The sequence below is a fragment of the Leptospira idonii genome (assembly GCF_004770995.1).
In the GTDB taxonomy this organism is placed as follows: domain Bacteria; phylum Spirochaetota; class Leptospiria; order Leptospirales; family Leptospiraceae; genus Leptospira_A; species Leptospira_A idonii.
Genome location: NZ_RQHW01000065.1, coordinates 57,672 through 114,749 on the forward strand (window position 1 = coordinate 57,672; position 57,078 = coordinate 114,749).

General features: G+C 41.6%; 54 protein-coding genes, 3 tRNA genes and 1 riboswitch (2 of these 58 running past the window's edge). Of the genes, 24 read left to right on the forward strand and 33 right to left on the reverse strand.

Annotation, left to right across the window (positions count from 1 at the left end; all coding sequences use genetic code 11):
• The 4 genes in view from EHS15_RS16375 to EHS15_RS16390 are tightly spaced (at most 5 nt apart) and all read right to left on the reverse strand, a layout consistent with a single transcriptional unit that may run on beyond the window.
• Positions 1-705 carry the 5' portion of a prolipoprotein diacylglyceryl transferase gene (locus EHS15_RS16375; RefSeq protein WP_135761665.1) on the reverse strand. Its footprint begins 315 nt before the window's first position, so the window shows 705 of its 1,020 coding nt (coding positions 1-705); its start codon is at positions 703-705; its stop codon lies off the left edge, out of view.
• Complete coding sequence (locus EHS15_RS16380; RefSeq protein ID WP_135761666.1) at positions 705-1,031, reverse strand: TRL domain-containing protein; 327 nt, start codon at positions 1,029-1,031, stop codon at positions 705-707. The genes EHS15_RS16375 and EHS15_RS16380 overlap by 1 nt, the downstream gene beginning before the upstream one ends.
• A complete protein-coding gene (locus EHS15_RS16385; protein WP_167884263.1) occupies positions 1,028-1,351 on the reverse strand; it encodes a TRL domain-containing protein in 324 nt (107 codons plus the stop codon). Before EHS15_RS16385 ends, EHS15_RS16380 begins: the two co-directional genes overlap by 4 nt.
• A 5-nt stretch (positions 1,352-1,356) precedes the next feature.
• Complete coding sequence (locus EHS15_RS16390; protein WP_135761668.1) at positions 1,357-1,569, reverse strand: hypothetical protein; 213 nt, start codon at positions 1,567-1,569, stop codon at positions 1,357-1,359.
• A gap of 115 nt (positions 1,570-1,684) precedes the next feature.
• Between EHS15_RS16390 and EHS15_RS16395 the strand changes: the two genes are divergently transcribed.
• The 4 genes from EHS15_RS16395 to EHS15_RS16410 all read left to right on the forward strand — a co-directional run bounded on the left by EHS15_RS16395 (position 1,685) and on the right by EHS15_RS16410 (position 6,227).
• Complete coding sequence (locus EHS15_RS16395; protein WP_135761669.1) at positions 1,685-2,494, forward strand: hypothetical protein; 810 nt, start codon at positions 1,685-1,687, stop codon at positions 2,492-2,494.
• Between the two features lie 70 nt (positions 2,495-2,564).
• Positions 2,565-2,876, forward strand: coding sequence for a thioredoxin (gene trxA, locus EHS15_RS16400; protein ID WP_135761670.1), 312 nt, complete (start codon positions 2,565-2,567; stop codon positions 2,874-2,876).
• Between the two features lie 18 nt (positions 2,877-2,894).
• Entirely contained in the window at positions 2,895-5,048 is a 2,154-nt protein-coding gene (locus EHS15_RS16405; RefSeq protein ID WP_135761671.1) for a cAMP/cGMP-dependent 3',5'-cyclic-AMP/GMP phosphodiesterase, read from the forward strand.
• A 48-nt stretch (positions 5,049-5,096) separates the two neighbouring features.
• Positions 5,097-6,227: an acyl-CoA dehydrogenase family protein gene (locus EHS15_RS16410; protein WP_135761672.1), complete on the forward strand. Its 1,131-nt coding sequence runs from the start codon at positions 5,097-5,099 to the stop codon at positions 6,225-6,227.
• 131 nt (positions 6,228-6,358) lie between these two features.
• Here EHS15_RS16410 and thiC read toward each other — a convergent pair whose 3' ends face one another.
• On the reverse strand, positions 6,359-7,849 hold the full coding sequence (gene thiC / locus EHS15_RS16415) for a phosphomethylpyrimidine synthase ThiC (protein ID WP_135761673.1): 1,491 nt from the start codon (positions 7,847-7,849) through the stop codon (positions 6,359-6,361).
• A gap of 103 nt (positions 7,850-7,952) precedes the next feature.
• Positions 7,953-8,047, reverse strand: a riboswitch (TPP riboswitch).
• Between the two features lie 82 nt (positions 8,048-8,129).
• Entirely contained in the window at positions 8,130-8,504 is a 375-nt protein-coding gene (locus tag EHS15_RS16420) for a PilZ domain-containing protein (protein ID WP_135761674.1), read from the reverse strand.
• Between the two features lie 137 nt (positions 8,505-8,641).
• Here EHS15_RS16420 and EHS15_RS16425 point away from each other — a divergent pair, with 137 nt between their 5' ends.
• Positions 8,642-9,799 carry an Lsa36 family surface (lipo)protein gene (locus tag EHS15_RS16425; RefSeq protein ID WP_135761675.1) on the forward strand — a complete coding sequence of 386 codons (1,158 nt, stop codon included), beginning with the start codon at positions 8,642-8,644 and terminating at the stop codon, positions 9,797-9,799.
• 137 nt (positions 9,800-9,936) lie between these two features.
• Positions 9,937-10,563: a hypothetical protein gene (locus EHS15_RS16430; protein ID WP_246052248.1), complete on the forward strand. Its 627-nt coding sequence runs from the start codon at positions 9,937-9,939 to the stop codon at positions 10,561-10,563.
• Here EHS15_RS16430 and EHS15_RS16435 read toward each other — a convergent pair.
• From EHS15_RS16435 to EHS15_RS16455, 5 genes are all read right to left on the reverse strand, one after another.
• Positions 10,558-11,841, reverse strand: coding sequence for an MFS transporter (locus EHS15_RS16435; protein ID WP_135761676.1), 1,284 nt, complete (start codon positions 11,839-11,841; stop codon positions 10,558-10,560). The two genes, EHS15_RS16430 and EHS15_RS16435, sit on opposite strands and share 6 nt — an antisense overlap.
• 89 nt (positions 11,842-11,930) lie before the next feature.
• Positions 11,931-12,296 carry a phasin-related domain-containing protein gene (locus EHS15_RS16440; protein WP_135761677.1) on the reverse strand — a complete coding sequence of 122 codons (366 nt, stop codon included), beginning with the start codon at positions 12,294-12,296 and terminating at the stop codon, positions 11,931-11,933.
• Positions 12,297-12,459: 163 nt separating this feature from the next.
• On the reverse strand, positions 12,460-13,035 hold the full coding sequence (locus EHS15_RS16445; protein ID WP_135761678.1) for a bifunctional nuclease family protein: 576 nt from the start codon (positions 13,033-13,035) through the stop codon (positions 12,460-12,462).
• Between the two features lie 31 nt (positions 13,036-13,066).
• Positions 13,067-13,140: transfer RNA gene (locus tag EHS15_RS16450), tRNA-Ile, on the reverse strand.
• Positions 13,141-13,193: 53 nt separating this feature from the next.
• Positions 13,194-13,691, reverse strand: a complete 498-nt coding sequence (locus EHS15_RS16455; protein WP_135761679.1) for a hypothetical protein — start codon at positions 13,689-13,691, stop codon at positions 13,194-13,196.
• Here EHS15_RS16455 and hemW point away from each other — a divergent pair.
• From hemW to EHS15_RS16470, 3 genes are all read left to right on the forward strand, one after another.
• Positions 13,690-14,871, forward strand: a complete 1,182-nt coding sequence (gene hemW / locus EHS15_RS16460) for a radical SAM family heme chaperone HemW (protein ID WP_135761680.1) — start codon at positions 13,690-13,692, stop codon at positions 14,869-14,871. The genes EHS15_RS16455 and hemW overlap by 2 nt on opposite strands.
• A 114-nt stretch (positions 14,872-14,985) precedes the next feature.
• Positions 14,986-15,059: transfer RNA gene (locus EHS15_RS16465), tRNA-Ile, on the forward strand.
• 21 nt (positions 15,060-15,080) lie between these two features.
• A tRNA-Ala gene (locus tag EHS15_RS16470) sits at positions 15,081-15,153 on the forward strand.
• Between the two features lie 162 nt (positions 15,154-15,315).
• Here EHS15_RS16470 and EHS15_RS16475 read toward each other — a convergent pair.
• Complete coding sequence (locus EHS15_RS16475) at positions 15,316-16,416, reverse strand: fatty acid desaturase (RefSeq protein WP_167884264.1); 1,101 nt, start codon at positions 16,414-16,416, stop codon at positions 15,316-15,318.
• 216 nt (positions 16,417-16,632) lie between these two features.
• Here EHS15_RS16475 and EHS15_RS16480 point away from each other — a divergent pair, with 216 nt between their 5' ends.
• On the forward strand, positions 16,633-17,064 hold the full coding sequence (locus EHS15_RS16480) for a CBS domain-containing protein (protein WP_135761682.1): 432 nt from the start codon (positions 16,633-16,635) through the stop codon (positions 17,062-17,064).
• 2 nt (positions 17,065-17,066) lie between these two features.
• Here the strand turns inward: EHS15_RS16480 and EHS15_RS16485 are convergent, their stop codons facing one another.
• Together EHS15_RS16485 and EHS15_RS16490 are read right to left on the reverse strand one after the other, a co-directional pair.
• Positions 17,067-17,873 (reverse strand): ribonuclease H-like domain-containing protein, encoded by an 807-nt coding sequence (locus EHS15_RS16485; RefSeq protein ID WP_246052251.1) that lies wholly within the window; start codon positions 17,871-17,873, stop codon positions 17,067-17,069.
• A complete protein-coding gene (locus tag EHS15_RS16490) occupies positions 17,846-18,934 on the reverse strand; it encodes a pyridoxal phosphate-dependent aminotransferase (RefSeq protein ID WP_135761683.1) in 1,089 nt (362 codons plus the stop codon). Before EHS15_RS16490 ends, EHS15_RS16485 begins: the two co-directional genes overlap by 28 nt.
• A 46-nt stretch (positions 18,935-18,980) precedes the next feature.
• On the opposite strand from EHS15_RS16490, the gene EHS15_RS16495 reads away from it, so the two are divergent.
• Genes EHS15_RS16495 through EHS15_RS16510 form a run of 4 tightly spaced genes read left to right on the forward strand, consistent with a single transcriptional unit; the run spans position 18,981 to position 23,460 of the window.
• Complete coding sequence (locus EHS15_RS16495; RefSeq protein ID WP_135761684.1) at positions 18,981-20,741, forward strand: phospho-sugar mutase; 1,761 nt, start codon at positions 18,981-18,983, stop codon at positions 20,739-20,741.
• On the forward strand, positions 20,738-21,949 hold the full coding sequence (locus EHS15_RS16500) for an aspartate aminotransferase family protein (protein ID WP_135761685.1): 1,212 nt from the start codon (positions 20,738-20,740) through the stop codon (positions 21,947-21,949). The genes EHS15_RS16495 and EHS15_RS16500 overlap by 4 nt, the downstream gene beginning before the upstream one ends.
• Positions 21,950-21,951: 2 nt before the next feature.
• The gene (leuB, locus tag EHS15_RS16505; protein ID WP_135761686.1) at positions 21,952-23,028 is read left to right on the forward strand and encodes a 3-isopropylmalate dehydrogenase; all 1,077 of its coding nucleotides are present in this window, start codon (positions 21,952-21,954) and stop codon (positions 23,026-23,028) included.
• Between the two features lie 21 nt (positions 23,029-23,049).
• Entirely contained in the window at positions 23,050-23,460 is a 411-nt protein-coding gene (locus tag EHS15_RS16510; RefSeq protein WP_135761687.1) for a response regulator, read from the forward strand.
• Here the strand turns inward: EHS15_RS16510 and EHS15_RS16515 are convergent.
• The 4 genes from EHS15_RS16515 to EHS15_RS16530 are packed head-to-tail and all read right to left on the reverse strand — an operon-like array spanning position 23,441 to position 28,732.
• Complete coding sequence (locus tag EHS15_RS16515; RefSeq protein WP_167884265.1) at positions 23,441-24,226, reverse strand: purine nucleoside phosphorylase YfiH/LACC1 family protein; 786 nt, start codon at positions 24,224-24,226, stop codon at positions 23,441-23,443. The genes EHS15_RS16510 and EHS15_RS16515 overlap by 20 nt on opposite strands.
• Positions 24,223-25,794, reverse strand: coding sequence for a hypothetical protein (locus EHS15_RS16520; protein ID WP_135761689.1), 1,572 nt, complete (start codon positions 25,792-25,794; stop codon positions 24,223-24,225). The genes EHS15_RS16515 and EHS15_RS16520 overlap by 4 nt, the downstream gene beginning before the upstream one ends.
• Positions 25,795-25,822: 28 nt before the next feature.
• Positions 25,823-26,911: a hypothetical protein gene (locus EHS15_RS16525; protein ID WP_135761690.1), complete on the reverse strand. Its 1,089-nt coding sequence runs from the start codon at positions 26,909-26,911 to the stop codon at positions 25,823-25,825.
• Positions 26,912-26,914: 3 nt separating this feature from the next.
• On the reverse strand, positions 26,915-28,732 hold the full coding sequence (locus EHS15_RS16530; RefSeq protein WP_135761691.1) for an extracellular solute-binding protein: 1,818 nt from the start codon (positions 28,730-28,732) through the stop codon (positions 26,915-26,917).
• Between the two features lie 34 nt (positions 28,733-28,766).
• Between EHS15_RS16530 and EHS15_RS16535 the strand changes: the two genes are divergently transcribed.
• Complete coding sequence (locus tag EHS15_RS16535) at positions 28,767-30,167, forward strand: alpha-amylase family protein (RefSeq protein ID WP_135761692.1); 1,401 nt, start codon at positions 28,767-28,769, stop codon at positions 30,165-30,167.
• Here EHS15_RS16535 and EHS15_RS16540 read toward each other — a convergent pair.
• From EHS15_RS16540 to EHS15_RS16570, 7 genes are all read right to left on the reverse strand, one after another.
• Positions 30,157-32,217: a RelA/SpoT family protein gene (locus tag EHS15_RS16540; RefSeq protein WP_135761693.1), complete on the reverse strand. Its 2,061-nt coding sequence runs from the start codon at positions 32,215-32,217 to the stop codon at positions 30,157-30,159. The genes EHS15_RS16535 and EHS15_RS16540 overlap by 11 nt on opposite strands.
• Entirely contained in the window at positions 32,217-33,083 is an 867-nt protein-coding gene (gene nadC, locus EHS15_RS16545) for a carboxylating nicotinate-nucleotide diphosphorylase (RefSeq protein ID WP_135761694.1), read from the reverse strand. The genes EHS15_RS16540 and nadC overlap by 1 nt, the downstream gene beginning before the upstream one ends.
• 78 nt (positions 33,084-33,161) lie before the next feature.
• Positions 33,162-34,580, reverse strand: a complete 1,419-nt coding sequence (locus EHS15_RS16550) for a lipoprotein LipL71 (protein ID WP_135761695.1) — start codon at positions 34,578-34,580, stop codon at positions 33,162-33,164.
• 56 nt (positions 34,581-34,636) lie between these two features.
• Positions 34,637-34,972, reverse strand: coding sequence for an STAS domain-containing protein (locus tag EHS15_RS16555; RefSeq protein ID WP_109019137.1), 336 nt, complete (start codon positions 34,970-34,972; stop codon positions 34,637-34,639).
• Between the two features lie 93 nt (positions 34,973-35,065).
• Positions 35,066-36,181, reverse strand: coding sequence for a tRNA guanosine(34) transglycosylase Tgt (gene tgt / locus EHS15_RS16560; protein ID WP_135761696.1), 1,116 nt, complete (start codon positions 36,179-36,181; stop codon positions 35,066-35,068).
• Positions 36,171-36,608, reverse strand: a complete 438-nt coding sequence (locus EHS15_RS16565; protein WP_135761778.1) for a Fur family transcriptional regulator — start codon at positions 36,606-36,608, stop codon at positions 36,171-36,173. The genes tgt and EHS15_RS16565 overlap by 11 nt, the downstream gene beginning before the upstream one ends.
• A 70-nt stretch (positions 36,609-36,678) precedes the next feature.
• On the reverse strand, positions 36,679-37,236 hold the full coding sequence (locus EHS15_RS16570) for an LPS assembly lipoprotein LptE (protein ID WP_135761697.1): 558 nt from the start codon (positions 37,234-37,236) through the stop codon (positions 36,679-36,681).
• Positions 37,237-37,374: 138 nt separating this feature from the next.
• Between EHS15_RS16570 and EHS15_RS16575 the strand changes: the two genes are divergently transcribed.
• Positions 37,375-39,186 (forward strand): M23 family metallopeptidase, encoded by a 1,812-nt coding sequence (locus EHS15_RS16575; RefSeq protein WP_135761698.1) that lies wholly within the window; start codon positions 37,375-37,377, stop codon positions 39,184-39,186.
• Here EHS15_RS16575 and greA read toward each other — a convergent pair.
• The 5 genes from greA to EHS15_RS16600 form a co-directional block, all read right to left on the reverse strand.
• Positions 39,159-41,924: a transcription elongation factor GreA gene (gene greA / locus EHS15_RS16580; protein WP_135761699.1), complete on the reverse strand. Its 2,766-nt coding sequence runs from the start codon at positions 41,922-41,924 to the stop codon at positions 39,159-39,161. The two genes, EHS15_RS16575 and greA, sit on opposite strands and share 28 nt — an antisense overlap.
• Before the next feature lie 207 nt (positions 41,925-42,131).
• Positions 42,132-43,106: a flagellar filament outer layer protein FlaA1 gene (flaA1, locus tag EHS15_RS16585; RefSeq protein ID WP_135761700.1), complete on the reverse strand. Its 975-nt coding sequence runs from the start codon at positions 43,104-43,106 to the stop codon at positions 42,132-42,134.
• A 22-nt stretch (positions 43,107-43,128) separates the two neighbouring features.
• A complete protein-coding gene (flaA2, locus tag EHS15_RS16590; RefSeq protein ID WP_135761779.1) occupies positions 43,129-43,845 on the reverse strand; it encodes a flagellar filament outer layer protein FlaA2 in 717 nt (238 codons plus the stop codon).
• Positions 43,846-43,856: 11 nt separating this feature from the next.
• A complete protein-coding gene (locus EHS15_RS16595) occupies positions 43,857-44,093 on the reverse strand; it encodes a DNA-binding protein (protein WP_135761780.1) in 237 nt (78 codons plus the stop codon).
• A gap of 164 nt (positions 44,094-44,257) precedes the next feature.
• Entirely contained in the window at positions 44,258-44,728 is a 471-nt protein-coding gene (locus tag EHS15_RS16600) for a cyclic nucleotide-binding domain-containing protein (RefSeq protein WP_135761701.1), read from the reverse strand.
• Positions 44,729-45,021: 293 nt separating this feature from the next.
• On the opposite strand from EHS15_RS16600, the gene EHS15_RS16605 reads away from it, so the two are divergent.
• Positions 45,022-45,642 carry a response regulator transcription factor gene (locus EHS15_RS16605; RefSeq protein ID WP_135761702.1) on the forward strand — a complete coding sequence of 207 codons (621 nt, stop codon included), beginning with the start codon at positions 45,022-45,024 and terminating at the stop codon, positions 45,640-45,642.
• Here EHS15_RS16605 and EHS15_RS16610 read toward each other — a convergent pair.
• Complete coding sequence (locus EHS15_RS16610) at positions 45,634-48,036, reverse strand: hybrid sensor histidine kinase/response regulator (protein ID WP_135761703.1); 2,403 nt, start codon at positions 48,034-48,036, stop codon at positions 45,634-45,636. The genes EHS15_RS16605 and EHS15_RS16610 overlap by 9 nt on opposite strands.
• Position 48,037: 1 nt before the next feature.
• Positions 48,038-49,993, reverse strand: coding sequence for a hypothetical protein (locus tag EHS15_RS16615; RefSeq protein ID WP_135761704.1), 1,956 nt, complete (start codon positions 49,991-49,993; stop codon positions 48,038-48,040).
• A gap of 77 nt (positions 49,994-50,070) precedes the next feature.
• On the opposite strand from EHS15_RS16615, the gene EHS15_RS16620 reads away from it, so the two are divergent.
• The 7 genes from EHS15_RS16620 to EHS15_RS16650 all read left to right on the forward strand — a co-directional run bounded on the left by EHS15_RS16620 (position 50,071) and on the right by EHS15_RS16650 (position 56,629).
• Positions 50,071-51,642 carry a helicase HerA-like domain-containing protein gene (locus tag EHS15_RS16620; protein ID WP_135761705.1) on the forward strand — a complete coding sequence of 524 codons (1,572 nt, stop codon included), beginning with the start codon at positions 50,071-50,073 and terminating at the stop codon, positions 51,640-51,642.
• Positions 51,643-51,676: 34 nt separating this feature from the next.
• The gene (locus EHS15_RS16625; protein WP_135761706.1) at positions 51,677-52,093 is read left to right on the forward strand and encodes a hypothetical protein; all 417 of its coding nucleotides are present in this window, start codon (positions 51,677-51,679) and stop codon (positions 52,091-52,093) included.
• On the forward strand, positions 52,090-52,965 hold the full coding sequence (locus EHS15_RS16630; RefSeq protein ID WP_167884267.1) for a tetratricopeptide repeat protein: 876 nt from the start codon (positions 52,090-52,092) through the stop codon (positions 52,963-52,965). The genes EHS15_RS16625 and EHS15_RS16630 overlap by 4 nt, the downstream gene beginning before the upstream one ends.
• Positions 52,965-54,140, forward strand: a complete 1,176-nt coding sequence (locus tag EHS15_RS16635; protein ID WP_135761708.1) for an AAA family ATPase — start codon at positions 52,965-52,967, stop codon at positions 54,138-54,140. Before EHS15_RS16630 ends, EHS15_RS16635 begins: the two co-directional genes overlap by 1 nt.
• Positions 54,141-54,366: 226 nt before the next feature.
• Positions 54,367-54,657 carry a co-chaperone GroES gene (gene groES, locus EHS15_RS16640; protein WP_135761709.1) on the forward strand — a complete coding sequence of 97 codons (291 nt, stop codon included), beginning with the start codon at positions 54,367-54,369 and terminating at the stop codon, positions 54,655-54,657.
• Positions 54,658-54,676: 19 nt separating this feature from the next.
• On the forward strand, positions 54,677-56,323 hold the full coding sequence (gene groL, locus EHS15_RS16645) for a chaperonin GroEL (protein WP_135761710.1): 1,647 nt from the start codon (positions 54,677-54,679) through the stop codon (positions 56,321-56,323).
• Positions 56,324-56,428: 105 nt separating this feature from the next.
• Positions 56,429-56,629 carry a hypothetical protein gene (locus EHS15_RS16650; protein ID WP_135761711.1) on the forward strand — a complete coding sequence of 67 codons (201 nt, stop codon included), beginning with the start codon at positions 56,429-56,431 and terminating at the stop codon, positions 56,627-56,629.
• Positions 56,630-56,694: 65 nt separating this feature from the next.
• Here the strand turns inward: EHS15_RS16650 and EHS15_RS16655 are convergent, their stop codons facing one another.
• A protein-coding gene (locus EHS15_RS16655) for a VOC family protein (protein ID WP_135761712.1) crosses the window boundary here: on the reverse strand, positions 56,695-57,078 show its 3' portion. It continues 75 nt past the right edge of the window; only the last 384 of its 459 coding nucleotides appear in the window; its start codon lies off the right edge, out of view; its stop codon occupies positions 56,695-56,697.

Sequence of the window (57,078 nt, forward strand, 5' to 3'; positions counted from 1 at the left end):
TAGACCCAACCTCAATAATTCCTTTTGATACTCTCCGGAAGCGGTAGGAGGATAAAGAACCGTTAGATCAGCCAAGGTTTGATAACCAAGTTCTTTCAAATGAGAAAGACTGGCTGGCAAAGGAATGTCTCCCAAATAAACCTGCGGTTGAAACAAACTGGAAATTACGGAAAGAGGATCAGGATGATTTGCATAATACTGATGCAGATATTTCCATTCCGCCATCCATGCATCGCTGTTTTCGGAAAACACTACTCCGAAGATGGAACTAGTAGGAAGACCGTAAGCATCTCCGTTGAGGAAACAGGAGAATCTGCTGATGCAAAGCCCCAAAGTGAGAGGAATCATCAAACTATCGCACCAATGCAAAAAATTGACTTTAGTGAATCTGCAATACACCCAGGCACCGAATGCGGTTCCTATGGTTCCACCTAATATGGCAAAGCCGCCAGTGGAAGTGAATAGTATGGTAGGATTTTCCAAAAAGCGGGCAGTGTCCCAAAATAAAAAATGAAACACTCTGGCGAAAATCAGACCGGAAAGGATGGCATATCCCCAAGCTTTATTGTACCAATCCTGCTCGTAACCTGCTTTCAAAGATCTGTATCTTTGATAAAAGAAACCCATAATGAGAATGCCGACTGCCCAGTGGCCCTCATAACCTCTGAAGTGAAAAATCCAAAAATCGATGTTAACCGGGTACATTATGTTCCTGTGACTCTAGTGCATGATATAGTAAGAAAATAAAAAAGAATATTGTAGTGAACCACGATACGATCCGCAAATGCAATCGTTTTGAGATTCGCTTTTTCTTTGGCTTTGTAAAGAGAGGAATCTCCCAAAGAAATCAAATAGAAAAAATTATATGAGCAAGCTTCTCCCGATGCGGTAGATTCGACAGTTTGAAAGGAATTCGTTTCGAAAGGCTCTCTTACCCCTACGGTCAAACCACCCCCGATGACAGTATAATCTGCAAAGATACAATGAGAAAAAAGAAAAGGGAAAAGAAAGAGAGGAAGAAAGGATTTCATTCTCCTAACACGCGTGTGCAAACTTTTGCGAAAATAGTAGCAATGGCAAATGTGGATCTGTCAACTAAGCCAGGTTTTGTGATGTTTCCGTTCTCCATCGCTTTTCTGAGGGAAAAGTCTCCTCCCACATAAAAACCTCCGAAGTTGTAGGCACAAGCTTCTCCGGATTTTTCGTAAGAAGTGGAAGGTCCGACGGAAACAGGTTCTTTTACGTCTTTATAAACGGAAAATCCGATAGGGGTAAAAATCCCCGCAGTGGAACATTTACAGAAACATAAAAGTACGAGGACACAGAAAAAGATCGAATTTCTGCGGATCACAAAATTTACCGATTGGTTCCTTCGGAATGCAAAGGGGGAAATTTTTCCGCCAAACGAAGTCTCCATTCCGATTCTGGGATATGAAGATGAACCCATCCTTGCGCAAAGTCCCAACGTCCGTCCGGTTCCATCGTCTCCCAAAAAATGGGATCGTTCATGTACTTATAGGTATCGAGAAGATCTAAAAAATCGCGCCCTTTTCTAGGAATTTCGTTCATTTTTCTCTAAGATGATAGAGAATAGGGAGGGGTCGATTTGTTTTTTCAGGAGTAAGGCGGTTTTTTTAAAAAGTGGACACGATTTGAAATTTGTGCCGAAAATGAAAGAAGCGATATGGCGATCACAAAAGAAAAAAAAGCAGATTTTAACGAGAAACTGGTAGATTTCAAAAATTACCTGGAAGAACTCAAAAAAGAAGCAAATATCTACAAAGTCCAATCCAAAAAAAACAAGGAAATGGAACCTTATTTCAATATCGCATTGGCAATCAATTCCGTAAAAACAATCAACACTTGTAATGTGATCAACGAACTCTCTACCGCCATTCTGGAAATCAATAACAACAATTATCTGGAGACAGGTAGGAAAGAAATTTACAACTGTATCTCCTTTATCGAAAAAACGGTCAGCAATAACATCGACGGATCTCTTTCCGAGAACAAGGAGATGTTGGCTAAAATCGAAAGAATCACCCCCACACAAAGGCTGAACCTGATCAAAGGTCTCAGGGAATCGATCAAAAAAACCATAGTCGCTTTCGGAACCAATTCTAAGTGGAAATGGAGCTGGCCGGACATTCATTATCGATTGGCAGGATGTTCCAAAAACCTATTCGATTTCATTGCCTATGAAAAAGAGCAAGATCTTGACAACCCCTTCTATTATACCCGAAAAGAACACTTTAATTTGATCATTGAGCTTGCCAACTCTGCCGCTCAGGACTATCGTTCCAAATTCGAAATGTCCACACAAGATTCCACAGATTTGAAACACTCCGTGGAAATGTTGGAAATGAATAGAAAGATATTTCAAATTACGGGGGAAACCGAAGATTTGGAAAAAACAAAAACCCTGATCGAATCCTTCCAGCAAAAAATCTCCGACCTAGAATCGGATGACAAAAAGAAAAAAAAGAAACAATAATCGACGATTTTGCCCCTGATGGACAGTCTAGTACTTGGAAAGGATAACCTTTCGAAAGGAGAATAGGAAAATGGCACTTACAGAAATCAATGACGCCAATTTCAAAACAGAGACCTCTAGTGGAATGGTTCTTGTAGACTGTTGGGCAGAATGGTGCGGACCATGCAAAATGGTAGCTCCTGTTTTAGATGAACTTTCTAATGAAATGGCGGAAGTAAAAATCAAAAAGTTGAATGTTGACTTCAACCAAAAGACCGCTCAGGAATTGGGTATCCAATCCATCCCTACTCTTCTCTTGTACAAAAACGGTGTTTTAGTCGATAAGGCAATTGGTGCTTTACCAAAACCTCAAATCAAAAAATTCATCGAAAACCACAAATAGGAAATAAATTATCCCTTCATGGTAAGTTCAGAACCAAACGGTTTTACCGCACTCCCCAGGGGGGGATACTTAGTAGACACTTCGGAAGGATACATCCAATTCGGATCTCCTCCCGAAACCATCAAAGATACGATGGGCTTGGAAAAAAAAACGCCCTTAGTATTCGTACTTCCCAATAAATTCTTTCACGTTGAAAAAGGGATCTCCGTTGCCGAATTGGAGTTCCCTATTTATTTTAACTTCTTTTTCCGCGGCGGAAAAAAAACATTTATTGTTTGTTCGCCGGAGCAAAAAGAACAGTTAACAATTGTTTTGGGAGAGTCCTTGATGGGACCTGCAGAACTCAATTTAGCATCCGAATTCATAGAAGGGGAACAAAGTTACGGTTTCCCCGACATCAAAGCGGAAATGGCCTATTTCCGTAGTTATAAATCCATGGAAGATGTGGTAGAGTTCATTCTCTTCGATGAAAACCACAAAGTAAAGTTCGGTGGAATTACAATCGAACAACTTCCCAGCAACGAATTCCTGCTCATCGACAATGATAAAAAAATCAAAATTCCGGGAGAAGTGGACTTCCACGTAAAGTTTGACATCGGTGAACGATTGTTAGAACCTTTTCAACCTCCTCTGATCGGAATCACTTGTCTTGGACCTTCTCACGGATTCGATCCGAACGACAACACTTCCGGGTTTATCATTTGGCTGAATGGCCAAGGGATAATGGTCGATCCTCCCGTAAACTCTACGGAATGGCTCAGAGGATCGAACGTAAATCCGAAACTCATCAACTCCATCATCCTCACCCATTGCCACGCAGACCACGATGCCGGTACGTTCCAAAAGATTTTGGAAGAGTCCAAAATCACTATCTATGCCACTGCGACAGTGATGGAATCTTTTCTTAGAAAATACTGCAGTTTAACGAAAATTCCCAGAAAAGAAATCACGGATCTATTCGACTTTATCCCCGTAGTCATCGGTCGTCCAACGATCATCAACGGAGGAGAGTTTTACTTTCATTATGCGATCCACTCCATTCCTTCCGTAGGTTTCGAGTTCTTTTTCCAAGACCAATCCTTCTATTATACATCCGACCATTTGAACGATCCGGAAGCTTTCGATGATATGTACAAAAAAGGGGTTCTTCCCGAAACAAGATACCAGTTCCTGAAAGATTTCCCTTGGGACAGAAAAGTCATTTATCATGAAGCGGGGGTTCCTCCTCTTCATACTAAGATCAGTTATTTGGCATCCTTGCCGGAAGAAGTTCAAAAAAGAATCACTGTCTATCATATCGCTTCCAAAGATATGCCGCAAGGAACCCATCTCACTTTGGCGAAGTTCGGAATCGAAAACACTCTTTATCCGGAAATCACTCCCCCGAAACACCAAGATGCTTTCAAACTTTTGGAAATTTTATCTCAAATCGATATCTTCTCAGGATTCCCCATCGAAAAGGCGAAGGAGTTCCTACAAATCGTAAAGGAAGAAAAATTCCACAGAGGGGAACAGATCATCAAAAAAGGAACCCATGGGGACCGTTTTTTCATCATCGCTTCCGGCAATGTGAGATTCGAAGGTCTATCGGGAGACCACAGCGCCGTCAAAAGATACGGAACATACGAATACTTCGGAGAAGCTTCCCTTATTTTGGACACTCTCCGCCAAGCGGACGTATATGCGGAAACGGATGTGGTAGCTCTTACCATAGATAAAATGAGGTTTTTCCAGTTCATCCGAGGATCCAAACTTCACGAAAACTTCATCAAACTCAATTCTATCCGAGAGACAAATACTTGGAAAACTTTGACAGAATCCCAAACATTCCGAGGACTCACTAGTTACCAAGTCACTCAATTGGAGCTGATCTTAAAATTCGAAACGGTCAAATCGGAAGAAGTTCTGATCGAAGAAGGCCGCAGTTTCGAAAAAGCGTTTATCGTTCGTTCCGGAACCGTTGTGGTGATGCAAAATCACAGAACCATCCGTGAACTCGGGCCGGGAGACTTTGTAGGAGAAATCTACCCTCTGACCAAAAAGCTCCCTTCCAGTTTCACATTTGTGGCCTGGCCGGGAACGGAACTCTATGTTTTGGGACAGGAAGATGCGATTCAGTACATCAAGAAAAATCCGGGTGTTTATATGAAACTGAACACTGTTTATAATTGACCTAATTTCGCCATTCTTTTACCATCTACATGCAAAGGAGTCACTTGCATGGATCGCATCCTGCCTTTTACCGAAGAACACCACCAATTCCGAGAGATGGCTCGGAAATTTTTCGAAACTGAAGTCAAACCCAATCATGAAGAATGGGAAAAAAAACACATAGTACCCAAAGAAGTTTGGAGAAAGGCGGGAGAATACGGATTACTTTGCCCGAATGTGGATCCTGAATTCGGAGGAGCCGGAGCCGACTTTCTCTACAACGTAATCATCATAGAAGAATCTTCCCGAGTGGGAAACAGCGGTTTTTTCGTTTCTCTTCACAATGACGTCATCGCACCGTATATCTCCACTTATGCGAATGACGAACAAAAGAAAAGATGGCTTCCTAAATGCGTCACAGGAGAAAGCATTCTTGCGATCGCAATGACGGAACCAGGTGCCGGTTCTGATTTAAAATCCTTACGCACAAGCGCAGTCGATAAAGGAGACCATTATCTGGTGAACGGCCAGAAAACTTTCATCTCCAACGGTCAGTTGTCCGATTTAATCATCACTGCGGTGAAACATGAAAACGGAACCATCTCTCTTCTTATGGTAGAAGAAGGAATGGAAGGTTTCGAAAGAGGCCGCAATCTGGATAAGATCGGTTTAAAAGCGCAAGATACCTCCGAACTTTACTATAACGACGTTAAGGTTCCTAAAAAAAACCTCATCGGTAAAGAAGGACAAGGTTTCCGTTATCTAATGCAAAAATTGGCTCAGGAACGTTTGGTTCTTGCCTTGGCTGCAGTAGAAGCTACCCGCCTTGTGCAAACCATCACATTGCAATACATCAAAGAAAGAAAAGCGTTCGGTCAAAAGATCGGTTCTTTCCAAAATACAAAGTTCAAAATGGCAGAGATGGCGACCGAACTGGAAATGGCGCAAGTGTTTATGGATAAAGTAATCATCGAACACATGAAAGGCGAAAATACCACTGTGGAAGCCTCTATGTGCAAATGGTACACTACTGAAATGCAAAAAAGACATACGGATGAATGCCTTCAGTTCTTCGGAGGTTACGGTTATATGATGGAGTATCCTATCGCCAGAGCTTATCTGGATGCAAGGATCCAAACCATTTATGCAGGAACCACTGAGATCATGAAAGAGATCATAGGAAGAGGACTCGGTTTATAATCTTTCTTCTTTCATAAGAGAAAGATCCTAAGAAAAAACTTTTCCAAAACGACATTTCAAAAAACACACAGGCGGACGGATCTTCCGGCGCCTGTGTAATCAAACAAACTGCTAAAATTTTTTCCTTCTTTTTATCTTCTACTCGCCTCTTCTTTTCTCAATTCTTGTGTGAGGTGCATAGAACAGAAATGAGGTCCGCACATAGAACAGAAATGTGCTTTTTTCATTCCGTCCTGAGGCAATGTTTCGTCGTGGTAAGAACGGGCAAGTTCCGGATCCAAGGAAAGAGCGAATTGATCCTCCCATCTGAATTCGAATCTGGCTTTGCTGAGAAGATTGTCTCTCTCCTGAGCGCCGGGATGTCCTTTCGCTAAATCCGCGGCGTGAGCCGCGATTTTATATGCGATCATTCCGTCTTTTACGTCCTGTTTATTGGGAAGCCCCAAATGTTCTTTCGGAGTCACATAACAAAGCATTGCCGTTCCGTGCCATGCGATCATAGCCGCTCCTATGGCGGAAGTGATATGATCGTAACCGGGAGCGATGTCCGTCACCAAAGGCCCCAAAGTATAAAAAGGAGCTTCGTTGCAAAGTTCGGATTGTAATCTTACGTTTTCTTCCACCAAATGCATAGGAACATGGCCCGGTCCTTCCACCATGACTTGGATGTCGTCTTCCCAGGCTCTTTTCGTAAGTTCTCCCAAAGTTCTAAGCTCGGAGAATTGAGCTTCGTCGTTGGCATCAGCAATACATCCTGGACGAAGTCCATCACCTAACGAATAAGAGATTCCGTATTTTTTCATCACTTGGTTGATTTTGTCGAAATGTTCGTATAGAAAATTTTCCTTTTTATGATGCAAACACCAGCGAGCCATAATGGAGCCACCCCTGGATACGATCCCTGTGATTCTTTTTTCCGTATGCCTTACATAGTCGTGCAGAACTCCCGCATGGATTGTGAAATAATCTACACCTTGTTCCGCCTGCTCTTCCAATGTTTCCAAAAACACATCGATATTCAGGTTTTCTGCCTTGCCTTTTACTTTCTCTAACGCTTGATAGATTGGCACGGTTCCGATCGGTGCAGGAGAATTGCGCAAAATCCATTCCCTTGTTTCATGAATGTTTTTTCCTGTGGAAAGATCCATCACCGTGTCGGAGCCCCAACGAAGCGCCCATCGAAGTTTCTCCACTTCCTCTTCTATGGAAGAAGAGATGGCAGAGTTACCGATATTCGCATTCACCTTAACAAGAAATTTTTTTCCAATGATCATAGGCTCCAATTCCAAATGTCTTTTGTTAGATGGAATAATGGCTCGACCGATTGCGACTTCATTTCTTACGAATTCGGGAGTTACATTTTCCCGAAGTGCGACAAACCTCATCTCTTCCGTAATGGTCCCTCGCCTAGCATAGTACATTTGGGAATGATTTTGATCCCCTCTTTCTTCTCTAACGTCTACCCAAGATCTTCTTAGTTTGGGGATTCCTTGTTTGTAATCGAAACCTTCGTGGTGGGAACACAAACTTCCCTCGGTTCTATAACTATGATAGACGGTTCCGTCGCTTAACTTGACTTCGTTTCTAGGAACGATAAATGTTTCTTGTGGTTTGGCATCCATTGTCTTCTTCTCCCAACCGAAAGAACTTCTTGGAAAGGCCGAAAGAAAAAGAAAGGAACGTGCGGATAGAATCAATCTATATAACTAAATAGACGGATCTATAGCGTGTTTTTTCCCGTTTCCCTTCGCAAGCATTACCCAGATCAGGTTCCTGGGGACTCTCTCAGAGCAAATACATGCCCACCCCCAACGGTTCAGATTCAGTTTATGATTTTAGATAGAAATTGACAACGAAGAAATCTATGTCGCTTTCGAACCGGTAAAGAAAAGATAGGGAAGATTAAGTAAGAACCCTGCCGATTCTTTCCATTCTGCGGACATATACATTCAGATCTTGTTTTCCTTTGGGACCCATTTCCGTAAACTGCACCCCGTAGATTCCGAATTCTTTCGACTTTTTACCGATTTGTTTGATCACTCCTCTGGCGCGAAAGTCAGCAAGATCTCCTGGCAAAGCCACAATGATTTCGATTTTTTCGTTCAGATCCCACTCGTCGAAATGGTTGGGAGCTACGATCCCGATTCCTCCCAAACTGATATCCCTTGCATAGAGAACATCTAAAAGCAAAGTACCCATCAAATGGACTTCTACAGGATCTTTTTCTTCAGGAATGACCCTTGTGAATTTTCTTTTTTCTGGAATGTTTTGAGGCATAAACTAGGAAACAGAAAGGATTCTGATTTCGGGAATTCAGATGGCAAGCACAAATAAAAACAGGGTTCTTTTCCCTTAAGAAAGCATAGACGAGTCACCGATATATGATATGATGCTTGTCTCGGGCAATTAGAAAGATGAAAGGCTCTATTTTTAAACTTATAATCGCCTCCGCCGCTTTCGGTTTCTATTCCCTGCCGATCCAAGCGAAAGTGACTTGTACAGGGGAAGCCTGTACGATTCTGCCCACTGCCATTCAATCCCAATTGAACCAAGTAGACCAAGCCTTACAAGCGCAGTATACGGATAAAGTTTTGTCCACAATGGCAGAATCCGCTGTGATCACCAACATCAACTCCAGTTTGATGGGCCCAGGAATCGTAAACCGATTCCAAGTGGGAGGGGGGCTTGCAGTCGCAGGTCAAAAAAAAGAAGATATCAACGTAGCCTATCAATCCTTAAACTTTCAAAAACTTCCCAATGTAGGAGCATCACTTTCACCTAACTTAGTCGTTGCGGTAAACTTGGGATGGTTGTTGGGAGACGGCCCTTCCGATACGGAACAAGATCTAAAAACGTTTATGCATAGGTTCAATCTGTATCTGCACGGATTCAAATTCAATTTTGCGCAAGGCGATGTTCAGAAAGCCATCGAATCGCAAAACAAAAACGTGCAATTGGGAGGAGACATCACTTCCGGCGGATTCACATTACGATTCCATATCTTTGATAGTTATTCCGACGGACTTGGAATTTTCGAATTCGCAGGAATCTCTTTAGGAATGGGAATGCATTACCAACGCCAGGTGATCAACGTCACTTATGACGATGCCAAAACCCAATCGGTCACTTTAGGTCCTGCAGTAGGAACCTGGGGCGGAGCCACTACATTCAATTACAACAGCACCATCACAAGCATTCCTTTGGACGTAAGAACCGGCTTTAGAATGTTTTATTTTCTCACCTTCTTTGCCGGAGGGGGAACCTCGATTAACTTTGGTTCTACGAATTTAAAATTGGAACGATCCGGACCTCTCGCCATCGCATTGGATTCAGGTGCCATCGCATCCAGTTTGCCTGCGGAAGTGCAGGCATTGATCCCTGCTTCTACTTTGGGACAAACAAAAACAGGAACTCTTTCGATGGATCTCAGCGGATCGGCACAGACTCCCAATTCCACCAACTTTTTAGTGGCTGGTATCGAACTAAACATACTCATTTCCAAAATCACCGTAGAAGCGATTGTTGCCCAAAAAGTACAATCCGTAATGGTTGGCGCTAAAATCGCCTTCTAATTCTATTTTTTCCCGGATTCTCTCTGATTGGTATCCTTCTTGCATCCTTGTAAGAAAAAGAATCAAACCGTCTATTTCTGAAGAATCGTTAAGGCACTTGCCCATTTTTTAGGCAGTTTGATAGAGAGAGGTACACCATGACCGTTTCTACTATGAGTGAAACAAAAAAGCCTATCCTGCATGTTTCTTGTGTTCCTAGAAAAGACACAACGCTTCTCAAAATTTCGCTCTCTCAAGACGATTTGGGAATTTTATTTCGAGTTACTTCCGTACTCTACAACCACGGCTGGGATATCTTAGAAGCTGTTGCAGAAACCTCTCATGAAGGCCATGTGCAGGATCTTTTCGTGATCCGCAGTTGGATCGGGGGGGAAATGTCAGAAACGCTTCTTTCCCAAATCAGAAGAGATCTTTATTCCATGTTTTACGAAGGAAAATCCGTAGAGGAGTATCTGAGAGAAAACGGGAAAGGAGATGTTTTAGCCCGCAAAGTGAGAGATCCGGAAGCTTCTTTGAAACTATACAATCCGATTTCTTCCGACTTTACTGTAATGGATTTGAGAATGAAAGATACTACCGGAATTTTATTTCAAATTACGGAAGCATTGTTTCATTTGGGGATCGATATCATCAGTTTTACTGCAAACAGTTCGGACGGAAAAATCAGAGACAGTTTTTTACTCAGAACCTCTCTCACTGGAGAGAAGTTAGACGAAAAAACCTTGTTTCCTTTGCTTCGTTCCCGATTGGAAAGTTTCCTATAAGGAAACTTTCTCCTGCGGTCGAATGCGATATAGTAGACCGGCAAACAAAACTAAGACGAATAAAGAGAGTCCGAAAGTTAAGATCGGGCCTCTTTGAAAATAAACCATAGCGAATAGTACAGGTGAGATCGCTCTTGCCAAAGAACCGAAACTTCTAAAAATTCCAAGCGCTCTTCCTTGATTTGTTGTTCCGCTCTCCAAAGAAGCGAAAGAAGAAAGCCCCGGATTCACTAGAGCGCTTCCGAACGCCAGAAAAAAAATGGCAATGAATGTCCCTTGGATCCCCTCTTCCATTAAAAGAATACAAAAACCGATAGCGACGGACAAAGCTCCCAACTGAACTATTTTTTTCTCAGGAATTTTACCGGATAACCTTCTTACGATTCCACCTTGCACAAGTATGATGATACATCCGATATAAAGAAAGCTGAAGCCGATCTCTTTAGGACTGAAGTGAAACTCTTCGGAAAGATAAAAATTGATCACAAATTCGAAACCGGAAAAACTCAAAACAAAAAGAAGATTAAGTAAAGATAGTTTTACCAAGTTTTTGGAATCCAATCGATTCAAACCGAGTATAGGATGGATCTCAGAAAACTTTTCAGTAAATGTCGCCGATTCTTTTAGAAAAACGACAATCAATAGAAGTGTAACTAGAGAAACGATGATGGCAAAGAATGCGGATGCAGGAAATACGACTGCATTTCCTCTTAGATAAAGAGGATCCATAAAAGTCCAAAGAGAACTGATCCCTCCTAGAAGCGGTCCCATGACAAACCCTAGACCGATCCCTGCGCCCAAAAGCCCCATTCCTCCCGCTCTTGATTTTTCATCCGTATGATCCGCCATCGCAGCGGAAGCTACGGATAAATTCCCTCCCATGATTCCGGTGATCACACGGGATAAAACGAACATCCAAAACTGTGAAGAAAAAAACCAAAGAGTATAACCGAACACACTGCCCAGAGTGGTAAACATCAATATGTGTCTTCTGCCCAGACGATCGGACATTTTGCCCCAAACGGGAGCGGATAAAAACTGCAAAAAAGAATAAACGGAACCTAGAATACCGCCAAACAAAACCATGGTGAACTCAGACTTTCCGTCTTGTCCCAACCAAATGGCGGCGGAATGGAATGCTTCAAAAACGGGATCGTTTCCCTTAGCTAAAAAATGTTCGATGGTTTTGGGAAAAAGAGGGAAAAGAAGAGAAAAACCCATCATATCCGTGAATACGATTAGAAATAGAATCAATTTAGTTCGTTTGGAATTTTCCATGTAATTTCTAAGAAATAGAGGACAAACAAAAAAAGCCACAGAAAACTCCGTGACTTTTCGCTAAAAATAGAAAGAAAAAGGGAAAAACTTTATTTCGTTTTTACTTTTTCGATCAAAGCTTTTAACTCATCTAATGCTTGTTTTGCTTTTTCCTTCACTTGTGGAGGAAGAGCAGTGTCAAGTTGTTGATAAATTGCTTGGTAGTTTGCCTGCAATTTAGCTACGATTTCGTCGTAACTTGCGTTGGTTTTACCGATTGCACCTTGTGCATCCGCAAGAGTTTTGCTCAGAAGGTCTCTGATTTTTTGTGACTCAGGAGATTTGTCTAATTCACCTTTAGCTTTAAGCTCATTATACACTTTTTCTAAATCAACAACAGCTGTTCTTAGTTTTTCTTCTCCGGAGCGAAACAAAGCGATTCCGGCATTCACTACGTCCATTACCAATTTTTCCATACAACATTCCTATCGGGAGAGTCTCCCTTTCTTTTGGTTACCCAAAATTAAAGATGCCGACGGAATGTGACAATAAAAAAAAGGAATTTAAGCCGTTTGTGATAAGACATAATTCCGGATCCATTTCACGGAATTGTTATTTCCTAAACTAACAATTGTAAGATTAGCTGTTTTCGATGAGCTTTTTGATTTGGTCCCTGATTTTGGCGGCTGTTTCGTAATCTTCCGTTTTCAAGGCGTTTTCCAATGTCTCTTCCAGAATCTGTAGGTTCGATTTAGGAAGTGCTTGGATTTTTTTCTCAGGAGCAATGCTCTCTCCTTGGATTTCATCCTCTTTCATAATGATTCCCGCTTCATCCAAAACGGACTTAGCGATATAGATCGGTGCATTGGCACGAAGAGCCAATGCGATCGAATCGGAAGGACGTGCATCCAAAGTGATGATCTCTTCATCTCTGCGAAGTTGAATTTTCGCATAAAACGTACTGTCTATGATTTCTTCGATAGTGATCTTTAGAACACTGGCTCCCATAGCAGTGAGCATATAAAGCATAAGGTCGTGGGTCATGGGACGAGGAGGTTTCGTTCCGTCGATCACTGTGGTGATGGAGTGGGTTTCCAAAGGTCCGATGAAAATCGGAACCACTCGATTGTCGTCGCCTTCTTTCGGACGAAGGAACACGGCGAACCCAACATTGGTCAGGCTAATGTCAGAGATTTTCACTTCGAAAAATTCCATAAATCCCTTTTGCCTCTTAATAAAATATAAATGGGCCCAGAAGGGCTCGAACCTTCGACCCGCAGATTATGAGTCTGCTGCTCTAACCAACTGAGCTATAGGCCCTTTACCCATTCCAATCTTTTTAAGAAAAAGGGAGAGACAAGCAGAAAACAACTTCACTGGATTCCCCTTGCAGGAATAAACCTACCTTTTTCAAAAAACTCGGTTAAGTCGGATCTATCCTTTCTCCAGACCAGCCAAATCCAAATATTTCCATCTTTTCTTTCCCAAATCCATAGATTGGTTCGAAGCAGATTTTGATTTCGGATTTGATCCGCTTTGTAGACTAAAATTTTTTCCCCTTCTCCCGGAAAGGTTTCCGATTCTTTATTTTTTCCGTTCCAAAAAATTTCAGATTCCCAGGAAGGTCTGGCAAAAGAAACGGAAGAGAGAGGGATCTTTCTAATCACCAGAAAAAAAGGATCCCTTCTGGCTGGATAAACACGAACAGAGGATTCAAAACTTAGGTTTTGCACTTTGATCACAGAATCTTCAGGGAATCGAAACTCTATGCCGTTCCAGGAATAAATCGAGTCTTTTAAAATCAACTCTTCCGAAAGAATCGTTGTAAAACTAACCCCCAAATAGAGAATCAAAAGCGAAGCCCGTTTCATGAATTCCATTTCCACACAAGTTTCCAGACCCCTGCAAGCAAGAAAAGGATATATGGGAATCTACATCCATTATCCTTTCTGTTATCAAAAATGCGATTATTGCGATTTTTATTCGGAAGGGATCGGGCCAGGAAAATCCGACATTGAACAAGAATTATTCGATACTTATAAAAAAGAATTTTTCCTTCGTTTGGAAAACTCCGCCGATTTAAGAGATCGTAAAATAGATACTATCTTTATGGGAGGAGGAACTCCCAGTAAAGCATCTGCTGAAAATTGGAATAACCTTCTCTCTTTTTTTAAGAAGGAATTGAATGTCACCGAAGACGTGGAAATTTCTTTGGAAGCCAATCCGGAAGATCTTTCTTCAGAGTTTCTTATTGGCTTAAAACAAGCAGGGATCAATCGATTGAACGTGGGAGTACAAACCAGAAACCACAAAGACCTGCATTTTTTAGGAAGGCATTATGAAAAAGATAAATACGAGAAAATAGGAGAGATTCTTTCCCAATCTCCCATCGAAAGAGTGGGAATCGACCTTATGTACGGAATGCCCGATTCCAACGAAGATGATTTTTGGAAAGACTTGGAATACTTCACAAATCTTCAATTAAAGCATATTAGTCTGTATTCTCTTACTTTAGAAAAAGGCACGGCATATTCCAGAAACGTAAAAGATAAAAAAACAAAAGCTCCGAACGAGGAAATGCAAAGGGAAATTCTAGAGCTACTTCCTCGTAAAATGCAAGATTTAGGATACATTTGGTACGAAGTTTCCAATTACTGTAAAGAAAACGAGTTTTCCAGACACAATCTCAAATATTGGACCTACGAACCCTATCTGGGTTTGGGGCCTGGAGCGCACGGTTTTTTGGATAACAAACGTTATGGGAACCCAAGAAACTCCTCTGCCTATCTCAAAAAGCCGGGGGCAGCTGTTTCGGAACCTGTTTCTCCGAGAGAAGAAATCGCACTTTCTCTTTTCCGATTGTTTCTCCCTATTTCATTGCCTTCTTATTTGGATGCCTTTTTACAAAAAGATAAGGAACAAATACTGAAAATCATTTCCCGATTCAAAGAAAGAGATCTATGCGAATGGGATGGGAACACATTCCAATGGAAACAAAACGCACTCTTTCTTTTGGATGATTTGATATTGGAATTAGTTTCGGAATCCTAAAAAAGAATGTAAAAGAAGTTCCCTAGATTCGATCGAAACCATTCTTTTTCTTTGGGAACAAAATAGAAAAAAGATTGCTGGTTAGCCCCTGCCGAAAAACACTGTCTCTATCCAGGGCCTGTAGCTCAGTTGGTTAGAGCACACGCTTGATAAGCGTGGGGTCATAAGTTCGAGTCTTATCAGGCCCATTAGGATTACCGTTTTCATACGGGGCGTTAGCTCAGCTGGGAGAGCATCTGATTTGCATTCAGAAGGTCATCGGTTCGATCCCGATACGCTCCAGATTTTTCCTATTCCCTGTCTTAGTATCCAAACCGATCTCCCCCTTCTCGCACACTTCCAATCAGTTTTTTCTATTCTCATCTATTTTTATTACAACTGTTTGGTGGATGAATTGTAAAGATGCTCCCCTTTGTATTTGAGGAGCTGAAATGGAATGGATTTTTATCTGCTATGTGCTTCGGAGAAAGTTAAATACCTGTTCCCCTCCTCGTCCCAAACATGACAGCTTTTCCATTGTTTGTAGAGATAAGAAAGGCTGAATTTTCCTTCCTTCACATCCTTTCCAAAATCGGATTTTAATAAATCGGAATACGCTTCCTTCAAATGATAACAAGGAATGGCTGTGGAAAGATGGTGAGGAGTATGAATGTCTATATGAAAATGAAGATAGGAAATCAACTTAGGATTCAAAAAATTATAAGTGGATAAGATTTGCCCTTTATAAGGATTCCAATCGGAAGGTTGGTAAAAATAAATCTCATCGGAAGTATGATGAAGATAGGTATAATAACTCATCCAAAATTGAAACACTAGTCCTGGCATCACTAAAAAATGTAAAATCGCAGTCCATTTTCCTGTCAGAGCTACCAGTCCGAAGGAAATCCCAGCCAATCCTAACAACAAAACTACATACGACAGATACACTTTTTTACGGTGAGAATCGATGAATTTTCCGGGATATGCATGCATGATTAGGTTATGAAGAAGGGATCCTAAAGGAGGAAAATATCTCGTATAACGATAGATTGCCGCACGAAGAGGAGTCTTTTTCCGAAGGGAAGAATATTGTTTCAGAGTGAAAGGAATCCAGGCATTATCGAAATAAACGTCTTTTTCGTTGAATAGAAGATTGTTCGTATGCGCATGATGTGCATTATGCGAAAACTTCCAGGCATAATAGGGATAAAAGGAAAACAAAAAGAAAAAATGCCCCAATACATCGTTGATTTTATTGTTTTTCAGGAAGGAAGCATGAGCGCAGTCGTGTCCCAGAACAAACAAAGAGGTGACGGATGTCCCGGCAAGGAGCCAACCTAAAGGAAGAAGAAAATCGTAATCATAACGAATCATCCAATAGAGAAAAGAGAAGCTGAATAGATGAAATGTGGTACCTACCACAGCGGCCCAAAACGCCTTCTTTGCATTCGATTTGAATAATTCTGGCCGAATCGATTTTCTAGGACCGTCCAAAGTCGCCGGTCTCTCGGAAGGGCCGGTGGACAGATCTTTCTTCCGTTCGGATTTTTCTAAAATCGGGATCATCAATGTATTCCTCAGGTGTCCCTTCATAATGAACACCGCTAGTTATTTTTTTTCTGAATCTAATGTAGGAACTCCTACTGTCAAGAAAGGCAAAAAATTCCGAAAACCCTCCTTTCCCCGACAGGAGAGAAATGACTTCGAATTCCAGTAAAGATGTCATTTGAATGTAAAAATCTACTTGAACCTTTTGAGAAAAAATAGGAAACCAGACTAGTCATGTCTGTAAGAGATATCCTGAAAGATAAACCCTCCTCCGTTCTTTCTATCGAAGAGGATCGAAGCGTATTGGAAGCAACCAAACTGATGGTAGATTCCAAAGTCGGTTCCGTGATCGTAACCTTTCAGGGAAAACTTGCGGGCATCTTTACGGAAAGAGATTTGATGCGAGTCGTTGCAAAAGACCATCTTGCCTTGGCCAATGTGAAACTAAAGGATGTAATGACATCTCAGCTCACAGTGGCTGGTCCCAACGATGAAATCGACGACATCCTCAAAACGATGATCTCAAAACGATTCCGACATATGCCGGTTTTGGATGAGGAAAAAATCATAGGTCTCATCTCCATCGGAGATGCGGTCAAAACCAAACTCAATAAAACGGAAGCAGAAATGCATATACTCAGAGAGTATATGTACGGCCCACACTGATTTCACCAAAGTCCGGGAGAGTTTTGAAAAGAAGATAAAACCTCCCTCTTTCGTCTCACTACTTCTTTTAAAATTTTTTCCAAATTGCGAGTGTCTTCCCTGTTGTATTCCACAAGCAAATCGAGAGATTCTTTATGATCGAATTCTTGATAGGTCTGCCAAAGAAGAGGAGCCATCTTTCCGTCTATTTTCTGAACCGATTCCGGTCTTTCTAATCCCAAGAGAATTTCCGATTTTTTCAAACCACCTTTGATTCCCATAGAATGAAGCAGATTCATCAGATCCAAATGAATGTTAGGAATCTTTTGTCGGAACTCTTTCTCTAAAAAAGGCACATCGAATCTTTTCCCATTATAACTAACAAGAATCAGTCGGGAGATCATATCATCCAACATAAACTCCAGATTTTTCCCTCTTTGAAAGGTGTGAATTCCTCCGTCCAAAAAATAACTGGCGACTGTGACGATCGAATCCTCCGAAATTCCAGTGGTTTCTATATCCAAATAACAAAAGATATGTGGAAACTCTTCCCATAATCTCCAAAGTTCTATGTCGGGAAGACGTTCCGCGAAAAAAAGATAGTTTTTATTTTTATAATTCTCTTCCAAAACGGGAATCTCTTCCCGGAGCAAACGAAAGGAAGGAAAAGAAAGTTCTTCCAGTTTTTTTTCCGTTTCCGAAGGAAGATGGATTAGATCCTGCCAGTCGAAAATACCGTGTTCGTACAATCTGTTCTGAAGGCCGGAACCGATTCCGGTAAAAACCTCGAAGCAGGATCGGATCAAAGAAGCGGGGAACATTCTGTCCATCTTTCGATCCCTTCCCGGAATCTTTCTTTTTTTTCTCCGAAACCGATACGAAGAAACCCTTCCTCTTCGAAGTTGCTTCCGGGAAGAACGAAAACTCCCGTTTTTTTCATAAGAAGATCCGCATACTCTTCGCTGGAAATTCCACGCTTCAGTTTCGCCCAACCCACAAGTCCACCGCTCACTTGAGAAAATTCGGTAATATCTGTTAGCCTGGAAAGTGAGTCATAAAAAAAGGACAAATTCTCCTTTACTTCTTTTTTGATTTCCGGTAAAAATCGACTTCGATTCTTCAATAAACCCAAAGCCAATTTTTCCGAAATAGGCGAAACAGTATGGGTCAAATAATCCTTAAAAGATCTCGCTCTGTTTACGAACTCTTTGTCCGCAATCAGCCAACCGACCCTCAGTCCGGTCACTCCCATACATTTCGTGAAAGAACCGGTTCCGTAAAACCGATCTTTTGTGGAAACTCCCGTTTTTCCCAAATCGGAATCAAAATCCAAAAAACGATAGTGTTCATCAAATAACACAGGTTTCTCTTTTTTACGAAGTATCTGTTTCAGATCCTCCCAATCCCCCGAAGAAAACCCAGCACCCGTAGGATTGTGGGGTTGGTTGAGAACATAAAGATCGGCGTCCACATTCTCCCAATCCTTGGAATTCAATTTTTTATCTACGGGAATGCGAAGGATCTCCGCTCCTAACATCTCCGGAATTTCATACAGCGCCTGAAAGGCTGGCCAATAAATCGCCAAACGATCTCCCTTTTTCAACAGAAGATGAAAGGCCAAATACAATGCTTCACTTGTGCCGGTAGTGACGAGCACCTCATCCGCACCTACTCCCGGATAGAGTTTGGAAATTTCTTCCCTAAGCTCATTTCCCCCCCGATTCGGGGAATCATTGAGAGTCAATTTCCCCAATTCTTCCCCGGAAACATTGGCGAAATCCATAATCTCTTCCAATCGGTATGCATGGAACCCGCTCTCGCCCAAATTGCAAAAACAAGAATTACGATAGGATTCTAAACGTTCTTCGATGAAAAATTCTCTAGGTTCCAATTTTGATTTCCAGGTAACATTGATTCTATAAGATAGCAAGTAAGCTATGTTGAAACCAGAAGACCACATCCAATCCTGGACGAAATCTCCTTTTTCTCCTGAAATCACCTCGGAAGCCAAACAAGCCTTGGCAGATTTTCAGGCAAATTTATCCACACCCCTTACGGATGCATTTTCCATCCCGTTAGAATTCGGCACAGGAGGAATTCGCGGGGAGATCGGAAACGGTGTAGGAAAAATGAACGTCTATACTGTGGGCCGCGCCGCATTAGGATTCGCACGCCATTTAAAGAAAACTCATAAAAAACCATCTATCGTCATCGCTTACGATTCAAGAAGAATGTCCAAAGAATTCGCGGAAGTTTCCGCAGGGATCGCCGCCAAACAAGGAATCAAAGTTAAAATATTTCCTTCGGTCACTCCCACTCCTATTCTTTCTTATGCGGTTCGTTATTACAAAGCAAGCGGTGGAATCGTAATCACCGCTTCTCATAATCCTCCGGAATACAACGGGTTCAAAGCCTATCTTGCGGACGGCGGTCAACTTGTTCCTCCTGATGACGGACTTATCATCAAAAACATAACCTCGATCACCGATTGGAATCAAATCGAATTTCTTTCTCCCAAATCGAAACCTTACAAGGAATATGTGAGCTTAGTAGGAAAGGATTGTTTCTCTTCTTATCTTAAAGAATTGAAAAAATCCAAATTGGAATCCAAGGCGAAACCTTCCGATAGAAAAAACCTGAAAATCGTTTATTCTCCGTTACATGGGACAGGAGGAGAGTTTATGAAAAAAACCCTGAACTCTTTCGGATATAAATCCGTTTTCCTGGTTCCCGAACAATCCAAACCGAACGGAGAATTCCCTACGGTAAAATATCCCAATCCGGAAGAAAAAGAAGCTTTGGCTCTTTCCGAAAAATATGCGAAAGCAAAAAAGGCTGCGGTATTCATCGCTACCGATCCGGATGCGGATCGATTGGGAGTGGGGATTCGAAAGGAAGACGGAGAATACGAATATCTCAACGGAAATCAAATCGGTTCCATTATGGCAGCTTATCTCTGTGAAAGAACCTCCTCCAAAAAATCCAAAACGAACTATCATTTGGTGAAAACCATCGTGACAACCGACCTTCAGGAAGCGATCGCCAAAAAGAACAAAATCAAAATCAAAAACGTTTTGACGGGTTTCAAATACATCGCAGAAGAAATGAAAGCGATCGACAAAAAGAAGTCCGATAAATTTTTGTTTGGTGGAGAAGAATCTTACGGATATCTTCCCGTATCTTTCGTAAGAGATAAAGATTCTCTTTCCAGCGCACTTCTATTCGTAGAGATTCTAGCGGAAAAAAAAGATCTGCTTTCCTATCTCAATGAAATCTATCTGAAGTACGGTCTTTACAGAGAAAGCCTTTACTCTCTGACACTCGCAGGAAGCGCAGGTCAGGCTAAAATCAAATCCTCCATAGAGAAACTGCGCGGAGAGAATTTAATCGGCCACAAAATCGGAGAAAGAGAAGTGGTTGGAGTTTTGGATTACGGAACAGGAACCGCAAAAGGAATCTCCAAAGCATCCGCATTCAAAGGAATGCCAAAGTCCAATGTCATCCAATTGGAATTGTCCGGGAACGCGAAACTTACGATCCGCCCTTCCGGAACGGAACCTAAAGTGAAAGTGTATTCCTCTTTCAAATCTCTTTCCCCCGTGTCCTCCGAAGCAGATTTGAATCCTGCTTGGGAAAACCTAGGCGGAGAAATTCAAACCGCAGAAAAAGAATTTTTAAATTTAGCAGGTCTTATATGACGAACGAAACCAAAAGCAAATTCGAAACCACGAAAGAACTCACCGACAAATACGTATTAAATACTTACAACCGATATCCGGTTGCTTTCGAATACGGTGTTGGAGAGATGCTCTTCGACCAAAACAACAAAGAATACATCGATTTTCACTCAGGAGTGGCGGTCACCAACCTAGGACATGGAGAAGCCGATTTGATCGAAGCGATCCGAGTACAGGCGGACAAAATCTTCCACTCCTCTAACTTGTATTATTCGGAAGAACAAGGAAAATTGGCACAAGTCATCATAGAAAACAGTTTTCCAGGAAAGGTGTTTTTATGTAATTCCGGGACGGAAGCCAATGAAGCCGCTTTCAAATTGATGAGAAGACATGGAATCCATAAAAACTTGGAAAAACCAGTCATCCTTTCTCTTCATTCCAGCTTTCACGGAAGAACTTTCTCTTCCATGACCATGACGGGAAACACTGCCATCAGAGACGGTTTCGGAGAATTGGCAAAAGACGTTCACTTCATCACTCCGAATGATGAAGAGTCTCTCATCCAAGCGTTCGATCAGTACGGTGAAAACATAGCGGGTTTAATTTTAGAGCTCATCATCGGTGAGGGAGGAATCATTCCTCTCACTCAATCCTTTGTAAACCTCGCAAGAAAACTTACGGAAGAAACGAACTCACTTCTGATCTTCGATGAAATCCAAACGGGAATGGGAAGAACGGGAAAGATGTTCTGCTTCGAACATTACGGATTTGCTCCTGACGCTTTCACCCTTGCCAAAGGGCTAGGTTCCGGATTTCCGATCGGAGCCTTAGTGATTGCGGAAGAACATACTTCTCTTTTAGGAAAAGGCATGCACGGTTCCACTTTCGGAGGCAACCACCTAGCATGCGCAGCCGCTTATGAAACGTTTAGAATCATACTTTCCAGAAACCTTCTGGATCATGTGGAAACGGTTTCCGCAAACATGTTCCAAAGATTGGAAACAATCAAGTCAAACACCTCTCTCATCAAAGAAATCAGAGGGAAAGGGCTTCATATCGGAGTGGAATTGACTGTTCCCTCCAGACCGATCGTAGAAGAATGTTTACGAAGAGGGCTTGTTGTCAACAGCACAGCCAATAATGTAATTAGAATCATGCCTCCTCTGATCCTTTCTTTGGAAAAATCATCAGAGGGATTAGATATTTTAGAATCAGTGTTAAAGGGATAAGAATGAAAAAAATCGCAGTACTTGCAGGAGATGGAATCGGTCCGGAAGTGATGGAAGTCGCTTTGGACGTTGTGAACAAAGCTTTAGGATCCAAAAAGAACGAGTTTCAATTTGAACCGGCATTAGTCGGGGGAGCGGCGATCGACGCAACAGGTTCCCCTCTTCCTCCTGAAACATTAAAACTTTGTGAAGAATCGCAAGCGATCTTCTTCGGTTCCGTAGGCGGCCCTAAATGGGAAACCCTTCCTCCGGACAGACAACCGGAAAGAGGAGCCCTTCTCCCTCTCAGAAAACATTTCGATTTATTCGCAAACCTTCGTCCTGCAATCATCTATCCGGAGTTAAAGAAAGCTTCTCCTCTTAGAGGAGACATCATCGGAGACGGTTTGGATATCCTCATTCTTAGAGAACTCACTTCCGGAATCTATTTCGGCAAACCGAAAGGAAGAGAAGGAAGCGGACCGGAAGAATTCGCTTACGATACGATGAAATACTCGAGAAGAGAAATCGAAAGAATCGCAAGAAAAGCTTTCGAAGCGGCTCGCAAAAGAAATAAAAAAGTAACCAGCATCGATAAAGCGAACGTCCTAACTACTTCCGTTTTATGGAGAGAAGTTGTAGTGGATCTTCATAAGAGAGAATTCTCCGACTGCAGCCTGGATCACCTTTATGTGGACAATGCAGCCATGCAGCTCATCGTAAAACCGAAACAATTCGATGTTATGCTCTGTGAAAATATGTTCGGGGACATTTTGTCCGACGAAGCATCCATCATCACAGGATCCATAGGAATGCTTCCGTCCGCATCCATCTCCGAATCGGGCTTCGGATTGTACGAACCGTCCGGCGGATCCGCACCTGATATCGCAGGAAAAGGAATCGCAAACCCGATCGCTCAAATTCTTTCCGGCGCTCTTATGCTAAGATATTCTTTCGGTATGGAAGATGAAGCGGTGAAGATAGAGAATGCGATCCGTACCGTGCTGAAACAAGGTTATAGAACCGGTGACATCGCGGAAGAAGGTAGCAAAATTCTGGGAACGAAAGATATCGGAGCCCAAATCCAGAACGCAATCTAAACAAAAAATTAAGAGGAAACTATGCAAGCAGGAATCGCTCCCACAGGCAGACCGTATAACATACTGATCGCGGAAAACTCTAAGTTCCAAGCGAAACAGCTGCAACAGATTTTGGAATCGGAAGGTTTCAAAATCATAGGAGTTGCGGAAACGGGGAAGGAACTTTTACAGATGTACAAGGAACACAAACAACAGGTGGATCTTGTTACGATTGAAATTTTCCTTCCGGAAGTGGACGGTTATGCGGCATTCTGGGATATGAAAGATATGGGAGTGCTTCCTCGCATCATGTTCATTTCGGAAGAGAACACTCCTTCCGTAGTGAAAACCCTTTTGGATAACGGTGCGATGGATTATATCATCAAACCGATCAAAAGGGAAAAAGTTTTGGAAAAAATCAAAGAAACTTTGGTTAAGATTCCCAAAATATAACGTTTATATTGCGGCCTTCATCTTTGGATCTGTGACTGAAGTATTTCTCGGAAAGAAATACTTCTTCGTTCTGTGGGTCCAGATTCAAATGATGAAACTCTTTTCTAAGTCTCACCAAAATCGCTTCCTTAATTCCCAATAAATACCCCATCCCGGGTGCCTCAATGACAACGCCCGGAGGCATGGACATAAAATGTTTCGCAACATCCCACTGAACGATGTAATTCTTTTTAGAAATGCAAGGACCGACAAACACTTGTAAATCTTCTTCAGTAAACCCTTCCGACAAAAGCCACTTTACCAGTTTTTCGGAGATACCGAGTAATGTGCCTCTCCAACCGGAATGAATCGCAGCAATCATAGGTTTCGTTTTAGAGTAACAAAATAAAGGAACACAATCCGCTGTTTTTATAACAAGAGCAGTATTGGGTTCGAAACAAACAAGACCGTCACCGGATTTATCGGAAGGGTCCGAATGATCCTCACTGTCTCCGTCCGCGAACCCTTTCGGATCGGGAACCCAATAACCGATTTTCCCCTTCTCTATATTTGCAATCTCCCTCTTATGAACTTGATCCATCACTACGATTCGATCGGAAGGAAGATGAGTATATTTAGAAACCATAATATTAATGGCGGATCTCCAAGACTCAGGATCCTTTGGATAACCTGCTGAAGAGAAAGTTTCATTCCAGGCAGCTTTGCCTAAAGTGAACGAATGGACTTTTCCGTAAGGAAGCTCGATTGTGCGGGAATTTTCCTTCATTGTAAAAAATGGATTTCCTTTTCTCTGTCCATTTTTCTCTCCCATATCTCTTTGTAAAGCGGGGAACAATTCCATTGTTTCCTCTCGCAAAGATTTAAAAACAAAGAAGGCTTATAACGAACCACATAGATCTTCCATTCAAAATCCCTCCACTTATGCAGAATATAAGGAAGATCTAAGTCAGGATAACGATCACTGAGCACCAAATCGATCTCTCTTTCTGTAATATCTTCTCGATTTGTTACTTTTTCGTGACCGACTCTACCTCTAGTACTAGTAGATTTACGAGCCAACCTCTTGTCTGTTAGGCCGGACTCCGCCTCCCAAGCATAATCGGGACGCATCCAGTAGATATAATGAGCCTGTGCTCCGAAAAAAGCCACACGAAACCCTTGTAGTGAATTCCGGTCGTATCCGTTCGGAGAGTTCAATTTGTCCCCATAAAACCGTCTTTCCTCACCGATTCCATTCCAAGTCGCCAGAGATGAATTCTCATTTCGGAACGGATTGATGTAAACCGCAGAAGAAAGTAAAAATAGAAAGAAAACAAAGTAAACTAACAACCTGGGAAATCTATCTTTTCCGAAGAGAAAGAACTTCCCACTGCCAGTATCGGATGCAAGCGATCTCTCCCCAATTTGACTCGATAAAATTTCATTTAACTGAAGATATACGATCCAGGAAAGATAAGGAAGGATGGGAATCCAAAATCGCATCCCCATAAAATCTCCGCCTATGTATAGAACGTAAGCGATGTAGATTAAAACCGAAGAAGAAATCCAAACATTCTCTGCTCTTCGGAAGAAACTTCTCACCAAAAGAAAAACGGAACCTATAAATACGGGAAGATAAAAAGGATATACCTTCATCCAATATCCCAGATAAAAAATTCCCTGGCTGAAATAGGAAGGATGGTTTGCCTTCGCATAAAAAGTATTCGGTAAAATATCTCCGTAATAGAAAATACGAAACAACTCAAAGAACCCGAAACCCAAACAAGGAAACCAAATAGAAAACTTCTTCCAAGATTTATATTGGGATAAAAAACGAATTCCCAGAAACAAAATCCCTTCCGGGCGCAAAAGACTGGCAACGAACAAATACCAAGATGCATTTTCTTTTTTCCGATCCCACTCGATCAAACCTATCGTCAGAAAGGATATGAAAGCCATAGTCTCCAGACCGGAAGTAGCGAAGATTTTAAAATGATAGAGAAGAGAAAGATGGAGAGTGAAAAACGGAATGATATTCTTTTTAAAGCTTCTGGATTCGTAAGTTAAAAAATACAAAAGAAGTCCGACATAACATAAAATCCCCAATACTTGCGAAAACAATAAAGGAGAAAGGGAAAACAACATCCCCAAAGACAACACAAGCGTCCAAAGAAAATTGCTATAACCTTCTACATACTCTCCCTTTTGAAATACCAGCCCGAATCCCTCCGCCAAATTTCTGGAATAAACGAAACTGATAAAGGAATCGTCACATAACCATCGATATAGAACGGATTGATATACTGCATACACTACCGCCAAAACTGCGGTTCCCCAAAACAGATATTTTTTCATAGAAGCCTTTCGGATATTGTGCGTTATTTTATTTATCCAATTCGAAGGATCGGATGAACTCTTCTATTAGATTGATATGATCCATTTCCGGATTCGGATTTTCCATGGACGGTTCATAGAGATAGTCGTCAAAAAGATGAAAGTCGAATATCTTCAATTCGAAGTCGGGAAGAGTGATGATGATATTTTCCGAATGCACATCGAAAATCAATTTTTCTTCTTCCGCTAAAAACTTAGTCACCTCGATCACTCGATTGAAATCCACTGCGATTTTTTTCAGTTTCGATCTAGATATGATTCCGAACCTATGAGTGTCGAAATTCAATTTCCATTTTGGAAAAAACTTATTTAAAATCGCATTCTGATCCACTTTTTCATTTCTTGTAGTGAACTCTTTCAAGTGTTTCCCGGGAAGAAGAGGCTGTTGGTCGCAGGGAGTCAATGTCACTGAAGGGCTAAGAGGAGTTTTGCGAACCTTCAGACCCATAAAAAAACGAGTAGGGATCACCAAATCCGGAATCAAGGACTTCAGCTTCCAATAATGAAGCCTTTCCAAACCCAATCTTTTGAACTTAAATTCGATCTCGTCCCTTTTGGATTCGAATATCGTTTGTTTCTGCAGATAATTTTTGAGAGCAATTTCCTCTTTTTTGAGATACTTTTCCATATCTCTTCCCACTTCCTTATACAAAGAACCGAAAAGAGAATCGGAAGGTAGTTTTGATTTACCAATCTTAACTACCTGGTTCCAAGGAAGCTTATAAACGAATTTATAAGACCCTCTTCCTATATAATCCTCTTTAGAGAGAGGAAGAAAATTATCTAAATATTCTCTACTGTATCTATGAGTGATTCGAAACACATGAGATACAGGAAAGGCCCATTCGTAAAAGTTTCTTAAAAAACCGGACTGTCTTAATACCTCATCGACAGGCAGATCTTCGATGGGGATGGGCTTTCTGTTTTCGTCCTTTTCCGGGTCATGGAAAAGTTCCTTATCCAGACCCTTTTCCAAAAGATCCAAAAATTGGGGAATTTTTCCCCAATTAGGATAAGAATTCCAAAGAGAAGAGATCCTCTCCCGAAACGAACGAGACGGCTCTTCTTTTTCAGGCATTGCCTATTTCACCCATTTAACTTCCGTTCTATATTCACCTAAACTTGATTTATCGGAAACGGCTTTTTTGAGTTTTGAATCCATCTCTTCGTCATACCACCAATAATCGCTGGAAAAACTTTCGTCACCGTATTTTCCCAAAGGAAGAGACGGTTGACCGTATTTTCTCCAATACAATAGTCTTGTGCTAGGGAGATGCCAAAGCAGAACATAAGGATATTCTTTATATACCAATTGGTCGATTTCTTTCACGATTGAATTTCGTTTCGCCAAATCGAATTCCGTTTTTTGTTTATCGATCAAAGAATCTACCTTAGAGAGTTTTAAACCGGGAAGATTCGGCTGCCCTTGTTCTTCCGCATATTTGGAATGCCACTGTGCTTCCGGATCCTTAAACACACCGGAACCCCAAGCCGCCCAAGTCATATCGAAATCGTATTTATCTACTCTTTCACTCCAAGCAGCCAAATCCAATGTATCTATATTGGCACTGATTCCCAGTTCCTTTGCTTTTTCCAAAAACACTGTGAAATATTTTTCAGTCTTTTTATCGCGATCCAAAATGGTAAACTGAAACGGTTTTCCGTTTTTTTCTAAAATCCCTTGCGCATTCGGTTTCCATCCGGCCTCTTCCAAAAGTTTTCTCGCTTTTTTCATATCGAATGTAACGGGAGGATTGGGATTTTTTTCCGAACCGAAATAATAATCGGGATAATAACTGTCCGTAGGATCATACTCGCCATACGCAAGTTTATCGATCATGGTTCTGCGATCCACCAAGTGAGCCATCGCCTCTCTCACTCTTTTGTCGGAAAAAATATCCCTTCTTGTGTTCATCGCCCAACCTTGGAATCCGATCGGCTTCAAGTTAAATACTCTTTGTTTGGCGATCCAATTTCGATCGAAAGCTTCTCCTTTCGCTTCTTCCACCCAAACGAAAGCGGAATAGACCGGATAAATATCGATATCTCCTTTTTTAAACGCCTGCAATGCGACAGCTTCTTCGTTGTAAACTTTATAGACGATTTGATCGAAGTTGTATCTTCCCTTATTGAAAGGATATGATCTTTGCCACCAATCCCCTCTTCTCTCCAGTTTGATGTATCTGTTCTTTTTCGATTCCACGATTTTATAAGGACCGGAAACTACCGGGAATTCGAAATTCTCCTTATTGAAGTCTTTCCCTTCGAAATGATGTTTAGGAAGTATGAAGATGCTGGAAGATAAATCATTGAAATTGTTCCAATGAACGTCCTTCACTTCGAAGGATACCGTATAATCGTCCTCCTTTACCGGTTTGGAAAATCTGGTTAACACGATTCTAAACACGGCAGTCGCATTCTTAGGATTCATGATCGTATCATAAGTGAACAAAACGTCATCTGCAGTGACAGGTTTTCCGTCGGACCATTTCGCATTCTGATCCAAATAGAAAGTAAACTTACGTTTGTCAGGTGAAATTTTCCAAGCCTTTGCTAAATAAGGAATGGTTTCCAAAGTCACTGGATGATAGGCAGTCAGCGGTTCGTAAAGAGAAGTAAAAATTCGAGCGGTGGTTGTGAATTGATCCAGATAATAATTCAAGGATTTAGGGAATTGATGGGAATAGATTCGAATTCTCCCTCCTTTTTTCGCTTCGGGACTTGCAATGGGGTTGGTCTCCCTCAAAGCACCAGGAATCGTTTTTTCATCTCCTGTCCAAGGCAGGTCTTCTACTTTAGAAGAAAGAGTTTCTTGGCCTGAATCCGACTCGCTGCATTGAAACACAGAAAATAAACTCAAAATCAAAAAAGAGTAAAGAAGCAAAAGAGACTTGCGCATTTAAATTTCCTTTTGTTAAACTGGGTCTTCTTAAATGAAACACCACTTCCATCAAACCTGGCTGTACGAGATCAACTCAAGGCTTTTTTGTCTGGAAAACGGATGTCGTTTGGAAGATCTTCCTTCCCTCATAGGGGAGACTTCTCCCTTTTCCGCCTCGGATCAAATTTGGATGATGGGCATTTGGGAAAACAGTCCAGGTTCCGGGCAAATAGCAAAGAGCCATCCCGGCCTTCAAAAAGAATTCGAAAACAGTCTGCCCGGCTTTACGGAAAAAGATATATACGGCTCCCCCTATTCCATCTATCGATACGAAGTCGATCCCATTGTGGGGGGCAAATCCTCCTTACAATCATTAAGAAACAAATTGAACGCACTCGGAAAAGATCTGATCGTCGATTTTGTTCCCAACCATGTCTCTCTCGACTCCGCTTATATTTCAGAACACCCCGATTGTTTTTTAGAAAGGGAGGAAGCGGATCAAAACTCATTTCTCCATGAAAACGGAAGAAGATACGCTCACGGAAAAGATCCTTACTTCGACGGTTGGACAGACACGATTCAATGGGATTTTTCCCAACCGAAAACGATCGATCTTCATAAAAAAATTTTACTTTCTATCGCAGAACAAGCAGATGGCGTTCGTTGTGATATGGCTATGCTTCCCTTGCAGGATGTCTTCGAAAAAACCCATTCCCGTTCAGGACTTCCTTATTGGAAGGAACTCATAGAAGAAGTAAAAAAGATATTTCCGAGTTTTAAGTTTTATGCGGAAGCCTATTGGAACAGGGAATACGATCTGCAATGCCTCGGTTTCGACGGAACCTACGACAAAACTCTATACGACAGACTGCACAATTCGAATCAAGGAAGTGTCATAGAACATTTGCTTGCCGATGCAGATTATCAAAATAAATCCGTTCGGTTTTTGGAAAACCACGACGAACCCAGAGCCTCTTCCGTATTCGCCAAACATCACAAGGATGATTTTGCGATTCTGTCGTTTCTCCCGGGAGTGATTCTTTTTTTTCAGGATCAAAACAAAGGGTATTTGAAAAAACATCCTGTGCAAATGATTCGGAGAGCGGCAGAAGAAACAAATCTAGAAATCTTTTCCTTTTATGAAAGGGTTTTCCAAGCGCTAAAGGAAAGGCCAAAGAACATGGATTTATCGGAACCTAAAACGGAAATGTTCGGAGAAGGAAAAGTTCTAGTTCGTCTTTTAGAGGGAGAGACAAAAAAAGAAATTCTGATTTGGAACGAAGGAAACAGGACAACGGAAGGAAGAGTGATTCTTCCGATGAACGAATATTGGAGAAAAGAACTGAACGATTTGGTTTCCGGTCATTCTTTTCCCCAACCTCTGTCCGAGAAAAATGAAAAAGGAATATATTTCCGATTGGAACCGGGGCAGTCCCAATGGTTTATTTTTTAACCCTCTCTGCGAAAATCACCCCTTGGATCATTCTTAAGTTTTCTAAAATTTCTTTCAATTGATCCAAATGCTCCACCTCTAACATAAATTTAGCGGTCAAAGTGCCGTTCGGATGAGAACTTGCGCCCGCTTCCAAAATATTCGTCTCCGTAGTGGAGATCGATTCCACCATAGAAAGATAAATTCCTTGTACGTCTTTAGCTCTTACCTCTATCTGCACAGGGATCGGTTCTCCCGGCCCTTCCCAACGAACAGGAATGGTCTTCATCCACTCGGATTGTTTCAAAGCGGTGGTACAGTCTTTTTTGTGAACGCTCACTCCCCTTCCTCTAGTGATAAAACCCACGATCTCGTCTCCGGGAATAGGAGTACAACAAGAAGCGATTCTCACAGGGACATCCGTCCAGCCTGCGACGGAGATTCCGTATTCTTTGGGCTCCTGCTGTTTCGATAGACTGGTTTTGGAAGCGGGCTTTTTGATCTTTACCTTTTTGATTTCCTTTAAGGTGTTCTCATCAATGACGGGAGCCGCATTTTCCAAAACGGATGCAATGGTTTCTTTCTGGGATTCTTCCTGAAGTCTTCTGAAATAAGCACGTAACTTTTGTCTGGCGGAAGAGGTTTTTACGATACGAAGCCAAATAGGAGAAGGTTTGGAACTTTTTTCAGTGATGATCTCCACCTGATCGCCGGATTTAAGTTCCGTACGAAGTGTAACCATCCTTCCGTTGATTTTTCCTCCCCTGGCATGAAGCCCCACATCCGTATGAATTCGAAAGGCATAATCCAAAACGGTGGCACCTTTCGGCATCTCCACGATTTCTCCCTTGGGAGTGAACACGAAAACCTCGTCCTCATGGAGATCGTATTGAAGTTCTTCCAAAAATTCCTTGGAATCGAGGCTGGGATCCTGCCAGGATTTTAGAACCTCCAACCACTTCGTTCTGAAAGCGTTTTCGACTCCGTTCTGAAGAACAACATTCGACTTACTGATATTAGCCGATTCTTTATACGCCCAGTGCGCTGCGATCCCGTTTTCTGCGATCGCATTCATCTCTTTCGTTCGAATCTGCACTTCCATCGGCCTTCCGTCCGGTCCGAAAACGGTAGTGTGTAAGGATTGATAGAGATTTGTTTTGGGAGTGGCGATATAGTCCTTAAATCTTCCCGGGATAGGTGTCCAAAGAGTGTGGACGATTCCTAAAACTCCGTAACAATCTTTGATTTCGTTCGTAATGATCCGAACGGCTCGTAGATCGAAAATCTCTGAAAAACTTTTTTCCTTAGTCACCATTTTTCTATAGATGGAATAAAAATGTTTCGCCCTTCCGTCGATGCGCGCATCGATATTAATTTCAGCTAACCTTTGCTTGAGGATAATTTTGATTTTCTCTATGTATTCGTCTCTTTCGGACTTCTTAGCAGCGACCCTTTTTTTGATCTCTTGGTATTCTTCAGGATGAAGGGATTGAAACGCCAAATCCTCCAGCTCGAACTTAACCTTATACACACCCAGTCTTCCCGCAATAGGAGCATAGAGAGAAAGAACCTCTTTTGCGATTCGTTTCTGTTTCTCCACAGGCTGGTATTTCAAGGTGCGGACATTATGCGTTTTGTCCGCAAGTTTGATGAGCATCACTCTCACATCTTTAATCGTAGCGAGTAACATCTTACGGATGTTTTCCGCAGCTTCCGTTTCTTTGGACTGGGATTTGATTTCCGAAATCTTAGTGACACCTTCCACTAAGTCAGCGATATCTTCCCCGAACTCCCTAGTCATATCTTCCTTGGAATATTCGGTGTCTTCCACTACGTCATGGAGTAGCCCCGCTGCGATGGCTCTTTCATCCAAACCGAGTTCATCCAAAATGGAAGCAACATTCATGGGATGGATGATGTACGGTTCGCCTGACAATCGTTTTTGACCGTCGTGCATTTTGTATGCAACATCGTAAGCCTTTTCGATAAATTGCGCTTTATCGGTTCCGAGGCGTTTGTCTATCGCGTCGAATAATTCCGTTTTGTCTTTGATGTCTTGGTAAAGTCCCATTACTGAATGTCCAAACTGATGTCTAGAAAACGGACCGTATGAGTCAGATACCCCATACTCACCCCGATTCCTTCGAACTGAGATAAAAACGATAATTTTTCCGGAGTAATTCCTCCGGAACATTCGATTCGAATTCCGGGTGCTTTCCCTTTGAGAATCGAAATGGCAGTACGGGTATCTACTTCCGAAAAATTATCAAGCAGAATGATGTCCGGAGAAGAAGAGATTGCTTCATCTAACTGAGATAAGCTGTCGATTTCCAGTTCCACCTTCTTGGTAGGATGACGTTCTTTCACTGCGGCAACGGCACTCTTGATCGACCCGGCCTTCGCCACATGATTGTCCTTCAACATTGCCATATCGGAAAGATGAATTCGATGATTCCACCCTCCTCCCGTATGAACCGCATACTTTGCCAACTTTCTGTAACCAGGCAAAGTTTTTCGAGTATCTAAAATTACTAAATTAGGATATTGCTTTGTAACTTGCGCAGTATTTGTAGCAATGCCCGAAAGATATTGGATGAAGTTCAGCATCGTCCTTTCCATTTTCAAAATGGAAGACAAAGAACCTTTAAGCTCTCCGATTTTCAGCCCTTGGGAAAGTTCGGCTCCATCCTGCAAAAAGGGGGAATAGGTTACATTTTGTCCTAAACGATCGATCAGACACGGAATGACATCCGTTCCACAAAGAACTCCAGTGTCTTTGGAAAGCAAAATGGCAGTAGTGCTTTCGTTATCGGAAAATAGAGAATCGGTAGTGATATCGCCTTCCGGCAGATCTTCCTGTAAAGCAAGAGCTACTAACGGATTGAAATCTTCTTTGGTGATTTTGGAAATGGGAAGGGTATAGCCTCTATGTGTCATATCTCTATCCTTTCAGTAGACAAAAAAAAAGCTGTCTTTGGCGACAGCTTTTTCCTTTTTCCGAAATGAACCTAAGATTTATTTCTTAGGAGCTTTTCCTATCTTCCCTGTTTTAGGAGGGATATTGAGTTTTTGTTTCGGATAAATTAGATTTTTATTTTTGATCTTTCCTCTGTTTGCTTCGAAAATTCTAGGCCAGAGTTTGGAGTCATTATAAACGTCTTTTTTCTTAGCAATTCTCCAAAGGCAATCAGCAGGATTGGATTTTCCAACTGTATAACGTTTCCATCCTTTTCCTAAATCTTCGAGAGAAGATCCGGCAGAATTTTCATCGCCTTCTTCAGCATCAGTAGTAGCTACAGTTTCTTCTTTCACTGTTGCCGTTTTTTCTTTTTTGTTCGCAACAGTCTCTTTGTTCGTATTTTTGTTTGCAAGAGTTCCGATTTGATCGAGAGAAATTTCAGACAAACGAATGGCTTCTTCGGATTGGCCGATGGAGTCTTCGTATTTCTCTTGTTCGAACAGAGCGGAAGAAGAACCTAAAGATTCATTGGCCGCAGCTAAATTCTCTTGTGCACTGGAATAGTCGTCTTTTGTAGAAGGAGACTTCAACAAAGAATCGGAGTTGAGTTCTGCAAAACGAGCGTTTGCATCTTCTACAACGTCACGCGCTTGGCTGTTTCTTTCTTTCGCATGATCTTTCACAACGGCAGCAAGCAAAGGACCGGAAGCAGCACGAGCTGTTTTGATTTTCTCTTCCGCAGACTTCAATTTACCTGCGTCGATATCTTCATAAGCAGATTGAATGCGAGCTTTCTCTTCTTCCACACTTGGGTTGGTCCCGTTGGAATACTTGGAAGCTTTTTCTAAAGTGGACTCCACATCCTCTGCCGATTGGCGGATGGTGTCCGATTTTTCCAAAGAAACTACTTTTGCATCATTGCCGGATTGTTTTGCTTCTTTGAATAGAACATAAGCTTGCTCGTATTCATCCAAAGCTTGGTTGCGTTTGATTTCTTTTTGATCTTCTTTGTCTTCGCGAAGATAAGAAGCTAAAGCGGAATCTGCACTTGCAAGTTTAGAATCACCTGCTTCTTTAGCAAGGTTTGCTTTTTTCAATTCTTCAGGAGCAAAATCAGAGGCATTGGCTTCATCAGCCGCATCAATATTACCAACTGCTTCTTCTCTTGTTTTCGCAACAAGTTTAGGAAGAGTTTTTTCTAAAGCATCATAAGCTCTGGAAATGGCATAGTCTGCACTCTTTTTAGACTCGGATGCATTTTCAGCAGCAGCAGCTTCATTTGCCTCTTTGAGACTTTTTTCTGCTTCTGCAAATTCATCCGGAGCATACTGTTTTGCCTGAAGATTTTCAGCGCGTTCAATTTGCGTTTTCGCTAGGGCTAGTTCTTTGAGAGGCAATTCTTGGCCACAATTCAAAAAAGCGGTCGAAAATGCCAACGCAAAGAAAAAGACGATCGTCTTTTCTTTATGTAACATACGGTACTCCTTATTTCTGGGAACTAAAAAGAAAAGAAAGCAATATGCTCTCTTTTCTATTTGAATGCTGCTGTGGCTTCGTCTTCGCTGTCGAAGATTTCGAAGAAAGAGGTCAATTTAGTTAACTCGAATACTTTACGAACAGAACCTGCGACATTGATGATCTTCAATCCACCTTGGTATTTTTTCAAGTTGGACAAGCTTGAGATCAATGCACCAATTCCAGAAGAATCGATATAGGAAACTTTTTCTAGATTGATAACAATGCAGTATTTTTGCTCTTCAATCAATTTTGCGATTACATCCTTGATTTCGGGAGCGTTGTAAAGGTCGATTTCCCCGTTTATGTCTAGGATTACGATTTTATCTTTTTCCCTTCTAGTGATTTCCATGTGTGTCTAGAGACTCCTCAGTGAAGCTACAATCGATGTAGAAATGACGGTACAATTGCATGAAAAAAAATCAGAGACGTCAACCTAATAATTTCAGGAAGCATATAATTTTTTCCAATGTGTGTAAAATGTTCCAAATTCCTGATTTTCAATCGAAATGCGCAAAGAATCCATAAATTGTTTCATAAAATATAAGTTGTGATAGGTGGAAAGACTGAAGGCAGACAATTCCTTTACTTTATGAAGATGCCTGATGTAGCCCAAACTATAGGTTTTACATACCTTGCAGGAACACTCAGGATCAATAGGACCCGTAGAAAGCCTATGAGATTCATTACGAAGATTCACTTTGCCCTTGGATGTAAAAACTTGACCATTTCGGGCATTTCTTGTAGGGAGAACGCAATCGAACATGTCGATTCCGTTACGAACTCCTTCCAAAATGTCCAACACTGTGCCCACTCCCATCAAATATCTGGGTCTTGCAGGGTCGAGAGAAGGAGCTAAAGATTCTAAAATACGCACATATTCTTCCCTAGGCTCCCCTACGGAAAGACCTCCCAGAGCGATCCCTGGAAAAGGAAGAGATTGGAGATAGTGCAGACTTTCTGCACGCAAAGCCTCATTCACTCCTCCTTGTACGATGCAAAAAAGATTTTGACCATTTTCATTTTTCTGCCAGTATTCGACGGATTGTTTGGCCCAACGATGGGTTCTGTCCAATGCCTGCTTCAATCTTTCCACCGAACTTCCGTAAGGTGCACAATCATCCAAAACCATCATAATGTCGGAACCGATGGATCTTTGCATATCGATCACCGATTCAGGAGTGAATTTGTGGTGACTGCCGTCTATATGGGATTGAAAACGAACACCGTCCTCTTCGAACTTAAAAAGTCCGGACAAACTGAACACCTGAAACCCACCTGAGTCGGTCAAAAGGGCGTTCGGATAGGCCATAAACTTTTTTAAGCCCCCGAAATGATCCAAAACCTCTTTTCCCGGCTTCAGATAGAGATGATACGTATTTCCTAATATAAGCTGGTAGCCCAATTCCAGAATGTCTTCGGAGGAAAGAGATTTCACACTCCCCCTAGTGCCCACAGGCATAAAGACGGGAGTGTTCACCTCAATTTCGCCTAAACGAAGTTTACCGGAACGGGCGAAAGATTGTTTATCGGAAGCGACCGACTGAAATCTAAGTGGCACTACTTCTTTTTTTTGCCTCGCAGGATTGGCAAATACCGTAAATGTTCAGAGTATGTCCCGACATAGTGAAACCGTTTTGAGCCGCAGCATTTTTCTGAAGCTCTTCGATTCTCTCGTCGATAAACTCTACGATCTTTCCGCACTGAAGGCAGATGATATGATCGTGGTGCTCATGGCCGATGATATGTTCGTAGTATTTATAGTCTTTTCCGAAGTCGTGTTCTTCCAAAAGACCCGCTTCGACCATAATGGACAAAATTCGATAGATGGTCGCCTTGGAGATGCGGTCTTTATTGTCTTTTAGTTCGTCCAAAAGACCTTCTGCGGTAAAATGATTGTGTGAAGAAAAGATTTTCTGGGCAACTAACAGACGTTGGTTCGTGATTTTTAGTCCCTTTTCCTTTAAATATTCTTCAAAGGCTTGCATTTCCTTCTTGGTATCTTCTTCGATATGAGGATCTTCGTGTGACAAAATTTTTCTCCTTCGGTTTTCTAACTCAGTTTGTTTTCCCGGCAAGGGAAAAATACCATGATCTTTCCGCTTCCTCGGCAATCCGCAGCGCCATAATCCTCAGCAGTCTGTTTTGAGCTTCAATCTCGGATTCTCTGTATCCCAATTGAGTGGAATAGTAGGCTCTTCCCGGAATTTCGTTTCTTTCCATGAGAAGTTTAGCTCCTGACTGTGCTTCGACAAGCTCAATTCTGGTAACGACGAAAAGTTCCGTAGTGAGTTGTCTGTCTGCCAAATCCATCAGATCCCCTACCTGTTGGTAGTGGACGATTTCCGAATACAGGCGGTATGCGGCTTTCATTTTGTCCCTAGTGGTGATGAATCTTCCTCGTCTGTCTATTTCTTCCATAATCATCTGAGTGAGCCTGGTGTGGGTTCCTGCAGAATAGGTATTGTTTCTTACATTTTGGATATAGAGGTATCTTTTGTTATCAGGAATAGGAACTCCGTCAATTTTAGGAGGCCTTCCGGGTTCCCCTTGAAACAAGGAACACTGCAAGGACAAAGACACCAGAATAAGAAGAAAAATTCGGGAAATAACCATGGAATTTGAGTAAGACCCCTACCATTCCCCCCTTTTCCGTTTCTTTGTCAAGGGAACCACGAAAAGACTGGAAATACTAAGATGCCTTTTTCTAAATTACTTCTTGAGGCAGGAAGAATTTCCCTACCAAAAATGAAAATGAAACAACCTTATTTATACTCCATTCACTTAGCCATTGTTATCTTTTTCACCGGTTCCCTTTTCTCGGAACCAAGTCCGATACCGGAGATTCCCTCCGACGAGGTGGTTTTTCCTCTTCCTTATTTTTCTCCCATCTCGGGAACCTTTGCAGAAATCAGAAGCAACCATCTTCATATGGGTTCCGATTTTAAATCCTACGGACTGAACGGTCACAGCATTCTCAGCACATTCGACGGTTATGTGGAGGAAATAGGATATTCCAAATTAGGATATGGATTGTATCTGTTTTTATACAGCCCTTCTTATAAAATTAAGGCAAGATACGCCCATCTTCATTCCTTCGGAGGGGATCTCGCCGATTTGGAACTTCTCAGAAGAGCCCTTCTTTTGATGGGAGAAAAAGACGGATTCCGACTCAAACTGAATCCAGGAATGTTCACCGCACCGAAAGGAATTCCTTTCGGAAAAACGGGCGAATCCGGAACAGGAGTCCCTCATCTCCATTTGGAATTTCATACGGATAAAGGAATCGTCAATCCTCTCAACTTTCCGGAACTCCATCAAAAAGATACGATCCCTCCCACCATCAGTTCGTTCTATATAGAAGGAGGAGGTCTGACAAAACCTCTGCTTCTCCAAGCCAAAGAAACGGGATCTGGCAACTATCAACTATTAGATGAAAACGGGAACCCGATCGAGTCCGTTTCGTTATCAGGAAAAGTCAGATTCAGAATCGGAGGATACGACCTCATCCGATCCAGGAACAGGAACAATGTGTTCGGAATGGATCTTTTTCTGGACGAAAAACCGGTTTATTCCCGACAGTTCGACTTTCTTTATTACAAAGAGGCGGAAAACAAACATTTGTTCTATGATGCGAATAGATCCTCCTATTCTCCTCCCGTATATTTTTACCATCTCTACGAGATTTCCAAAGAATCCAAATCGGAAGCCTACTCTCTCGATTTTTCCGAATTTCCCGAAAAAACGGTGTCAGAGCTGAAAGCAGGATTAAGAGACGCAGCGGGAAATAAATCCTATGTCCGCCTAAAGGTAAAACACGAAGCCCCCGTCACCGCTCTCTCCAACGCAAAACAAAGTTTGGGAAAAAAGTTTTTTTCAAACGATCGCCTTGTTCAATTCGATCTAAGCAAAAACGAATCCTCAGGAAACGGATCTGTGGAAATAGAAGAGGAAGATCCGAAACAACTTCCTTTCGTTCTTCCGAAAGGACTCATATTAAAAAGCAAAGTATATAAACTGGAAACCAACCAATTCTCTTGGAAAGGAAACGGAACGGGGGAATTCAATACGGAGATAACGATCACAAACAAAGAATACCTGTCTTTTTGGGATCAGTCTGCGGGAAGATTCTCGTCGGTATCCGCCAAAAGAAAATCGAACGGTTTCACCTTCAGTTTAGCAAAGTTAGGTTATCTTATGATACTGGAAGACAAAGCTCCTCCTACGGTTCTGCCTCTGAACTCGATGGCAAGACATATAGAACTTCCAGAAGTGAGAGACCAATGTTTCGAAGACAAATATTACAGTTTGAGCGATTCCGGAGTGGGAGCAAAAAGAAGCGTAAATCTTTTGTTAGATGGACAAAACTACCCTTACGAATACGATGCGGATAAAGAATCGATCCGAGTGAGTTTGCCGAAGAGTTTACATAAAGAAAAGCCCTATCTTCTTTTGGAAGTTAGGGCCTTCGATTGGGCCGGCAACGAATCGGAACCGTTTACGGACCTCATCGCCACAGGCAGTTGGAAATCGGAATACTACGCTTCTTGTCCTGTCAAAGAGTAACGAGCGATATCCAGAACTTCGTAACGAGTTTCCGTAGAACCGAATAGAAGAGTCGCTTCGTTTCCTACGTTCTTTCCTAAGAGCGATTTCGCCAAAGGTGATTGGTAAGAAATGATGTTTTTCTCAGTATCAGCATCCCAAGCACCTAAGATGGAATAAGTGACCACTTCTCCGGATTCTTTGTTCTTGAGTTTTACCATGGTACCGATTCCCACTTTGTCCGTTTTTACTTCGGACAAATCCAGGATACGGGCACTCTTCAGTTCCGCTTCCAACTTTTTGATGGCAGCTTGCAACTGAACTTGTTTTTCCATAGCGGCTTTGTATTCTGCGTTCTCTCTTAAGTCCCCTTTTTCCTGAGCTTCCCCGATATCGCGGGAGTTTTCCAACATCTCTACGTTCACCAGATGTTCGAATTCCCCTTTTTTCGCATTGAAAGCCTGGCGAGTGACCAGAACCACATCCGTAGGAAGATTGGAAAGAGGATCATCATCCGCTTCTTCCGCACCAGCGTATTCATCCCAAACTAGGTTCGGTTTCAATTCGTTGATGAGAGAAAGGAGTTGGTCTTTTTCCAGATCGGTTACGTAAGTAACTTCTTTGAAAAGTGCATATAGTTTACGAACATACTCGTCATCCGCATTTTGCAGGATTTCTTTCAGAAGGGTATTTTCCTTTCCGAACAGAATGTCCATCGCTTGGTTCTTCAGTTTGGTTCCTTTGTCTTCGATCTTAGCCAAAGGCTTGAGAAGACGGAACACTCTGAGAACTAGATCTTCTTCGGAAACGTTCATCCAATCGTATTTCCAAGTGTGAGAAAGAATGGATTTTGCCACCCAAAGGAAAACTTCAGGATGTTCTTTCGATTTATTGGAAACCGTTTCGATGAATAGATTGAGTTCTGCGAATTTATCGTCTTGCACCAAGTTTTGGAATACGGAACGATTCACTTTCACAGGAACTTCGAACAATAGGCCGATGAGGATGTTGATCGCTTCCGGGTGATGAGTGCGGATCAAATCCTTAAATCCTTTTTTGATGTCCGTGTTTTCCAAAGACTTGGAAAGTTTCAAAGCATCTTCTTTAGAAAGATTTTGGATGATTGCTTTTAATTCAGGCTCTCTGATTTTATGAGAGAACTCTTCCGTAGGCCATGCTTTGCCTGCTTCTTCCAAATAGAGGTAAGCGGAAATGCGGCGAACAGGATCTTTTGCGGATTCCTCTTCGTTGTAGTGAGTGATGAAAAATTCACCCGCTTCACTTGCTTCATCCGCATCTCTCACAGCTTCCATAGCGATTTCGAGTTTTTTGTTCGTATCTGCGGAAGCTTGGAACTTTTGAGTGAGCGTTTCAGAGTGAGTGATCGGTTTTTCGTGGTAAACCACTTCATCCTTTTTCTTAGGATTCATTCCGATATTGGCTTCTTTTTTCAGAACAGACTTAACCTTTGCCCACCACTTGGACCAATCGTCAGCCTTCAAAAACACTCCGATAAGTTCGTTTTTCATATCGGCAACTAACATCTTGTTGTCGTAAGACTTCAAGAGCTGAGTCAAAAACTCGCCTAAGTTGTCTGAGAAAAGTGCTTTCACTTCTTCTTTGTTTTCGTAGTGACGAACCCAGATATGATCTTTCTTCAAAGGTTTGAGGGAAGTGATCGCCATCTGGATGGAAAGTTTGTGGTCTTTCTTTTCTTCGAAATCGACGAAGATAGAATCGCCTGTTTGGGAAATAGAAGTGATTTTACCTACTCCCCAATTTCTATGCATTACGTAATTGCCTGTATCGAATACGATGTTTCTTTCGAAACTGGTGATACAAAGTTTTACCGGCTTACGGTTGTTACCGAGTTCACTCATCTTGAGGAAATCTTCCAAAAGGGAGTGGCTTGCGTATTTTTGTTTGTAAGAACGAATGAGTTCGTTACGTGCTTTTTGAGAAGCAGGTTCGTGTTCTAAAATTTTCTTTAGGAAGTAGATGACACGATCCCATTCTTCCATCGCTTTGAAAGGTTCCACCAGAGGATACAGAAGACCCACGAGTCTTGTTTTTTCTCTGTGTCCAAGAAGGATTCTTTCTATTTTATCGAAGAAAGAAATGTCTTCGTAATTGCTTTGAACTAAGATCGGCCAGATCTCTTCCATCTGAGGATACTCTTTGTTTTTAGCAAAGATCTCAGCGGCTTGTTTGAGATAAGAGATCGCTTTCGGTTTGTCCTCATCCATAATGGTGAGTGCGTATTTTTTAGCGATCTCAGGATTTTTACGATCTTGTTTGGCGAGTTTTTCTAAAACTGCTTTCAGCTCTTTGTTTTTCTTGAGTTTGTCTAAAGCTTCCGCTTTCACTCTGAGAGCGAGTCTGTGGTCTCCGAATTTAAGAATGGAGTCTGTGATGTATTCGATGATGGTCCATTTGCCGTGTGCTTTGAAAGAATCTAGAATGTTTTTCACTAGATTCGCATCACCCATAGGATCTTCCATAAAGGAAAGGATCATCAGCATGTATTTGGCGGAAATGGACTCGGGATGTTCCCGGAAATGGTCTTCTATTTTTTGTTTTGCTGCAGGAAGTTTATCTTCCGCCTTGTAAGCATCAATGATATCGTCGTAAATTTTAAATTTGGACGCAGGAACGGAGCTGGCATCGGCACGTACATAAATTTCTTCGTTAAAAAGAGATGTAAGTTTATCAGAGTCTGTATTTTTGTTCGTTTTGTCTTCAGTAATGGTCTCAGGCATGAGAAGAATCTCCCTCTTCGTATTTCCAATAAAGGGTGGTCAATGTTCCTATAAAGTTGTTACGGTAAATTTAGCGATGAATCCGCAAAAAGAACAGTCCTAGATGTAAGGATTTACCATACTCTCCATCTTGTAAAGTACAAAAAACCCAGCCGGATTTGGCTGGGTTTTCTGCTTTTGGGGAAGAATTAAGGTGTGAGTGAGTCCTTATTTTCCTTGTCCACCACCGCATTCACGCACTTTGGAACCGGTAGAAATCGCACCAGATTTTTGAAGCATTTGCTCTAGTTTGATCTTGTTTTTACAATCATCTTCATCGAAATCTAGGTTTGCTCCATCGAAGTGAACTTCGAAAGTATCTGCCAATACTCTGAGTTCATCAAAGAAAAGGTAAACCATCTCTCCTCCTGTTTGAGGATTAGAACGGATTTTGAATTGTTTGAAGATCAAGTTACGAGTTGCCGGGAAAGCAACCGCTTCTTGTGGGATCGCAGGTGGAATATCGATTTGCAAAGGTCTCCAACCAACGAAGTCCAAAGAACCGAATTGGAAGATATGGCTGTTTCCATTGTAGTCTTCCAACCAACCTTCTAGGTTGTATTCGTTTCCACGTCCCAAAACCCATACGGAAATCGCTTTCACGTTTCCTGGAGTTTCAATCCCGTAAACTTTTTCGAATTTCTTTTGATTGCTGTCATCGATATAAGGTCTTGCTCGAGTGATTTCATACTCAGGAGTACGAGGAGGACGAACAGTTACCACGTTATAACCAGGGTAAGTGAATTGGAATTTCACTCCCAATACTTTTGCATTGGTAGGATCCACATTCTTTACGTCTCCCGGTTTACCAGGAACAAGTTTCACTTCTCTAATTACAAGAGGAGACTTCACCGGATCATTCAATACGGGAGTGTATTTGTTAGTCTCATCGTATTTGATATCTCCGGAACCGTCTTTCGTCACTGAATCTTTATCAGTGAAAACTTCCCATCCGTAAGCTGCCGCCGCAGGAGGAGCATCCCAAGATTCGATTGTGATCGCCTTGAGTTCCATGGAAGTGATATCATTTCCGTTGGAAGTAGTAACTCCTCCGGAAATGCGATACTGTGCTTGCGCTACCCCGATCAACATGCAGGAAGCAAGAATCGTAGATGCAATCGTTAATAATTTTTTATTTTCCATTTGAATGCCTATTACCCTTCTCTTACCAGTTGTCCTTGATTTCCGAACCAGGGTATTTCGACTCCGAACGATCTGTACGAACTTGCAGATCATCTACATAGAAGTAAAAATCTCCAGCCACTTCATGAACGTCGGAAGTTACAAACAAGGAAACAAAGTGCAGGTTTTTATCCAATAGAGCAAAACGAGTGCTTTGTGGGATAAAACCGGGAATGGTCGCAGTCAACTTTCTCCATCCGAAGAAGTCTAGTTTACCTAAACGAACATTATGAGTAGTATCTTTGTAATCGCGAAATTTAGCGTAAAGAGTATGGCGGTATTTTCTACCCAAGACCCAAACCGAAATTTGACGCACTTTTCCTTTGATGATGAATTCGTGAGGAGGAAGTAACTCTACACGATCGAATCCTTTAGAAGCAAAATGAGTTTTAACTCCCAAGATGTGATTCTTTTCGATTTTATCACCGCCGCTATCTGGAACCGTTTTATCATCGAAAACATCCTTAATGAGTCCACGTTGCACTAGTTTTAGTGTTTTCGTTTCCCCAAGAGGAGTCGTTGATTTGACTCTCCAGTCTTCCGCCTCTTCAAAGTCGTCCAAAACGACTTTTTTAAGAGGACTATCATCCTCATTTGTTTGCGCTCCTGGTTGTCCGGTGCCGGTATCGGCTTGCGCGTACAACATTCCTATTGAAAGGAAGAGGCCTAACATAAGTTTGGTCATTCCTAATTTCCCCATGAAACTCACTCCTAAAAGGCTCCTAACTCCGGGTCTTTGGTATTATCATTATCGGATATTTGGCTTTTGAATTTATGCAAGATTTCGATCATTCGATCGATTCCTTCAGCAGGAAGAAAAATCGAAGACTTTTTGCTATTCGACCATTCCGAAACCTTCAGGTAAAAGCCAGCTTGGTTTTTCTTTAAATCCACCAGGAAGGTCTTATTCTGTGTAACGATCTTCTCGGTTAGGATTTCGGGGTCCACCATGCATTCCTTCTCCCTGCCTACTCCTAATTATCGGAAACCAATGCCCATTCCTTAGCTGTAATAGGAAGAATCATAGGAATGGAAAAGGTTTTTTCACCGATACGTGAGAAAATTTACAAAGTTTGGTCGATTTTCGTCTTTTTTCTTCTCAAATTAGGAACTTAAACGAATCGTCTGCGAAGTTCTCTTGCGTATGCCAAGTCGTTCGTCAATTTGCGAAGTCTTTTGATATAGTAATGAGTTACTTCTTTGTAGAATTTAATCTCCATATCCCTGTTTTTAGCGAACATTTCTTGCAGATCTTTGTAACGAAGCTCATACAATTCGGAGATTTCTTTGGCTTCTACCTTTGCAGATCTCTTTTCGGAATCGAAAAAAGGCAATTCTCCGAAATGATCTCCTTCGCTGATGGTCACTAAATTCACATCATCCCCTTGGCTAGTGGCAGTAGAGATTTGAAGGGTTCCGTACTTCACAATATACATAGATTCAGCTTCTTCCCCTACATCGTAGAGGACATTTCGTGCAGGCAAGTGCACTTCATGGATTTTTTCTGCAATATGAAGCAATTCGTCTTGGTTTAAGGTGTGAAAGAGGTATATTTTTTTTAGACTCTCTACTTTCGGATTCATACAACTCCTAGGATTTCCTAATGAAAATTGTCCGATTTGTCATTTTGGCAAGAGAAAATTGTTTTGTAGCAGAAACTGGGAAAGATAAAAAAAATCCCGCAAGATAAGCCCTGCAGGAATTTTAAGTGGAAACATAGAATAGGCTGAATTTGAAAACTTGAAAAAGTCACAAACTCAATGACATTTTACCCAAAAATTTATTGTATGCCAAGCGTACAAGTACGATGAAATTATGGAAAAAATATGGTATTTACAGAACCTAGACCGGAAACCTTAAAAAACAGAGGGAAATCATGAGTTCAAAAAAGAAAGTGATCCTTGTAGAAGATCATGCTGTCACTAGAGTCGGAGTCAAACATGTGGTGAACTCCTCTACAGATTTCGAAGTTGTTGGTGAAGCGGAACACTCTTCTCAAATTGCGCCCCTACTCAAAGAAAAAACTCCCGATTTCCTTCTTTTGGATCTACGCATTCCAGGAGAAAACGTACTCAATATGGTGAAGGAGTGGAAAAAAGAATTTCCTCAACTTAAAGTGGTAACTCTTACCATGTTGGATGAACAACCAATCGTTCATTCTGCCATAGAAGCGGGAGTCGACGGATACCTTTTGAAATCGGACGACTTAAGCAGCCTAACCAAAAACCTAAGTGAAATCGCTTTAGGAAAAACAGTATATTCTAAAAACCTAAAACTAAGCTTCAATCGCAAACCGCAAGACGGCAAAGTGGCGAACAAAAAAGAAAAACAGATTTTGACTCTTCTGGGACAAGGAAAAACTTACCAGGAAATAGGAACTGAGATCGGCCTTTCCAAAAGAACCGTAGAATACCACGTGGGAAGACTCAAAGACCGATTCAATTCCAAAACGGTAGCGGAACTGATCGGCCGAGCCAAAGAACAGATGTTAATTTAAGGAAAGAAGTTTTTTAATTTCGGAAATTAATTTTTCCTCGGAGACTGTTTTCCTTAAAAAAGCGTCTCCTCCTACAGCGAGCACATCTTCCTCCAGTTTTTTCCCCGTATTCGGATCGGTTTGAGAACTGGAAAGAAGAAGAGCTCGGATCTCCACCATATCCTGATCCGCATATAACTCTTTCAAAAATTCCAAACCCGTTTTTTCAGGCATTGCGAAATCGACGATGATCAAATCGGGTTTCAATTTCATCACGGAACGAAGAGCATGGTCAGGAAATTCTTCTTCCCAAATGATACAAGGAAGTTGTTTCAGGATTTTACGAAGCTGACTTCTATACCCCGGGTTATCATCTAACAAAAGTACTACTTTTTCGAAATTTGGAAGGTAAAATTTGAAAGTGGAACCTTCTCCTTCTTTGGAGACCACTTCCAATCTTCCTCCGTGGCGGTCGGCTACTTCCTTACAGAAGGCAAGCCCTACTCCCGCACCCATTTCGTCGCTTGTTCCTTTTCGTAGATAAATGTACCCTTCTTCGAATATATTTTGAATCCAATAATTAGGGAATCCTACTCCTGTATCCTGGATGGAAAAACACCATTCCTTGTTTTCTTCGGACAAACTGAGAGTGATGGTTCCTCCCGGATGGGTGAACTTGATGGCATTGGTCACGAAATTCCAAAGAAGATGTTCAATTAGGTTGGGGTCTCCCATCCCGATGGAAGATTCCTCGATATGGGAAACCAATTGCAGCTTTTTGGCCTCCATCAAAGGCCTTGCCTTTTCCTGAATGGATTCCAAAAGAAGATAATAATCGAACAATTGATAGTCGGGAAAAACGGTGGCGTTCTGGAAACGAGAATATTGTATCAGCTCTTCCACCATAGAGAGAAGGTTTTTCAAGCCGGAAGATGCATCTCCCAAAACCTGCTTCGCCCTATCAGGAGAAAGGCTAGGAGGATTTTCCGTAAGTAGTCCTACGACGGAAGAGATCCCGAACAAAGGAGAACGAATGTCGTGAGAGACGATAGAGATGAATTTGTCTTTCATTTCGCCCGCTTTTTCCGCCTTTTCCTTTTCTCTTCTGAGTTCGATCGTTTTCCAATCCACTTCCTTTCGCAGGTTCAAAGTGAGATACTCCGCCGTTTCCCAAGCATGGGAATTGCGGCTGGAGATGATCACAGCAAGTCCGATGGAATAGGCGGTGAATCCGAATTCAGTCAAAAAAGGAAGATCCCATCTTTTGAAAAATACGACTGAGTCGTAAATTGTAGTACCTATGATGATTAAGGAACCGATCAAAAACACCACTCCTTGGTAACGAGTTTCTCTTTCCTGGATGGATTTGACTGCGGCATACAAGGAAGAAAGAAGCACTAAAACCATATAAACCTGAGTGACTTGCAGAAGTTTCGTATAGACCTGATAAGGAGTCAAACAGGAGACAAGGAAAAACAAAATAACGGGCGCTAAATAATAGAATTTCAGTTTTTGTTTTAATATAGGAGCGAAAAACGAAAAGAAAAACAATATGGAAAAGAGCTGAACCGATATGAATGCTAGATATTCCAGCCGTATCTGCAGCATCTCCATAAAGTCGCTCGGTTCGAACCACCCCCTTGTGATTCTTTCGAAAAGAAGGATGCGGACAAGCCAAGAAAAACAAAGTAGAGAATACCATAAAGTGGCTCTTTCCTTCGATCGATGCAAAAAGAGTACGATGTGATATAAAGCCAAAAGAAAAAACACGCCTGCGAAAAATAACTTTTTTCTTTCCTTGTAACGAAGGAAGAGAAGCATTCTTCCCGGATCTCCTAAAACGGGACTGTAATAAGCCCCTCCTCTGGAGTATAAATAATTGGAAACTTGAAGATAAATCACGCTTCCTGGATGAGCTCGGAAAGCACTCGCATTCTCGGTATAATAGCCGATGCTTTCCTCCTGAGTTTTGGAAATTTTCCCGGAGGATCCAAGTAAAGTCAAACCTTGTCCTTCATTCCAAACAAACAGTTTATAGGCGGAAGAAGCTTCTTTCAAATAGATCATGAGAGGAGTGGGTTCATCCACAAGAAGCTTCAACCTGTAAGTCACATATCCGTGTGCAGGAAGATTCTGGTTCACCCAATACCCAGGAATGGCCAAAGAAACAGGAGTCTTTTTATCTAAGGCTTTGAATTCTTCCGGAGTAATAGGAAGTTCTCCCGGAAAGGCATCCCAATCTCCTGCTAAGGGAAATGGTTCTAAAAATTTGGTTTGGATTCCCCTTAGATCCAAACTTCCTTTTTCGATGGGAATCTTTTGAGAGATGAGTCCCGCTTCGTTTTTGCAGGAAACGGTCATCAGGAAAAAAAATAAAAATAAATAGATAAGGTTCAATTTTTTGTATAATTTCATATTACCAACCGCCTCCTCCCCCGCCTCCCGAAGAAGAAGATCCGCTGCCGGACGATGATGATGAAGAAGGAACAGAATAGGAAGATTGAGTGGAAAGAAGAGACATCGATTCCCAAGAACCGCTGGCACCTCCTCCTCCGAACGAACCTCCCCCCGCAGTGAAACCGGAAACATTTCCGGACTGCGAAGAAGAAACGAAAAAGACAGATCTTCCTTTTTCCCTAGGAACCACAACTTCAATGCTTTGGTCCGGGACAGGAAACAAATGAATACAATCCTTTTTTTCTTTCTGCCTTTGAATTACTTCATCATTCAAATCCAGCGCAGGTAAATACAAACCTGTCTGCGAATTTATGGAACACTTTTTTTCATTACGAAGTAAATTGCGGAAGTATTCCCTTACAAGATAGATCTCTTTTGCAAAGGAAATTTTTTTACCATTTTGAAAATCGCTTCTTAAATAAACGGGAACGATTCCGAAACAGATCGCCCATAAAATATAATATAAAAAACCGCTGAAATGCAGATGCGAATTGTAAATGAGAAACACGAAAGATACCCACACGGCAAAAGTGCTGACCACAAACTTGATGCTCTGCCGAGCCAAAGAATTCTTTTGAAAAAGACGGTAATCGGAATGATCGTCCGAATAGAGAGCCACTCCTAATACGGAAAGAAAACAGCTGAAAAAAATCTGTAGATAGAAGGATGTAAGAGAAATTTTATTGGAAGAGAAAAATTCAGAACACAAAAAATACAAAACGGCGATCAGTATTAAAATAAAGATCACCAAAACCACGGGATACTTTCCCAAAAAGGAAAATCTGGAAATATATTTTTTCTCATCTCCTCTCTGGACAAACTGCAAATAGACGGAAGACCGAACTTCGGAAGATAAGGAAAAATCTTTCTTCTTATTTCGATAGAATTCCTTGATCTGTTTTCCGGAAACGGAATCGTTCGTTTTTAAAAGTAAAGATTCCAGGATGATCTGGTCATGAACGGGGAAACGATCCAAAGGAACCAGCCTTCGGATCCAAGTTTCAGAATCCTTATTTGTTATTTCCAGCCAACCTAACTTAACAAAGGGGGTAAACCAGGATTCAACAACTCCATTCTTCGTTTTATATGCGAATTCCACAGGACTCAAATCTTTCCAAATGTTCCTAGCCTCTTCCAAGGACTGAATCTCTTTGCCTGGAGAAAATAAGCCTTTTCTTTTTGCAATTTGATAAAGAACGAATTGAAACAAGGCCAAAAAGAAAAACGGAAATAGGGCGATGCCCGTACGTTTGAGAAAATAGAAAAAAGTCGATTCGTAATTTTCGGGAGAATCATTCCCCGTCCAAACGAGTTCTCTTTCCAAGAGGAATGTATCTCCCGGAAAAAGATCCGTTTTTTCCATTGTGGCTTCTTCGTTCCAAACGGACTCCATCCGCCACTTGTCTTCTACGTTCCAAAGAACTGAAATTTTCTCAATGTTTCCCTTTCTGTCGGAAAAGGAAAACTCATGGTTCAATCGATATTTTCCTGAAATCGTTTTTTCAAGCAAATTGCCATATTCGAACTTTAATTTGTATTTGAGAATTTTATCATCGAACAAAGGTTCATCGATATTTCTTGCTCTCCAATAAACGGATAGGTCATCAGGATAGTATTGATATTGTCCTTTGATCTCCTGACTGCCCTCTTCCATTTTTTCCCAAACCCCGTTTTGATTTTGGAATTCCATTCCGTGAAAAATAAGGTCTTGGTTGAATCCCAATTTGAACTTGCGGTAGGCGCCGTTCCAATCCCCTTCGAAACGGATGTTTTGTTCCTCTTCTACAAAAAGAGTTCCTCGGTTGGTGAGAGTGGCTCGGATGGAAATGGAAGGCCAGTCCAAAGATTTTGCAAATAGTTGTGAGATGGAGAAAACGGGAAATAAAATGAGAAAAAAGGGAATGATTTGATTCATTTCGATTCCCGAACTATGATCTTTGCTTGCAGATTCTCGGCTCCTCTTTCAAATCTTGAAAATCGAAAGGAAGTACGATGGCAAAGAAAGATACTAAGGAATTCATCCAAGAGATTCAATCAGGTTATGATCACAAAGGAAAGTCCATTTTTTTAGGAGCAGGCATTTTTGAAGGGAAAACGAATTTAGAAGCAAAAGTATCTATCCCTCTTGCGACTCTCAATCGACACGGACTCATTGCAGGAGCAACCGGTACAGGAAAAACCAAAACCTTACAACTTCTTTCCGAAGGTTTGGCGAAAGAAGGAATTCCCGTTCTACTTATGGATATCAAAGGGGATCTTTCCGGAATCGCAAAGGAAGGAGAGAAAAAAGAACCAATTGAAAAAAGAAGCAAAGACTTGGGGATCTCCTGGAAAGGAGAAGGTTTTCCCGTAGAGTTTCTGACTCTTTCCCAAGAACCTGGTGCAAAACTAAAAGCGACTGCGGCAGAATTCGGCCCCGTTCTTTTCTCTCGTATCTTAGATTTGAACGACACTCAAATGGGAGTGATCGCGTTGATTTTTAAATACTGCGATGATTTGGGAATTCCTCTTCTTGATCTGAAAGACATCAAAAAAGCACTTCAATATCTTACGGACGAAGGCAAGGAAGAAATCGCAAAAAAATACGGAGCGATTTCCACAAGCTCCGCATCTACCATCTTAAGAAAAATCATAGAGTTGGAAGGACAAGGAGGAGAGGTCTTCTTCGGAGAACCATCTTTCGATGTTTCCGATCTTCTGGAGAAAAAAGGCGACAAAGGCCAGATCAGCATTATCCGCCTAACGGACATTCAAAGCAAACCTAGACTTTTTTCCACATTCATGTTGTCCCTTCTCACTGAAATTTACGCAAACTTTCCGGAAGCAGGAGACTTGGACAAACCGAAATTGGCCATATTCATCGATGAAGCCCATCTCGTTTTTGACGAGGCTTCCAAAACTCTTGTGGATCAAATCGAAAGTATGGTAAGATTGATTCGTTCCAAAGGAGTGGGAATCTTTTTCTGCACTCAATCTCCTACGGACATCCCTTCTCCCGTTTTGGCACAGTTAGGACTGAAAGTACAACATGCGTTACGTGCTTTTACTGCGAATGACAGAAAGGCAATCAAACAAGCTTCTGAAAACTATCCGATCACTGATTTTTACGAAGTAGCGGAAGAAATCACTCAGATGGGAATCGGAGAAGCTTTCGTAACAGCACTTAACTCCAAAGGGATTCCTACTCCTCTTGTAAGAACTCTTTTGGCGCCCCCTGCTTCCCGAATGGACATTTTGACTCCTACGGAAATAGACAAAATCGTTTCTTCCTCTGATTTGGTTTCTAAATATTCCAAAGAAATCGATAGAGAATCCGCTTATGAAATCCTTGGGAAAAAAATTGATAACATTGCGGAAGGAGAAGAAGAAGCGGAAATCGAAGAAACGGGAGAATCCAACAAAAGAAAAAAAAGAACCAAAGAAAAGGAAGACCCCGGATTTTTGGAATCTCTTGCTAAGAACCCTCTCGCCAGAGACGTAGGAAGAACCGTCGCCAGAGAAGTCACAAGAGGACTCTTGGGAATGTTAGGCGTCACTTCCACAAAAAAATCCAGAAGGAAATAGACAAGGATCTTCGATTTTTAACTTAAAACTTTAAATGGAAACAGAACAAAACGATTTATTTCAGCCTTCTTTAGAGAAGAAGGTTGCTGTACCTCTCTATTCCCAAAATGCCTCATTTTATGTGGCATTTTTCGGGGGGATCTTCAGCATCATTTTCTTTCAGAGCCTAAACTCCTTCAAATTGAAAAGGTTTAAAATAGATTTTATTTTTTATCTTTTCTGGATGGGAGTGGGTCTCACTCTTCCTTTTTTTGAAACTCATAAATTGGTAAGCAGAATGATGGCTCTTGCCGCTTATGCAAATTTCTACTTCCTTCACAAGAAGTATCACAAAGCGAACGAACTGTTCGGAACAGAATCTCCCTCTCCATGGAAACCAGGGATTTTTTGCAGTTTAGCGGGAATTTCCATTACGATCACCGCTTATATGATCGCAAAGGCTTATCGATGAGTTCAGACAAATACGATCGACTGGATCAAATCTCCAACCTTATTGCAATCAAACGTTTCGATGAAGCGATGAGGATTTGTGAAACAGAACTCAGTTATCAGCCAGACGATACAGATTTTTTATATCATAAGGCAAGATGCCTGATCCTAAAAGACAATTGGGCAGAAGCAGAAATCATCACCCAATCTGTATTAAACCAATCTCCAGAATCTGCTCCTTTTTTACTTCTGCAGTTTTCCATTTTCAAACAAAATAAACAATTCAGGGAAGCGGAAGAGATCCTTCTGTCCCTTTTGAAAAATTATCCGGAAGATGCCGACTTGTATGCAGAATATGCAATTTTACTAATACAAAATTTCCATTTGGATAAAGCGAGAAAACTGATCCAAGAAGGGTTTCGACTGGATCCTGAAAATTCAGAAATCATGATTGCTAACTGTCTTCTTTCTATGACGGAAGGAAAAACACCCGAACACTCTCTCTCCAAACTGATTTCAGAACACCCCGATCACCAAAATACATGTATACTTTTAGGCAATCATTTGATTGAAGAAGGCAAATACTCGCAGGCATTTTCCATCTTCCAAAGCTTATTTTTAGTTAACCCGGATGATACAGAAACAAAAGACATTCTCATTCGACTGAAAGTAAAAAAGAGCCCTTTCAGTTGGATTCTATATCCTTTGAACCGCTTCAAAAACATTGGCATAATTTTTTTCTGGGCATTTTTTATTGGAGCGACTTACGGACTGAAAAAACTGGGTTATACGACTGCATCAGGAATCATCTCTATGATCTGGATTGTTTACTGTATTTATAGCTGGATTGTTCCCAGCGCATTGCGTTTTTGGTATCAAAAAAGAGGTTTTTAATGGACATCAAAAGAATTGAAGCAGAACTCCTAAAAAACCCATTTAACTTTGATTTAAGATTAAAATATGCGAATTTACTCTTAGAGCTAGAAAGATACGAAGATTCTCTTCAGCAGTTTTTAATTTTGGACAATGGAACGCATTCGACCGTGGAGCTTAAATTAAAGATATGTGACTTGTATATGAATCAAGGAGATCAAGACAACGCTAGAAAATATTACAAAGAAGCTAAGGCGATGGGTCTTCCGGATGACTTCGAAGAGTTTGATGAATTGGAGGAAATTCAATCCGCCCAACCTTCCATAAAACCACCTAAACCTGTTTTTTTCTCAGAGATCATTGGAATGGATTCTTTGAAAAAAACAGTTCGTTTGAAAATCATTGAACCGTTTAAAAATGTAGGTTTGTTTCAGAAATTCAAAAAAGATGCGGGAGGAGGAGTTCTTCTCTATGGACCACCTGGCTGCGGTAAAACGATGCTTGCAAAAGCAATCGCTACAGAATGCAATGCAGAATTTTTCAGCATAGAACTCAGCGATATTCTCAACTTATGGATTGGAGAAAGCGAAAGAAATTTAGCAGCAGCTTTCGACAGAGCCAGAAGTTCCACGCCGAGTGTACTTTTTATTGATGAACTGGATGCACTCGCTTATTCTAGATCGAAAACCCAAAACGAAAGTTCCAGAAAACTAGTGAATGAATTTTTAACTCAATTGGATGGGATTTCCGCAAACAACCAAGGAATGCTTATATTAGGAGCTACGAATATGCCTTGGGATGTGGATTCTGCCATGAAACGACCAGGCCGATTTTCCAGAGTGATCTTTGTCCCTCCTCCGGATGAGGCAGCAAGAGCGGCACTCTTCGAATCCAAATTAGAGGGAGTTCCCAAAAAAGGAATCCAATACTCGCTTTTGGCTTCCCAATCCCCCCATTTTTCTGGAGCGGACATAGACGGAGTCATTGAATTCGCCAAAGAAAATGTCATTTCCGATATTTTGGAATCTGGAAAAGAAAGAGAGATTGAAACTTCAGACCTAATTTTAGGCATCAAAGAAAGAGCTCCCTCTACCATGGATTGGTTGAAAACTGCAAAAAATCTGGTGAAATTCGGAGATCCGGACGGGCAATATAAGGATGTAAAGGTTTATCTGAAGGAAAGTAAGATGTATTAGTGTAGTACCTCCTACAAATCTTCCCCTTTTCCCTTCTTCTGAACGATTTCTGCATCCTTTCTAGTCCTCCTACTGCCCCAACTAGATTTTAGCACTCTTTACATGAAAGTGCTTGCCGATTTGCCTCCCCAATTTTAACATGGCTCTAAGACTTAGCACTCATTTGTGAATTCTGCTAAGTCCTCTCAAGAAAAGAATACTTAAATCAATCAAGGAGACTTACCCTATGGCATCGATCAAACCGTTGGGAGATAGAGTGGTAGTTGAGCCTAAATCAGAGGCTGAAGAAAAAATTGGTTCCATCATCGTACCTGATACTGCGAAAGAAAAACCACAAGAAGGTAAAGTAACCGCTGTTGGCCAAGGAAAATACGAAGATGGCAAGCTCGTTCCATTGGAAGTTAAAGTAGGAGATACAGTTCTCTACGGAAAATATTCCGGAACAGAAATCAAACAAGCCGGTAAGGATTATCTTATCATTCGTGAAAGCGACATCCTCGCTATCGTTACCAACTAAACTATTATAGGAAAGAATCATGGCTAAGAATATAGAATTTGATGAATCAGCTCGTAGAAAACTACTTTCAGGAGTGAACAAACTTGCGAACGCAGTGAAAGTCACTCTCGGACCAAAAGGCCGTAACGTAGTGATCGACAAAAAATTCGGAGCTCCTACCATCACAAAAGACGGTGTAACAGTCGCTAAAGAAATCGAATTGGAAGATGCGATTGAAAACATGGGTGCTCAAATGGTAAAAGAAGTTTCCACAAAAACCAACGACATCGCTGGTGATGGAACTACTACTGCTACTATTTTGGCACAAGCGATCATCAACGAAGGTTTGAAGAACGTAACTGCAGGCGCAAACCCTATGGCTCTGAAACACGGAATCGACAAAGCAGTCGTTTCTGCAGTGGAAGAAATCAAAAAAAGATCCATTAAAATCAACAGCAAAGCGGAATACGCAAACGTTGCGACTATCTCCGCAAACAACGATCCAGAAATCGGAAACCTAATCGCTCAAGCTTTTGACAAAGTAGGTAAAGAAGGTGTGATCACTGTTGATGAAGCAAAATCAATCGAAACAACTCTTGATATCGTAGAAGGTATGCAGTTCGACAGAGGATACATTTCTCCTTATATGGTGACTGATCCTGAAGCGATGATCGCTACTTTCGCAGATCCGTTCATCCTTATTTACGACAAAAAAATCGCTTCGATGAAAGACCTTCTTCCTGTGCTTGAAAAAATCGCACAAGCAGGAAGACCTCTTGTGATCATCGCCGAAGAAGTAGAAGGCGAAGCTCTTGCTACTATCGTCGTAAACACTCTTAGAAAAACAATTCAGTGTGTGGCTGTAAAAGCTCCTGGTTTTGGCGACAGAAGAAAAGCAATGTTGGAAGACATCGCAATTCTTACAGGCGGTCAAGTGATCTCCGAAGATCTAGGAATGAAACTGGAAAACGCTGACGTGAAGATGTTAGGCCGTGCTAAAAAAGTGGTAGTAGATAAAGAAAACACTACAATCATCGAAGGAGCAGGTTCAAGCAAAGACATCCAAGGTCGTGTGAACCAAATCAAAAAACAAATTGAAGACACTACTTCCGATTACGATCGCGAAAAATTGCAAGAACGCCTAGCTAAGTTAGCTGGTGGTGTTGCTGTAATTCACGTTGGTGCCGCTACTGAAGTAGAAATGAAAGAGAAAAAAGCTCGTGTAGAGGACGCTCTTTCTGCAACTCGTGCCGCTGTGGAAGAAGGTATCGTTCCTGGTGGTGGATTGACACTTCTTCGTGCTCAAGAAGCCGTAAAAGGATTAAAACTTGCAGGCGATGAGCAAACAGGTGCGAACATCATCCTACGCGCTTTGGAAGAGCCGATCAGAATGATCACTTCTAACGCTGGTTTGGAAGGTTCCGTAATCGTAGAACAAGCGCGTGCGAAAACAGGAAACGAAGGTTTCAACGCTCTTACTATGGTTTGGGAAGACCTAATCAAAGCTGGTGTGGTTGATCCTGCGAAAGTGGTTCGTTCCGCTCTTCAAAATGCAGCTTCTATCGGTGCGATGATTCTCACTACAGAAGTTACCATCACTGACAAACCTGAGCCGAAAGATAGCGGCGCTGGTGCTGCCGGTATGGGAGGAATGGGTGGTATGGGAGGCATGGGCGGAATGATGTAATCGTTCCCCCTACCGAACCATCCGTTCGAAAAGAAAGCCTAAGGGGATTTCCTCTTAGGCTTTTGTTTTTAGTGGTGGGTGGGGCGAAACTTCGAAAAACACGATATGATGAATTTTAATGAGATATCCTTCGGGTTTTTAACAGAGCATGAAGAATTATTTCCTTACTATGATGAAGAGGAAACATCGCCTGAAGATGAAAAATTTATTCTCATCAAATACAAGGCATTTAACCCATATTTACTCAAAAGTCTTGAATTAGGCGTACAATCCAAAATTGAAAGTCTAAAACTAGATCTATATTAAACCCATCTATCGATAAGGACGATACAAACTATGACTTACGGAACTGTTGCCTTTTCTCAATCATCCTAATTCCTAGAATGTAATCCTAGTTTGTTTCCTTCCGTATCAAGGAACAAAGCAAAGAAGCCCATTTCAGGACTGATTTCCGTTTTGTTTACAATGATTTTTCCACCGTTTTTCTCAATTTTATCTAAAGTGGGCTGTAAATCATTTCCTGCATTTAGATAAATCACAGCTCCGTTCTTTGTAGGAACGTAATCATTTCCTTTGACTAAAACGACATACGCTGCATCTCCACTTTCAGGGAACACACCCATCTGCACCCCTTCCATATCCATTTTCTCAATCGTAATCCCTAAAACCGTTTGGTAGAATCCGATTGCTCTTGAAAAATCCGTAGTAGGGATTTCGACAATAGATACGAATTTTTGATTCGATGTTTCCGAGCT

What these genes read in the sequence shown, in the direction of transcription:
- EHS15_RS16620 (WP_135761705.1), top strand. Translation starts at nt 50,071, where the DNA reads ATGGCAAAGAAAGATACTAAGGAATTCATCCAAGAGATTCAATCAGGT.
- trxA (WP_135761670.1), top strand. Translation starts at nt 2,565, where the DNA reads ATGGCACTTACAGAAATCAATGACGCCAATTTCAAAACAGAGACCTCT.
- greA (WP_135761699.1), bottom strand. Translation starts at nt 41,924, where the DNA reads ATGCCTGAGACCATTACTGAAGACAAAACGAACAAAAATACAGACTCT.
- EHS15_RS16425 (WP_135761675.1), top strand. Translation starts at nt 8,642, where the DNA reads ATGAAAGGCTCTATTTTTAAACTTATAATCGCCTCCGCCGCTTTCGGT.
- thiC (WP_135761673.1), bottom strand. Translation starts at nt 7,849, where the DNA reads ATGGATGCCAAACCACAAGAAACATTTATCGTTCCTAGAAACGAAGTC.
- leuB (WP_135761686.1), top strand. Translation starts at nt 21,952, where the DNA reads ATGAAAAAAATCGCAGTACTTGCAGGAGATGGAATCGGTCCGGAAGTG.
- EHS15_RS16525 (WP_135761690.1), bottom strand. Translation starts at nt 26,911, where the DNA reads ATGCCTGAAAAAGAAGAGCCGTCTCGTTCGTTTCGGGAGAGGATCTCT.
- EHS15_RS16600 (WP_135761701.1), bottom strand. Translation starts at nt 44,728, where the DNA reads ATGAATCCGAAAGTAGAGAGTCTAAAAAAAATATACCTCTTTCACACC.
- EHS15_RS16535 (WP_135761692.1), top strand. Translation starts at nt 28,767, where the DNA reads ATGAAACACCACTTCCATCAAACCTGGCTGTACGAGATCAACTCAAGG.
- EHS15_RS16405 (WP_135761671.1), top strand. Translation starts at nt 2,895, where the DNA reads ATGGTAAGTTCAGAACCAAACGGTTTTACCGCACTCCCCAGGGGGGGA.
- EHS15_RS16410 (WP_135761672.1), top strand. Translation starts at nt 5,097, where the DNA reads ATGGATCGCATCCTGCCTTTTACCGAAGAACACCACCAATTCCGAGAG.
- EHS15_RS16570 (WP_135761697.1), bottom strand. Translation starts at nt 37,236, where the DNA reads ATGGTTATTTCCCGAATTTTTCTTCTTATTCTGGTGTCTTTGTCCTTG.
- EHS15_RS16515 (WP_167884265.1), bottom strand. Translation starts at nt 24,226, where the DNA reads ATGAAGGAAAATTCCCGCACAATCGAGCTTCCTTACGGAAAAGTCCAT.
- EHS15_RS16625 (WP_135761706.1), top strand. Translation starts at nt 51,677, where the DNA reads ATGGAAACAGAACAAAACGATTTATTTCAGCCTTCTTTAGAGAAGAAG.
- EHS15_RS16480 (WP_135761682.1), top strand. Translation starts at nt 16,633, where the DNA reads ATGTCTGTAAGAGATATCCTGAAAGATAAACCCTCCTCCGTTCTTTCT.
- EHS15_RS16520 (WP_135761689.1), bottom strand. Translation starts at nt 25,794, where the DNA reads ATGAAAAAATATCTGTTTTGGGGAACCGCAGTTTTGGCGGTAGTGTAT.
- flaA2 (WP_135761779.1), bottom strand. Translation starts at nt 43,845, where the DNA reads ATGGGGAAATTAGGAATGACCAAACTTATGTTAGGCCTCTTCCTTTCA.
- groES (WP_135761709.1), top strand. Translation starts at nt 54,367, where the DNA reads ATGGCATCGATCAAACCGTTGGGAGATAGAGTGGTAGTTGAGCCTAAA.
- EHS15_RS16430 (WP_246052248.1), top strand. Translation starts at nt 9,937, where the DNA reads ATGACCGTTTCTACTATGAGTGAAACAAAAAAGCCTATCCTGCATGTT.
- EHS15_RS16610 (WP_135761703.1), bottom strand. Translation starts at nt 48,036, where the DNA reads ATGAAATTATACAAAAAATTGAACCTTATCTATTTATTTTTATTTTTT.
- EHS15_RS16455 (WP_135761679.1), bottom strand. Translation starts at nt 13,691, where the DNA reads ATGAAACGGGCTTCGCTTTTGATTCTCTATTTGGGGGTTAGTTTTACA.
- EHS15_RS16565 (WP_135761778.1), bottom strand. Translation starts at nt 36,608, where the DNA reads ATGCAAGCCTTTGAAGAATATTTAAAGGAAAAGGGACTAAAAATCACG.
- EHS15_RS16485 (WP_246052251.1), bottom strand. Translation starts at nt 17,873, where the DNA reads ATGGACAGAATGTTCCCCGCTTCTTTGATCCGATCCTGCTTCGAGGTT.
- EHS15_RS16445 (WP_135761678.1), bottom strand. Translation starts at nt 13,035, where the DNA reads ATGGAATTTTTCGAAGTGAAAATCTCTGACATTAGCCTGACCAATGTT.
- EHS15_RS16555 (WP_109019137.1), bottom strand. Translation starts at nt 34,972, where the DNA reads ATGGAAATCACTAGAAGGGAAAAAGATAAAATCGTAATCCTAGACATA.
- EHS15_RS16500 (WP_135761685.1), top strand. Translation starts at nt 20,738, where the DNA reads ATGACGAACGAAACCAAAAGCAAATTCGAAACCACGAAAGAACTCACC.
- EHS15_RS16495 (WP_135761684.1), top strand. Translation starts at nt 18,981, where the DNA reads ATGTTGAAACCAGAAGACCACATCCAATCCTGGACGAAATCTCCTTTT.
- groL (WP_135761710.1), top strand. Translation starts at nt 54,677, where the DNA reads ATGGCTAAGAATATAGAATTTGATGAATCAGCTCGTAGAAAACTACTT.
- EHS15_RS16395 (WP_135761669.1), top strand. Translation starts at nt 1,685, where the DNA reads ATGGCGATCACAAAAGAAAAAAAAGCAGATTTTAACGAGAAACTGGTA.
- EHS15_RS16550 (WP_135761695.1), bottom strand. Translation starts at nt 34,580, where the DNA reads ATGTTACATAAAGAAAAGACGATCGTCTTTTTCTTTGCGTTGGCATTT.
- EHS15_RS16440 (WP_135761677.1), bottom strand. Translation starts at nt 12,296, where the DNA reads ATGGAAAAATTGGTAATGGACGTAGTGAATGCCGGAATCGCTTTGTTT.
- EHS15_RS16615 (WP_135761704.1), bottom strand. Translation starts at nt 49,993, where the DNA reads ATGAATCAAATCATTCCCTTTTTTCTCATTTTATTTCCCGTTTTCTCC.
- EHS15_RS16390 (WP_135761668.1), bottom strand. Translation starts at nt 1,569, where the DNA reads ATGAACGAAATTCCTAGAAAAGGGCGCGATTTTTTAGATCTTCTCGAT.
- EHS15_RS16380 (WP_135761666.1), bottom strand. Translation starts at nt 1,031, where the DNA reads ATGAAATCCTTTCTTCCTCTCTTTCTTTTCCCTTTTCTTTTTTCTCAT.
- EHS15_RS16510 (WP_135761687.1), top strand. Translation starts at nt 23,050, where the DNA reads ATGCAAGCAGGAATCGCTCCCACAGGCAGACCGTATAACATACTGATC.
- EHS15_RS16435 (WP_135761676.1), bottom strand. Translation starts at nt 11,841, where the DNA reads ATGGAAAATTCCAAACGAACTAAATTGATTCTATTTCTAATCGTATTC.
- nadC (WP_135761694.1), bottom strand. Translation starts at nt 33,083, where the DNA reads ATGACACATAGAGGCTATACCCTTCCCATTTCCAAAATCACCAAAGAA.
- EHS15_RS16630 (WP_167884267.1), top strand. Translation starts at nt 52,090, where the DNA reads ATGAGTTCAGACAAATACGATCGACTGGATCAAATCTCCAACCTTATT.
- hemW (WP_135761680.1), top strand. Translation starts at nt 13,690, where the DNA reads ATGAATTCCATTTCCACACAAGTTTCCAGACCCCTGCAAGCAAGAAAA.
- EHS15_RS16650 (WP_135761711.1), top strand. Translation starts at nt 56,429, where the DNA reads ATGATGAATTTTAATGAGATATCCTTCGGGTTTTTAACAGAGCATGAA.
- EHS15_RS16475 (WP_167884264.1), bottom strand. Translation starts at nt 16,416, where the DNA reads ATGATCCCGATTTTAGAAAAATCCGAACGGAAGAAAGATCTGTCCACC.
- flaA1 (WP_135761700.1), bottom strand. Translation starts at nt 43,106, where the DNA reads ATGGAAAATAAAAAATTATTAACGATTGCATCTACGATTCTTGCTTCC.
- EHS15_RS16605 (WP_135761702.1), top strand. Translation starts at nt 45,022, where the DNA reads ATGAGTTCAAAAAAGAAAGTGATCCTTGTAGAAGATCATGCTGTCACT.
- EHS15_RS16575 (WP_135761698.1), top strand. Translation starts at nt 37,375, where the DNA reads ATGAAACAACCTTATTTATACTCCATTCACTTAGCCATTGTTATCTTT.
- EHS15_RS16530 (WP_135761691.1), bottom strand. Translation starts at nt 28,732, where the DNA reads ATGCGCAAGTCTCTTTTGCTTCTTTACTCTTTTTTGATTTTGAGTTTA.
- EHS15_RS16420 (WP_135761674.1), bottom strand. Translation starts at nt 8,504, where the DNA reads ATGCCTCAAAACATTCCAGAAAAAAGAAAATTCACAAGGGTCATTCCT.
- EHS15_RS16540 (WP_135761693.1), bottom strand. Translation starts at nt 32,217, where the DNA reads ATGGGACTTTACCAAGACATCAAAGACAAAACGGAATTATTCGACGCG.
- EHS15_RS16635 (WP_135761708.1), top strand. Translation starts at nt 52,965, where the DNA reads ATGGACATCAAAAGAATTGAAGCAGAACTCCTAAAAAACCCATTTAAC.